The organism is Primorskyibacter sedentarius, from assembly GCF_004342065.1.
GTDB lineage: Bacteria > Pseudomonadota > Alphaproteobacteria > Rhodobacterales > Rhodobacteraceae > Primorskyibacter > Primorskyibacter sedentarius.
Genome location: NZ_SLZU01000003.1, coordinates 230,687 through 287,126, shown reverse-complemented (window position 1 = coordinate 287,126; position 56,440 = coordinate 230,687). Strand labels below are relative to the sequence as shown.

51 protein-coding genes and 2 tRNA genes (1 of these 53 only partly in view) are annotated in these 56,440 nt (G+C 62.5%); 25 read left to right on the top strand and 28 right to left on the bottom strand.

The features are described 5' to 3' along the window. A protein-coding gene (locus EDD52_RS07565; protein WP_132243467.1) for a dihydrodipicolinate synthase family protein crosses the window boundary here: on the bottom strand, positions 1-442 show its beginning. Its footprint begins 476 nt before the window's first position; the window shows 442 of its 918 coding nt (coding positions 1-442); it begins with the start codon at positions 440-442; its stop codon lies beyond the left edge, outside the window. 49 nt (positions 443-491) lie between these two features. Then, a complete protein-coding gene (locus tag EDD52_RS07560) occupies positions 492-1,091 on the bottom strand; it encodes a LysE family translocator (protein ID WP_132243465.1) in 600 nt (199 codons plus the stop codon). A gap of 233 nt (positions 1,092-1,324) precedes the next feature. Here EDD52_RS07560 and EDD52_RS07555 point away from each other — a divergent pair, with 233 nt between their 5' ends. From EDD52_RS07555 to EDD52_RS07540, 4 genes are all read left to right on the top strand, one after another. Beyond that, positions 1,325-2,086 (top strand): SDR family oxidoreductase, encoded by a 762-nt coding sequence (locus tag EDD52_RS07555; protein ID WP_132243463.1) that lies wholly within the window; start codon positions 1,325-1,327, stop codon positions 2,084-2,086. A 16-nt stretch (positions 2,087-2,102) separates the two neighbouring features. After that, the gene (locus EDD52_RS07550; RefSeq protein WP_132243461.1) at positions 2,103-3,035 is read left to right on the top strand and encodes an NAD(P)-dependent oxidoreductase; all 933 of its coding nucleotides are present in this window, start codon (positions 2,103-2,105) and stop codon (positions 3,033-3,035) included. Positions 3,036-3,287: 252 nt separating this feature from the next. Next, complete coding sequence (locus tag EDD52_RS07545; RefSeq protein ID WP_132243459.1) at positions 3,288-5,069, top strand: IlvD/Edd family dehydratase; 1,782 nt, start codon at positions 3,288-3,290, stop codon at positions 5,067-5,069. A gap of 12 nt (positions 5,070-5,081) precedes the next feature. Then, positions 5,082-5,825 (top strand): SDR family oxidoreductase, encoded by a 744-nt coding sequence (locus EDD52_RS07540; RefSeq protein WP_132243457.1) that lies wholly within the window; start codon positions 5,082-5,084, stop codon positions 5,823-5,825. Between the two features lie 125 nt (positions 5,826-5,950). Here the strand turns inward: EDD52_RS07540 and EDD52_RS07535 are convergent, their stop codons facing one another. Next, a complete protein-coding gene (locus tag EDD52_RS07535) occupies positions 5,951-7,141 on the bottom strand; it encodes a Hint domain-containing protein (protein WP_165907478.1) in 1,191 nt (396 codons plus the stop codon). A 206-nt stretch (positions 7,142-7,347) separates the two neighbouring features. Here EDD52_RS07535 and EDD52_RS07530 point away from each other — a divergent pair, with 206 nt between their 5' ends. After that, complete coding sequence (locus EDD52_RS07530; protein WP_132243453.1) at positions 7,348-8,256, top strand: glucosamine kinase nucleotide-binding domain-containing protein; 909 nt, start codon at positions 7,348-7,350, stop codon at positions 8,254-8,256. Positions 8,257-8,278: 22 nt separating this feature from the next. Here the strand turns inward: EDD52_RS07530 and EDD52_RS07525 are convergent, their stop codons facing one another. From EDD52_RS07525 to acs, 7 genes are all read right to left on the bottom strand, one after another. Next, entirely contained in the window at positions 8,279-9,676 is a 1,398-nt protein-coding gene (locus EDD52_RS07525; RefSeq protein WP_132243451.1) for a 3'-5' exonuclease, read from the bottom strand. 3 nt (positions 9,677-9,679) lie between these two features. After that, on the bottom strand, positions 9,680-10,186 hold the full coding sequence (locus EDD52_RS07520; protein ID WP_132243449.1) for a hypothetical protein: 507 nt from the start codon (positions 10,184-10,186) through the stop codon (positions 9,680-9,682). A gap of 146 nt (positions 10,187-10,332) precedes the next feature. Continuing rightward, positions 10,333-12,156, bottom strand: a complete 1,824-nt coding sequence (locus EDD52_RS07515; RefSeq protein WP_132243447.1) for a DUF294 nucleotidyltransferase-like domain-containing protein — start codon at positions 12,154-12,156, stop codon at positions 10,333-10,335. A gap of 113 nt (positions 12,157-12,269) precedes the next feature. Continuing rightward, positions 12,270-14,054: a sodium:solute symporter family protein gene (locus EDD52_RS07510; protein WP_132243445.1), complete on the bottom strand. Its 1,785-nt coding sequence runs from the start codon at positions 14,052-14,054 to the stop codon at positions 12,270-12,272. A gap of 3 nt (positions 14,055-14,057) precedes the next feature. Continuing rightward, a complete protein-coding gene (locus tag EDD52_RS07505; RefSeq protein ID WP_132243443.1) occupies positions 14,058-14,345 on the bottom strand; it encodes a DUF4212 domain-containing protein in 288 nt (95 codons plus the stop codon). Positions 14,346-14,467: 122 nt separating this feature from the next. Then, complete coding sequence (locus tag EDD52_RS07500) at positions 14,468-15,154, bottom strand: adenylate kinase (protein ID WP_132243719.1); 687 nt, start codon at positions 15,152-15,154, stop codon at positions 14,468-14,470. Between the two features lie 5 nt (positions 15,155-15,159). Then, entirely contained in the window at positions 15,160-17,130 is a 1,971-nt protein-coding gene (gene acs / locus EDD52_RS07495) for an acetate--CoA ligase (RefSeq protein WP_132243441.1), read from the bottom strand. 477 nt (positions 17,131-17,607) lie between these two features. On the opposite strand from acs, the gene EDD52_RS07490 reads away from it, so the two are divergent. From EDD52_RS07490 to EDD52_RS07480, 3 genes are all read left to right on the top strand, one after another. Then, positions 17,608-18,624: a C4-dicarboxylate TRAP transporter substrate-binding protein gene (locus EDD52_RS07490; protein WP_132243439.1), complete on the top strand. Its 1,017-nt coding sequence runs from the start codon at positions 17,608-17,610 to the stop codon at positions 18,622-18,624. 65 nt (positions 18,625-18,689) lie between these two features. Continuing rightward, a complete protein-coding gene (locus EDD52_RS07485) occupies positions 18,690-19,319 on the top strand; it encodes a TRAP transporter small permease subunit (protein WP_132243437.1) in 630 nt (209 codons plus the stop codon). A 4-nt stretch (positions 19,320-19,323) separates the two neighbouring features. Then, entirely contained in the window at positions 19,324-20,721 is a 1,398-nt protein-coding gene (locus EDD52_RS07480) for a TRAP transporter large permease (protein WP_132243435.1), read from the top strand. A 39-nt stretch (positions 20,722-20,760) separates the two neighbouring features. Here EDD52_RS07480 and EDD52_RS07475 read toward each other — a convergent pair whose 3' ends face one another. Both EDD52_RS07475 and EDD52_RS07470 read right to left on the bottom strand, forming a co-directional pair. Then, entirely contained in the window at positions 20,761-21,555 is a 795-nt protein-coding gene (locus EDD52_RS07475; protein WP_132243433.1) for an NAD-dependent epimerase/dehydratase family protein, read from the bottom strand. 81 nt (positions 21,556-21,636) lie between these two features. Beyond that, positions 21,637-22,512 (bottom strand): SMP-30/gluconolactonase/LRE family protein, encoded by an 876-nt coding sequence (locus tag EDD52_RS07470; RefSeq protein WP_165907477.1) that lies wholly within the window; start codon positions 22,510-22,512, stop codon positions 21,637-21,639. A gap of 217 nt (positions 22,513-22,729) precedes the next feature. Between EDD52_RS07470 and garD the strand changes: the two genes are divergently transcribed. The 3 genes from garD (at position 22,730) to EDD52_RS07455 (ending at position 25,724) form a co-directional block, all read left to right on the top strand. Beyond that, on the top strand, positions 22,730-24,259 hold the full coding sequence (gene garD / locus EDD52_RS07465; RefSeq protein WP_132243429.1) for a galactarate dehydratase: 1,530 nt from the start codon (positions 22,730-22,732) through the stop codon (positions 24,257-24,259). Positions 24,260-24,284: 25 nt separating this feature from the next. Continuing rightward, positions 24,285-24,737, top strand: a complete 453-nt coding sequence (gene tsaA / locus EDD52_RS07460) for a tRNA (N6-threonylcarbamoyladenosine(37)-N6)-methyltransferase TrmO (protein ID WP_132243427.1) — start codon at positions 24,285-24,287, stop codon at positions 24,735-24,737. Positions 24,738-24,803: 66 nt separating this feature from the next. Continuing rightward, positions 24,804-25,724: an ornithine cyclodeaminase family protein gene (locus tag EDD52_RS07455; RefSeq protein ID WP_132243425.1), complete on the top strand. Its 921-nt coding sequence runs from the start codon at positions 24,804-24,806 to the stop codon at positions 25,722-25,724. 19 nt (positions 25,725-25,743) lie between these two features. Here EDD52_RS07455 and EDD52_RS07450 read toward each other — a convergent pair whose 3' ends face one another. The 6 genes from EDD52_RS07450 to EDD52_RS07425 are packed head-to-tail and all read right to left on the bottom strand — an operon-like array spanning position 25,744 to position 30,427. Beyond that, on the bottom strand, positions 25,744-26,910 hold the full coding sequence (locus tag EDD52_RS07450; RefSeq protein ID WP_132243423.1) for a molybdopterin molybdotransferase MoeA: 1,167 nt from the start codon (positions 26,908-26,910) through the stop codon (positions 25,744-25,746). After that, the gene (gene moaC, locus EDD52_RS07445) at positions 26,907-27,383 is read right to left on the bottom strand and encodes a cyclic pyranopterin monophosphate synthase MoaC (protein WP_132243421.1); all 477 of its coding nucleotides are present in this window, start codon (positions 27,381-27,383) and stop codon (positions 26,907-26,909) included. Before moaC ends, EDD52_RS07450 begins: the two co-directional genes overlap by 4 nt. Continuing rightward, positions 27,380-28,183 carry an indole-3-glycerol phosphate synthase TrpC gene (gene trpC / locus EDD52_RS07440; RefSeq protein ID WP_132243419.1) on the bottom strand — a complete coding sequence of 268 codons (804 nt, stop codon included), beginning with the start codon at positions 28,181-28,183 and terminating at the stop codon, positions 27,380-27,382. The genes moaC and trpC overlap by 4 nt, the downstream gene beginning before the upstream one ends. After that, entirely contained in the window at positions 28,180-28,830 is a 651-nt protein-coding gene (locus EDD52_RS07435) for a uracil-DNA glycosylase (protein WP_132243417.1), read from the bottom strand. Before EDD52_RS07435 ends, trpC begins: the two co-directional genes overlap by 4 nt. Next, positions 28,830-29,849, bottom strand: a complete 1,020-nt coding sequence (gene trpD / locus EDD52_RS07430) for an anthranilate phosphoribosyltransferase (RefSeq protein WP_132243415.1) — start codon at positions 29,847-29,849, stop codon at positions 28,830-28,832. Before trpD ends, EDD52_RS07435 begins: the two co-directional genes overlap by 1 nt. After that, a complete protein-coding gene (locus tag EDD52_RS07425; protein WP_132243413.1) occupies positions 29,846-30,427 on the bottom strand; it encodes an aminodeoxychorismate/anthranilate synthase component II in 582 nt (193 codons plus the stop codon). Before EDD52_RS07425 ends, trpD begins: the two co-directional genes overlap by 4 nt. Before the next feature lie 137 nt (positions 30,428-30,564). On the opposite strand from EDD52_RS07425, the gene EDD52_RS07420 reads away from it, so the two are divergent. Further along, on the top strand, positions 30,565-32,454 hold the full coding sequence (locus EDD52_RS07420; protein ID WP_165907476.1) for a divergent polysaccharide deacetylase family protein: 1,890 nt from the start codon (positions 30,565-30,567) through the stop codon (positions 32,452-32,454). 135 nt (positions 32,455-32,589) lie between these two features. Here the strand turns inward: EDD52_RS07420 and trpE are convergent, their stop codons facing one another. The 6 genes from trpE to fabI form a co-directional block, all read right to left on the bottom strand. Further along, positions 32,590-34,101, bottom strand: a complete 1,512-nt coding sequence (gene trpE, locus EDD52_RS07415) for an anthranilate synthase component I (RefSeq protein ID WP_132243717.1) — start codon at positions 34,099-34,101, stop codon at positions 32,590-32,592. 12 nt (positions 34,102-34,113) lie between these two features. Continuing rightward, a complete protein-coding gene (locus EDD52_RS07410; RefSeq protein ID WP_132243409.1) occupies positions 34,114-35,961 on the bottom strand; it encodes a peptidyl-prolyl cis-trans isomerase in 1,848 nt (615 codons plus the stop codon). Between the two features lie 46 nt (positions 35,962-36,007). Beyond that, a complete protein-coding gene (locus EDD52_RS07405) occupies positions 36,008-37,207 on the bottom strand; it encodes an aminotransferase (RefSeq protein WP_132243407.1) in 1,200 nt (399 codons plus the stop codon). Positions 37,208-37,309: 102 nt separating this feature from the next. Further along, the gene (gene gpt, locus EDD52_RS07400; RefSeq protein WP_132243405.1) at positions 37,310-37,813 is read right to left on the bottom strand and encodes a xanthine phosphoribosyltransferase; all 504 of its coding nucleotides are present in this window, start codon (positions 37,811-37,813) and stop codon (positions 37,310-37,312) included. 15 nt (positions 37,814-37,828) lie between these two features. Next, a complete protein-coding gene (locus EDD52_RS07395) occupies positions 37,829-38,431 on the bottom strand; it encodes a LysE family translocator (protein ID WP_132243403.1) in 603 nt (200 codons plus the stop codon). Between the two features lie 3 nt (positions 38,432-38,434). Further along, positions 38,435-39,241, bottom strand: a complete 807-nt coding sequence (gene fabI, locus EDD52_RS07390; RefSeq protein WP_132243401.1) for an enoyl-ACP reductase FabI — start codon at positions 39,239-39,241, stop codon at positions 38,435-38,437. A 139-nt stretch (positions 39,242-39,380) separates the two neighbouring features. On the opposite strand from fabI, the gene pdxH reads away from it, so the two are divergent. From pdxH to EDD52_RS07365, 5 genes are all read left to right on the top strand, one after another. Continuing rightward, on the top strand, positions 39,381-39,986 hold the full coding sequence (gene pdxH / locus EDD52_RS07385) for a pyridoxamine 5'-phosphate oxidase (protein ID WP_132243399.1): 606 nt from the start codon (positions 39,381-39,383) through the stop codon (positions 39,984-39,986). A gap of 161 nt (positions 39,987-40,147) precedes the next feature. After that, on the top strand, positions 40,148-40,657 hold the full coding sequence (locus tag EDD52_RS07380; RefSeq protein ID WP_243651870.1) for a cold-shock protein: 510 nt from the start codon (positions 40,148-40,150) through the stop codon (positions 40,655-40,657). Then, the gene (locus tag EDD52_RS07375) at positions 40,633-41,106 is read left to right on the top strand and encodes a DUF192 domain-containing protein (RefSeq protein WP_132243397.1); all 474 of its coding nucleotides are present in this window, start codon (positions 40,633-40,635) and stop codon (positions 41,104-41,106) included. The genes EDD52_RS07380 and EDD52_RS07375 overlap by 25 nt, the downstream gene beginning before the upstream one ends. Positions 41,107-41,181: 75 nt before the next feature. After that, a tRNA-Pro gene (locus tag EDD52_RS07370) sits at positions 41,182-41,258 on the top strand. A 968-nt stretch (positions 41,259-42,226) separates the two neighbouring features. Next, on the top strand, positions 42,227-45,892 hold the full coding sequence (locus tag EDD52_RS07365; protein ID WP_132243395.1) for a vitamin B12-dependent ribonucleotide reductase: 3,666 nt from the start codon (positions 42,227-42,229) through the stop codon (positions 45,890-45,892). 371 nt (positions 45,893-46,263) lie between these two features. On the opposite strand, the gene EDD52_RS23620 is transcribed toward EDD52_RS07365, so the two are convergent. Beyond that, positions 46,264-46,347 (bottom strand) — tRNA-Tyr (locus EDD52_RS23620). A 128-nt stretch (positions 46,348-46,475) separates the two neighbouring features. On the opposite strand from EDD52_RS23620, the gene rlmB reads away from it, so the two are divergent. From rlmB to nusB, 5 genes are all read left to right on the top strand, one after another. Continuing rightward, positions 46,476-47,252, top strand: coding sequence for a 23S rRNA (guanosine(2251)-2'-O)-methyltransferase RlmB (rlmB, locus tag EDD52_RS07360; RefSeq protein WP_132243393.1), 777 nt, complete (start codon positions 46,476-46,478; stop codon positions 47,250-47,252). A gap of 64 nt (positions 47,253-47,316) precedes the next feature. After that, positions 47,317-47,631, top strand: coding sequence for a hypothetical protein (locus EDD52_RS07355; RefSeq protein WP_132243391.1), 315 nt, complete (start codon positions 47,317-47,319; stop codon positions 47,629-47,631). 151 nt (positions 47,632-47,782) lie between these two features. Beyond that, positions 47,783-48,907 carry a 3,4-dihydroxy-2-butanone-4-phosphate synthase gene (gene ribB, locus EDD52_RS07350; protein WP_132243389.1) on the top strand — a complete coding sequence of 375 codons (1,125 nt, stop codon included), beginning with the start codon at positions 47,783-47,785 and terminating at the stop codon, positions 48,905-48,907. Next, positions 48,907-49,455, top strand: coding sequence for a 6,7-dimethyl-8-ribityllumazine synthase (locus tag EDD52_RS07345; RefSeq protein WP_132243387.1), 549 nt, complete (start codon positions 48,907-48,909; stop codon positions 49,453-49,455). Before ribB ends, EDD52_RS07345 begins: the two co-directional genes overlap by 1 nt. Then, positions 49,452-49,934 carry a transcription antitermination factor NusB gene (gene nusB / locus EDD52_RS07340; RefSeq protein WP_132243385.1) on the top strand — a complete coding sequence of 161 codons (483 nt, stop codon included), beginning with the start codon at positions 49,452-49,454 and terminating at the stop codon, positions 49,932-49,934. Before EDD52_RS07345 ends, nusB begins: the two co-directional genes overlap by 4 nt. 30 nt (positions 49,935-49,964) lie before the next feature. On the opposite strand, the gene nagA is transcribed toward nusB, so the two are convergent. Then, positions 49,965-51,134, bottom strand: a complete 1,170-nt coding sequence (nagA, locus tag EDD52_RS07335) for an N-acetylglucosamine-6-phosphate deacetylase (RefSeq protein WP_132243383.1) — start codon at positions 51,132-51,134, stop codon at positions 49,965-49,967. 132 nt (positions 51,135-51,266) lie between these two features. Next, positions 51,267-52,256: an SLAC1 anion channel family protein gene (locus EDD52_RS07330; protein ID WP_243651869.1), complete on the bottom strand. Its 990-nt coding sequence runs from the start codon at positions 52,254-52,256 to the stop codon at positions 51,267-51,269. A 488-nt stretch (positions 52,257-52,744) separates the two neighbouring features. On the opposite strand from EDD52_RS07330, the gene EDD52_RS07325 reads away from it, so the two are divergent. Further along, positions 52,745-53,788, top strand: coding sequence for a Gfo/Idh/MocA family protein (locus EDD52_RS07325; RefSeq protein WP_132243381.1), 1,044 nt, complete (start codon positions 52,745-52,747; stop codon positions 53,786-53,788). 74 nt (positions 53,789-53,862) lie between these two features. Here the strand turns inward: EDD52_RS07325 and EDD52_RS07320 are convergent, their stop codons facing one another. Further along, positions 53,863-54,477 carry a response regulator transcription factor gene (locus EDD52_RS07320; RefSeq protein WP_132243379.1) on the bottom strand — a complete coding sequence of 205 codons (615 nt, stop codon included), beginning with the start codon at positions 54,475-54,477 and terminating at the stop codon, positions 53,863-53,865. A gap of 431 nt (positions 54,478-54,908) precedes the next feature. Here EDD52_RS07320 and EDD52_RS07315 point away from each other — a divergent pair, with 431 nt between their 5' ends. After that, a complete protein-coding gene (locus EDD52_RS07315) occupies positions 54,909-55,796 on the top strand; it encodes a UTP--glucose-1-phosphate uridylyltransferase (RefSeq protein WP_132243377.1) in 888 nt (295 codons plus the stop codon). A 118-nt stretch (positions 55,797-55,914) separates the two neighbouring features. Further along, positions 55,915-56,421 carry a putative pterin-binding protein gene (locus EDD52_RS07310; protein WP_132243375.1) on the top strand — a complete coding sequence of 169 codons (507 nt, stop codon included), beginning with the start codon at positions 55,915-55,917 and terminating at the stop codon, positions 56,419-56,421. Positions 56,422-56,440 lie beyond the last annotated feature (19 nt).

Genomic DNA, 56,440 nt, shown 5'->3' with positions numbered 1-56,440 from the left:
GATCGACACCGGAAAGCGGCGCGTCCTGCAACATGATTGGAATGCCGACCTGCCCCACGGCGGCGAACTGCTCGAACGTTTGCTCTGGCGTGCCTTTCAAGAGGGCGCCGTGATAGGGCGGCATCAGCATGACGATATCGGCGCCCAGATCCTTTGCCAGCCGCGCACGTTCGACCACGATGGCAGTCGCATAATGGCTGATCGTCACGATCACCGGAACCCGCCCGGCGACGTGATCAAGGCTCAACCGCATCAGCGCTTCGCGTTCGGCGTCGGAAATCAGGAACTGTTCCGAGAAGTTGGCGAGGATGCAGATGCCATCAACGCCTTGGTCGATCATGCAGTCCAGCACGCGCTTCATACCGGGCAGATCGACAGTGCCATCATCGTTGAACGGGGTCGGGGCAACCGGCCAGATGCCGGAATAGGGAAGGTGCGTCATCGGGTGTCTTTCGAATTGGGTCGGTTAGAATTTTGGACGACAGGCTGCCTCATGCTGCCCGCGCCGCAGAGAATACGGCCAGCACGACAACGGCCAGCATTGACGCGGCCATTGCAAAGTTGATGCGGCGTTGCGCAGTTTCGGACAGGTTCAACCGGTGCAGCGATACGCCCGCATATAGCCAGCCAAGGTGGATCGGGATCCAGATGCTGTTGAGGATGACGAGCTTGGTCAGTGTCTCGACCAGCAGGCTTTGCGGGTAGAAGGCGAAGCCGGTGAAGAGCGCGGTATTGACGGCGTAGGCCTTGGGGTTGATGGCCTGCAACAGAAGGGCCGCCCCGATCCCCGGCGCACCCTGCGCCTCGATAAAGGCGATGCGTGATCCGGCAAAGGCGATGCGGGCCGCAAGGTAGATCAGGTAGGAAAAGCTGAGCACCATCAGAACGGTGCGGATGAAGGGTTGCGACAGCACCACCGCGGCCAGCCCGGTGATCACCGCCAGGGCCACAAGGTTGGTGCCGATAAACAGCCCCAGGACATAGCGCAGCCCGAAGCGAAACCCGAAGGCCGCCCCCACACCCGCCGTGGAGAGCACACCGGGGCCGGGTGTCACGATCAGAAAGAAGACGGCCGCCGCGAATGTCAGCATGCGCGGGCACCGGTCCGTCCCGCCACGCGTGGCCCAAACGGGTGCCACCGCATCCGCTGCGTTTTTTGGTCTGTTGTCGCGGTCATGGTTGTCCCCCTAAACGCCCCCCAATGTTGTGGGCGGTCGTCGCGACTTGCATCGCCTTGGAAATGGTATACCATTTTTGGCGAGCATCAAGCAGGCTTTCGGCCCTTGTCGGACATTGGCCCGGAAACCGCAGTGAGGGAGACTACATGAAAATCTTCGATCTGACCGGGCGCCGGGCGCTGGTCACAGGGTCCTCCATGGGCATCGGCTTCGCGCTGGCGCGCGGGTTGGCCGAGGCGGGGGCAAGCGTCGTCCTGAATGCGCGCAACGCCGAACGGTTGGAAGGCGCTGCCGAGAGCCTGCGCGCCGACGGTCACGAGGTGGATACGCTGGTCTTTGACGTTTGCGATGCCGAGGCGGTTCGCGAGGCAGTTGACGGCTATGAAGCCAGCCACGGCAGCTTTGACATTCTGATCAACAACGCCGGCATGCAGCATCGCAGCCCGCTCGAAGAGTTCCCGGCAGAGCGTTTCGACACTCTGATGCGAACCAACGTGAATTCCGTGTTCTATGTCGGTCAGGCAGTGGCACGGCACATGATTGGCCGGGGGCGTGGCAAGATCGTCAATATCGCCAGCGTTCAGACCGCGCTCGCCCGGCCCGGCATCGCGCCTTACACGGCCTCCAAAGGGGCGGTGGCGAACCTGACCAAGGGGATGGCGACCGATTGGGCAAAGCATGGCCTGACCTGCAATGCCATCGCGCCGGGCTATTTCGACACGCCACTCAACGCGGCCCTTGTCGCGGACCCGGAATTCAGCGCGTGGCTGGAAAAACGCACGCCTGCCGGGCGCTGGGGCCAGATTGATGAACTGGTGGGCGCCTGCGTGTTCCTCAGCTCTGACGCATCGACCTTCGTCAACGGGCATACGCTGTTCGTGGATGGCGGCATTTCCGTATCGCTGTGACTTGAAGGGAAAGATTATGAGCGACAAACCAGTTATCGGCTTTATCGGCGTCGGCCTGATGGGGCACGGCATGGCAGGCAGCATTCTGCGTGGCGGCTATCCCCTGGTGGTCAAGGGCAACCGCAATCGCGACCCGGTCGAGGACTTGCTATCCAAGGGTGCAACGGAGGCCGCGACCCCGGCAGAGATGGCCGCGCAATGCGATATGATCCACCTGTGCCTGTCGAACTCACCCCAGGTCGAGGCCGTTTTTCGCGGCCCTGACGGCATTCTGGCAGGCGCCCGCGAAGGGCTGATCGTTCTGGATGCGACAACCGCTGATCCGACCTCGACCCGCGCGCTGGCAGCAGAACTGGCCGGGAAGGGGGGCGCGATGGTCGACGCGCCGCTGGGCCGCACCCCGAAAGAGGCCGAAGAAGGCACGCTGGACGCCATGATCGGCTGCGACGCGGACACGTTCAAAAAAATCCTGCCGGTCGTCGAGTGCTGGGCCGGAAATATCAACCATGTGGGCGAAACCGGGTCGGCGCATCAGATGAAGCTGATCATGAATTTCATCTCGATGGGCTATGCCGCGCTCTACGCCGAAGCGGTCACCCTTGGGGCCAGCGTCGGCCTTGCGCCGCAGATGATAGAGCAGGTGATCGGCACCAGCCGTCTTGGCAACGGCTTCTTCGACACGTTCATGAAATACGCCGTGGGGCGGGATCGTGACGCGCATAAATTCGCCATCGCCAATGCGTCCAAGGACGTGCGCTATGCCGCGAATATGGCCAGCGACGCAGGGGTGGCCAACATCATGGGCGCGTCGATCAAACACTATTTCACACTGGCCGAAGGCGCTGGCAAGGGGCAGGACTACGTGCCAATGCTGGCCGATTTCGTGGCGCAGATGAACGGTATGGATCTGGCCGAGATCGTGGCAAAACACGCAAAACCAAAGGCGTAGAGACTAGCCGCCAAGACAATGCCCAACCGCAACGCATGGTCGATTTCCCGAACTCGGCACAGCACCGAATGGAAGTGCGCGCTTGGCAGAGGCCGGATCAGACAGAGGCCACGTTTCAACCTAAACCTCGCGCCCCGGACTTGATCCGGGGCCTCGCTGCCCTTGCTGCAAAACGGCCTTGCAAATGGTATACCAAATTGACAGGGTAGCGCAGACACCCGCATTCCACGTCCCGCAGGGAGATTTTCCGACATGAGCGATACCCGTGCCAACAAGCGATTCCGGTCACAGGAATGGTTCGACAATCCCAACAATCCGGGCATGACCGCGCTTTATGTCGAACGCTACCAGAACCAGGCGTTCACCCGCGACGAACTGCAGGGCGAACGCCCGATCATCGGCATCGCCCAGACCGGCAGTGATCTCGCACCCTGCAACAAGATCCACGTGTTTCTGATGGACCGGGTCAAGGCTGGCATTCGCGACGCGGGCGGCATCCCGATGGAATTTCCGGTCCATCCCATACAGGAAACCGGAAAGCGGCCAACCGCTGCGCTGGACCGCAACCTGCAATATCTCAGCCTTGTCGAGGTGCTGCACGGCTATCCCATCGATGGCGTCGTGCTGACCACGGGATGTGACAAGACCACGCCCGCCATGCTGATGGGCGCAGCCACAGTGGACCTGCCTGCGATCGCTCTTAACGGTGGCCCGATGCTGGACGGTTGGTGGAATGGCAAGCTGGCGGGCTCTGGCACCATCGTGTGGGAAAGCCGCCGCCTGCTTGCCGAGGGCAAGATCGACTACGAAGAATTCATGAGCCGGGTCTGTGCCTCCGCTCCCAGCCTTGGCCATTGCAACACGATGGGCACCGCCAGCACAATGAATGCCATGGCAGAGGCGCTTGGCATGTCGCTGACCAGTTGTTCGGCCATTCCAGCGCCCTTCCGCGAGCGGATGAACATGGCCTACCAGACCGGGCGCCGCATTGTGGCGATGACCTACGATGACCTCAAACCGTCTGACATTCTGACGCGCGAAGCGTTCGAGAATGCCATCGTGGTGAACTCCGCCATTGGCGGGTCGACGAACGCACCGCCACATCTTCAGGCCATTGCGCGCCATGCGGGCGTTGAACTGCACGTGACCGATTGGCAAAAAGTCGGCTTTGACGTGCCACTCCTCGTTAACATGCAGCCCGCAGGCGAATATCTTGGCGAAAGCTTTTATCGCGCGGGCGGTGTCCCCGCCGTGATGGGAGAGCTGCGCAAAGCCGGGCGCCTGCATGACGGTGCCATGACCGTGACCGGCAAACCTATGGGCGAGAACCTGGACGGTTGGGAAAGCCGCGATACCAAAGTGATCAAGACCTATGACGCGCCGATGCGGGAAAATGCAGGCTTCCTTGTGCTGTCGGGCAACCTGTTCGACTCTGCGCTGATGAAGACGAGCGTAATCTCTCCGGATTTCCGGGAACGCTTCTTGTCCGCACCGGGCAGTGAGGGCATCTACGAGGCCCGCGCCATCGTGTTCGAAGGCCCGGAAGATTACCATGACCGGCTGAACGACCCCGCGCTGGAGATTGACGAGAATTGCATCCTGTTCATCCGCAATGTCGGATGCGTGGGCTATCCCGGCTCTGCCGAGGTGGTGAACATGCAGCCGCCGGATGCGGTCATCAAACGCGGCGTGGCGCATCTGCCAACCGTGGGCGATGGTCGGCAATCGGGCACGTCGGAAAGCCCCTCGATCCTGAATGCCTCGCCCGAGGCGGTGGTGGGTGGCGGTCTGGCCTATCTGAAAACCGGTGACCGGGTGCGGCTGAACCTGAACGATTCCACGCTGAACGCGCTGGTGGATGATGCCGACTGGCAGGCGCGCATCGATGCCTGGGAGGCGCCCGAAATCACCAGCCAGACGCCCTGGCAGGAAATCTACCGCACCCATGTGGGACAGCTGTCCGATGGCGGCTGCCTTGAACTGGCCACGGCCTATCAAAAGGTTGCCCGCAACCTGCCACGCGACAACCACTGAAAGGTCACAGCCATGAGCGATCCCAAGAGCATCATCATAACCGGCGCGGGAAGCGGCATCGGGCAGTCGACCGCGCGCACCTTTCTGGAGGCCGGCTGGAAGGTTGGCCTTGTCGGTCGGCGTGCGCAACCGCTTGAAGAAACAGCGGGCGATTACGACAGCGCGCTTGTTCTGGCGGGGGACGTGACCGTGCCGGACGAGGTCGATGCAATCTTTGGCAAGGCGGCGAAGGAATGGGGCAGGGTGGACGCGCTGTTCAACAACGCGGGCGTCAGCCTGAAAGGCGCCCCCATCGACGAGATCGCCGTCGATGACTGGATGAACCTGATGAACGTCAACCTCAACGGGGCCTTCCTGTGCGCCCGCGCGGCCTTTGGTCAGATGCGTCGGCAGGACCCGCAGGGCGGGCGGATCATCAATAACGGGTCTGTCTCGGCCCATATGCCGCGTTGGGGGTCCACCGCTTATACAGCGTCAAAGCATGCGATCACCGGGCTGACGCGCACCATCTCGCTGGACGGGCGCGCATTCAACATCGCCTGCGGGCAGATCGATATCGGCAACGCGCTGACAGAGATGGCGCGCAAGATGACCAAGGGCGTCCCGCAGGCCGACGGCTCCATCGCGGTGGAACCTGTAATGGATGTGTCCAATGTCGCGAAATCCGTGCTGCACATGGCCGACCTGCCGCTGGAGGCAAATGTCCAGTTCATGACGGTGATGGCCTCTTCCATGCCTTATATCGGTCGCGGCTGATCCAAGTCGGCGCGGGGCCCCTTTTTGTGGTACGCAAGGCAGCCAATCGAGTTGCCGAAGCGCAGCAATAGCCGCTTTGGCCTAACGCGCTGCAGGGGGAGCGGCGCGCGCATCCCACAGGTGGTCTAGGCGACGCTCTTCAGGCCGGGCAGATCCATCGCCCTGATGTCGCGCATCAATGCGGCATCGCGTTTTTCGAGCGCGGCGTCTTCGTCCCATTTCCTGATCACATCGTCTTGACGTTGCTTGCGTGCCTTGAGGCCCTTCGCAATATGCCTGCGAGCGGCCCCGACAGACAGGCAGTCTCTGGCGAGCGGGCCGTTCAGTGCCAGATCGTGCGGCTTGGCCAGACCGAAGATCTTGGTCATGGCCGACCGGTCATGCGCCGTCATCGATCTGAGCACCATAGGCCCAAGCAAGAGAGATTCCGACAGGCAGCCATTGGCCATGACAACCTCGTGCCGCTCGCAGGCGAAATGGACCCAGTTGATCGCTTTCTTGCCCTTCATTTGCCGGATCCCCTTCAGCGCCGTCAGCGATTTCGCCGGTACATATGCCTCGGACGGGAAAAGATCCTGCAATTGCCCGTGTCCGCCCACAAGGATGCGGTGCTGTGGCGACACGACGAGGTCGCGGTCCGGCAGGCCCGCCCCTAACGCCCCTGCGCCGATCAGTATCGGCTTCTGATCGGCTGCGGTCATGCTGAGTTGATGGGCCTCGCTGCGGACCCATTTGACGGGCACAGGGCCGTGATCGAAGGTCCAAACAAGGTGTTCAGGCTCCAGCATTTCAACCGGGACCGGGCCGTCCGGCGTGTCTATCAGCGTGCCTTCGGCATAGCACACCGGGTCCGCGGTGAAGCTGGAATAGGACGCGGACCCGGTATTGCTGCCCGCGACCTTCACATATTGTGTGCCCGCTTCAAGCGGGGTGTCGCTGTTGAACCCCCAGACATTGCCGTAGTTGTTGTCTTGCGAATACACCCTGACCGTTATCGTAGGCCCTGTGGGGTTTCCGCAATTATCAAGCGCGCGCATGTAGAACAGCGATTCCGCTTCCACACCTTTGCCCGTATCGACGAGCCCTGCACCGTCCGTAATCCTGTGATTGCCATAGTCGTCGTCGTTGAACACATCCTGATTTGCGCTTGTATCCTCAAGCGTGACGGTGACAGGGGCACCGCCGGAAAATTCGTAGATGGTGCCATCCGGCGAGTCCGAGTTGTTGATGATCGCACTGCCGGGCCTCAGTGACGGAGAGCCCGAAGCGACCGTCAGGAGTTCATTGTCGTAGGCTTCAATCGTTCTGGTGACCATGAAAGGTGCTCCGGCACTGGGTTCTGTTCGCCCAGTGTTACAAAGCAATGGTTTCAATATACTTTCGCCGGGTGCAGAGCGGTACATGCCCGGCCCCGGCGCGGTTCTTCGGACCTTGCAGAGCTTGCGACGGGTGCGGCGTCAGGACTCCTCCTGCCCATTCCAGCGGCACATAGGGCATCTGGTCATGGCGGTTATGACATCCTATGACGGGGGCAGCAGGCCAAAGGATCGGTATGGAACGCGGGCGATTGATCATCGGTGTTGATAGCGGCGGCACGCTGTGCCGGGCGGCAGTAAATGGCCCGTCGGGGGGCGTTGAGGTCGCAGGGGCGGGCTGTAACTGGACCACCGATCCGACCCGCACGGCAAAGGCTATTCGCGCCGTTCTGATGTCGCTTGCGGCCAAGGCGGGGATCGGCTCCACCGACCTGCGCGGGGCTGCGGTCCATATTGGCGCTGCTGGCATCGTCAACGAACGGGATGCGGACGCGCTTGGCCACGCGCTTGCTGACATGCTTGGCAATGTCACCGTCACGGATGATCTGGACTGTACCGTTGCCGGGGCCCTGGGGCAGACGGGTGACGGTTTCGTTGCCGGGCTTGGAACGGGGTCTTTTCTTGCCGCACGTCAGGCGGGCAGCCTGCGGCGCGTCGGCGGCTGGGGTCTGGTACTGGGTGATGAGGCATCGGGTGCCTGGCTGGGCCGCGCGTTGTTGGCGCGGGCATTGCATGTCCGCGATGCTCTGGCGGACCCGTCCCCCCTTATCGCTCGGGCGATGGATCGTTTCGGAAATGACCCGGCAGAGGTGGTGCGTTTTGCGGCCACCGCGACGCCGACCGATTTTGCAACACTTGCCCCGATGGTGGCAGAGGCGTTCGATCGGGGCGATCCAGCCGCTTCTGACCTGTTGAATGTCGGGGCAGGATGGATCGAGCGCGGGCTGCATGCGCTTGGCTGGCAGCCCGGCGCGCGCCTGTGCCTGCTGGGCGGGCTGGGGCCGCTCTATGCCCGCGCCTTGCCGTCGTACCTGTCCGACGCAGTTGTCCCGCCGCTGGGGACTGCGCTGGATGGTGCGCTTTCCTTGGCGCAGGCGCGTCCAGTCGCACCATAACGCGCGGCGGAAGCGTTCGCGACTAGTTCAGGTCCTGCAAGAGCCGCCCGTGGCGGCGTGTCTCTTCGATGACGTCGCCAAATGTACGCATCCCGTGACCTTCGAGCATGGGCAGCATCTTGACCAGCGCGTCCGCGGTGGCAATCGCGTCGCCCAGTGCGGTGTGGCGATGCTTGGCAGGGATCTCTATCCCCAGACGGGCACATAGCGCATCCAGCGTATGGGTCTCGCTGGCGCCGAAAAGAACCGCAGACAGCAGCACGGTATCAAGGATCGGGTGATCCCAGGTCAGCTGACACCTTTCGGCATGGCGCCGCAGAAAGGCCATGTCGAACGGTGCGTTATGCGCCACGATCACGGAGCCGCGGGCAAAATGGTGGAACCTGCCTGCGGCGCGCACGATATCAGGCGCATCGGCAACCATCCTGTCCGAAATGCCATGTACCTGAGTGGTCGAGGCGGGGATGGGGATGCCCGGATTGACGAGTTGATTGATCTCTTCACCGGCCACCATGCGGCCATTGACGATGCGCACCGCGCCGATCTGCACGATTTCGTCCTTATGCGGCAAGAGGCCCGTCGTTTCGGTGTCAAACACGGTGTAGACCAGTGATCTGAGCGGGGTTGAGGCCAAATCTCCGGTCGGTTGGTGCGAGAGCAGTTCGAAGTCATAGACCAGCGGCCGCGTCGCGTCCGGGGCTGTGCGCAGGGTTTCGCCCTCGATCAGCAGCATATAGCCGCCCGCGTCCAGCGGCTTCAGAACGGCGTCGAATTCCAGCCCCTGCTCCAGCCCTTGGAGCTTGAACCTCTGGTCCATGCCGGTCTTGTGCATCCGGCCCAGACCGGCGCGCAGGCTTTGCTCGTCGAAATAATCAAACAGCGGGGCGTTGAGCCGGGGCACACCGCCTTGCGCCAGCACTTCTGCGGCCTGTCCGTCGTATAGCACGATCTGGTTTGCTGCATTCGCCAGCACCGTGGCCACAGGAATTTCTGTCAACAGGGCGGTCAGCCGGGCCTTTTCTTCTGCCAGACGGGCGGTTTCGGATGCAACTGCGCGGGCCGTGTCCATCGCACTGTCTGAAATCCGCTTGCTGACAGCATGCACCGCCGGGGCAAGATCCCCCAGAAAACGGGCCGAATGCGTATCAACCTCGACCTCCACCCCGGTATGCGCGCGGGTGCGCATGGACGCTGCGAGCCGCTGGATCGGTTTGACAACGATTTCGTCAAACAATAGCCAGACCGCAGCCGTGATCGCGACCAGCGCAAAGCTGCCCGATATCCCGGCGAGCACCATAGCACCTTGCAAGTCGTCGGGGTTGCGCGACACCCCCAGCCATAATGCGCCCCAGAGGATTGCCATCCCGCTTGCCGCCATCAGGCAGAAGAACAGAAACACACGTGTCCGCAGGGAAAACATGCGCTAGCCCCCCTTGCAGACTGACGCGACGATGGTATCTGCCTCGCCCACCTCTTGCCACCTCAGCGCGTCACTGCCCGAGATCTCGTCGATAGGGTAGGTGCGGGCGTTGCGGTCGCAATCGACCATGATCTGCACCGCCGTGGTCGGTTTCCAGCGGCCATAGAACAGCAAATCGGCCAGCCGCATTTGGGGTTGGTCAGTGTTGATCTGCACGCCCTCCCGGTCCAGCGCGATATACCGGTTGATATAGGGCACAACATAGGTCCACGGACGATAAGCGGCGCGGCTTTCAACGGTTTCGATCACTTCAAGCCGGTCGGGCATGGCCTCGGCCGTGCGCGAAAACCACGCGTATTCGCTTGAGATGGTCATCGCCAGCATCGCGGCACCTGCGGCCACCGGCACCAGCCAGCGCGGCAGCCGGTTGCCGATCAGCCGGTTCAGTAGCATCATCGCACCTGCGCCAGCCACGCCTGCCACGAATGTCGCGATCAATTCCAGAAACATTACTGTCGCTCCCCCTCAAATTTCTCCCCCCGGTGCAGAATGCGGGCCTTTTGCCCGTCCTTTCCGCGCCGCCTCCCCCGTGCCACTTTGCGGCCGAGTACTTAATTCCTGCCCCCCGGAAACGGACCGACGGGTTTTACCTTGCGTTACCCCAGCATTCCGCGGCCATGACCGATCGCCGACTGCATCGACTTTACCACAACGAAAGCGTCGCGGAGATGACTTCGCTCAAAGTCCGATAGGCTGGATGGTGACAGGAAGTTGTTCGGTGCATCGCCTCTTCTGACCTGTTCGGCCTGATGGGCGAGCCTGCGTTCTGCGATCAGATCATAGGCATCCAGCAGATCTTTCCCACCCGACGCCGACAGCACCCCGCTTGCGATGCCCGCTTCCAGACGGGCGCGGGTGTTGACCTCTGCCAACTGTCCCTGAAGCGCGTAGATCCGCCCAAGATCAACAATCGGCACGACGCCGTTATGCTTCAGATCCACGTGATTCTTGTGCTCACCCGACCGGATGGTCGCAAAGCCACGCAGCAGCCCAAGGGGCGGCGTGTGTTTCAGCGAATTGGACACCATGTGGGCCACGAAGATCGAATTGGAGGAGGCAGCCTTCAGCGTTTGGGTCTGCAACCCTTCGAACAAGGCGGTCGTCCCGCCAATCGGGCGCAGATCGAACATCACGCTGGCAAGCATTTGCGCCTCGGGGTCCGGGCGGGCGATCCAGCCCTCGAAATAGCTTTTCCAAACCTTCAACGGCTGGCACCAGCGGGGGTTGGTGGCCATCATGTCGCCGGGGCAATAGACATAACCGCAGGTGTTCAGCCCGTCGCAGACGAATGTGGCAAGCTCCTGAAAATAGCCCATCTGCTTTTCGGTCACGCTGTCATCAAGGATCAGGCAATTGTCCTGATCGCTGACGCCGGTCTGTTCCTGCCGCCCCTGACTGCCGCATGCGAGCCAAAGATAGGGGACCGGTGCGGGGCCGATCTCTTCTTCGGCGAGGGTCAGCAGGCGCCTTGTGGCCGTGTCGGCGATATCGGTGATCAGCCGTGTGACAACTTCGTGGCGATTGCCCGCCGCCACGAGCTGCACCAGCAGGCGCGGGATACGGGCGGTGATCTCTGCCATGCGGGCCGCGTCTTCGGCGCTGGCCACCGCCGCCACCAGTTCAGCAGAGCTGACCGCCTGAAACCGCGTCATGTCGGTTTGGGTGACCATGCCGACCAGCCGGCCTGCCTCTGTCACCGGGACATGGCCGATGCGGCGTTCCAGCATCATGTGCAAGACGTCCGACCCGATGGAGGAGGGCGACAGCGTCACGGGGTCGGGCGTCATCACCTGGGCGACGCGCGTATCGGGGGACATGCCTTCGGCCAGGACCTTTTCGGTCAGGTCGCGGGTTGTCACGATGCCGATCAGCCGTCCGGCTTCGGTCACGCAGACAGAGGAGGCATGCACGACGCGCATCTGGCGGGCAACCTCCTGCACCGTGGTCGTCGGGGGGCAGATGACCGGCTGGCGCATCATCAGCGTCTCGACCCGCGTTGCCGCAAGATCGTTGCGCCGGGTGCGCGGCGCGCGCGAGCGGTCAAAGAAGCGCCGGGCTGCTTCGCTGTCATGGATAAGCTGAAGCAACGCCTCGCGTGGCAGCACCAGCAAAAGGCAGTCTGCAACGGCGCGTGCCTGCGTCACCGCCGTGCCATCGCGCAGCAAACCCCGTTCGCCGAAGGAGTTGCGCGGACCAAGCAGGGAGACCTGAACGCCGTGCGCGTCGCGGACCTCAACCTCGCCCTGATGAATGATATAGAGACCCTGAAGATCTTCGCCCAGTTCGTAAACAGAGTCCCCGCTGGACACTCTTTCCTGCCGGAAGTCGGGCAGGATCGCTTCCAGCTGGGTCACTGGCAGCGCATCATAGGGATGGACACCGTCGAGAAAGCGTTTGAGCTCGTCTTGGGTCAGGGTCATGGCCGCATCCGTCCCTATCTGTCAGAATTGCTCTCGCCCGGTCAGACGGGCGAGAGCTCTTTCTTAGTCGCAAGGCCGGGGGTGCGTCCAGCGCCTCCCCCGGCCGGCGATCATCAATGATCCACGGCTGTTCCGGCGCCACGTGGGATGCGGACGCTTTCAACCAGATCCTTGATCTCTTGCGGAGTTTCCTTGGTCATGCCGGAGACGACATAGGCCACGGTAAAGTTGATCGCTGCACCCACCGCGCCGAACGAGGTCGACTTGATGGTCCCAAGCAGCGGGTCCGCATCTGTAAAGCTGTTGGTGTCAGGGATAAAGAACCAACCCTTGTGCAGGAAGATGTAGATCAGGGTCACACCCAGACCTGCCAGCATGCCTGCCACGGCGCCCACGTTGTTCACCTTCTTGGAGAAGATGCCCATCATCAGGACCGGGAAGATCGAGGCTGCCGCAAGGCCGAAGGCCAGTGCCACTGTCTGTGCCGCAAAGCCCGGAGGGTTGAGGCCAAGATAGGTCGCCACCGCGATGGCCACAGCCATGGCAATACGTGCCGACAAAAGCTCGCCCTTTTCCGAGATGCCCGGGTTCAGCTGACCCTTGATCAGGTCGTGGCTGACGGCGGACGAGATCGCCAGAAGCAGACCGGCAGCTGTCGACAGCGCGGCGGCAAGACCACCGGCAGCAACAAGACCGATCACCCAGCTGGGCAGGTTCGCAATCTCGGGGTTGGCAAGTACCAGTATGTCACGGTTGAAGTTGGTCAGCTCATTGCCTTCCCAACCGTTTTCCGCGGCCTTGGCCTGCATTTCCGGGTTGGCGTCGTTGTAGTACTGGATGCGGCCGTCGCCGTTCTTGTCTTCGAAGCCCAGCAAGCCGGTCTTCTGCCACGTGGCCATCCAGTCGTACTTTTCGTCCTCTTCGATCATCTGCACGGACACGGCGTCGCCGTCTGTGCCGTTGGGCCACATCAGTTCGGTGATGTTCAGGCGCGCCATGGCACCCACAGCCGGGGCCGTCAGGTAAAGCAGCGCGATGAAGACCAGCGCCCAACCGGCCGACCAGCGGGCATCCGCCACGCGGGGAACGGTGAAGAAGCGCATGATGACGTGGGGCAGGCCAGCTGTACCGATCATCAGGCTGAGCGTGAACAGAACCATGTTGAACGTGTCGCCATGGTGGGCTGTGTATTCGCTGAAGCCCAGTTCGCGCACGATCTGGTCAAGCTTGGTCAACAGCGGTTCGCCCGAGGCAGCATGATCGCCAAAAAGGCCAAGCGCCGGAACCGGGTTGCCCGTCAGCTGAAGCGAGATGAAGATCGCCGGGATCGTGTAGGCCATGATCAGAACGCAGTACTGTGCCACCTGAGTGTATGTCACACCCTTCATACCGCCGAAAACGGCATAGGCGAAAACCACACAGGCACCGATCAGCAGACCGGTCGTGTTGGACACTTCAAGAAAGCGGCCAAAGGCCACGCCAACACCGGTCATCTGACCGATCACATACGTCGTGGAGGCCACGATCAGGCAGATCACCGCAACCATACGCGCGGTCGGGCTGTAGAACCGGTCGCCGATGAATTCGGAAACGGTGAACTTGCCGAACTTGCGCAGGTAAGGTGCCAGCAGAAGCGCCAGAAGCACGTAGCCGCCGGTCCAACCCATCAGGTAGGTGGAGTTGTCATAGCCGACAAAGGCGATAAGACCCGCCATCGAGATGAACGACGCCGCCGACATCCAGTCTGCCGCCGTGGCCATGCCGTTGGTGACAGGGTGAACGCCGCGACCGGCTGCGTAGAATTCCGATGTGGAACCCGCACGGGCCCAGATCGCGATGCCGATGTAAAGCGCAAAGCTCGCGCCAACAAACAGCAGGTTGATGGTAAACTGATCCATTGTTTATTCCTCCTCGACGCCGAATTCGCGGTCGAGCTTGTTCATGCGCCAGGCGTAGAAGAAAATCAGCGCCAGGAAGACGATGATCGAGCCTTGTTGCGCGAACCAGAAGCCCAGGTCGGTTCCGCCGACCGAGATGCCGGAAAGGGCAGGGCGCAGCAGGATGCCGAACCCGAAAGACACCAGCGCCCAGATGATCAGGCTGATGATGATGATGCGCACGTTCGCCGCCCAATAGCCTTTGTCGGCCTCGGTGGTTGTGGACGCGCTTTGCGGTGTTTGATCCGCCATTTGAGGGTCCTCCTCTTCCTCATATGCGCCTTGAAATCAGGCGCGGTTTCACTCTGCCCTGTGTTGGGCGCCGTGGGGCCCGCCCGAAACCGGGCGGGTGTGTCTTGATGAATGCAGGGGCCTCAGGCGGTTGCCTTGGCCACCACCTTGGCAAGCTCGGCCGAGATCTCGTCGATGGCACCCATGGCGGGGATGCGCTGCAATGCGCCCTTGTCGCCGTAATAGGTGATCAGCGGCGCGGTCTGGGCGTGGTATGCCTCCAGCCTGCTGGCAACAGTCTCGGCATTGTCGTCGGCGCGCCGTTTCATCTCGGTCCCGCCGCATTTGTCGCAGACACCGGCCTTTTCGGGCGCTTTGAACGTGTCGTGATAGCCTTCGCCGCACGTCCCGCAAGTGAAGCGACCCGAGATCCGCGTGACCATCTCTGCGTCATCGACTTCCAGGCTGATGGCCGCGTTGATCTGCTGCCCGCTCTCGGCAAGCAGCGTGTCCAAAGCCTCGGCCTGCACGGTGGTGCGCGGAAAGCCGTCAAGAATGACACCCTTGGCGCAGTCGGGTTCGGCAAGGCGGTCGCGCAGAATTGCGATGACGATCTCGTCGCTGACAAGATCACCTGCCTCCATCACGGCCTTGGCGCGCTTTCCGGCCTCGGTTCCGGCGGAGACCGCTGCACGCAGCAGATCGCCCGTCGAAAGCTGAACAAGCCCGAACTTCTCTTCAAGGATCCGGGCCTGTGTGCCCTTCCCGGCCCCCGGAGGGCCGAGCAGGATCAGAACGGGGGCGGTTGCGGGGGATTTCATGCCATCCATCGCCATTACGCCTTGTTCATTCTGTTTTCGATGAGGTCGTTGACGACGGATGGGTCTGCGAGAGTTGATGTGTCGCCGAGGGATCCGTAGTCGTTTTCGGCGATTTTGCGCAGGATGCGGCGCATGATCTTGCCGGAGCGTGTTTTGGGCAGGCCGGGCGCCCATTGGATGAGGTCGGGGCTGGCGATGGGGCCGATCTCGGTGCGGACCCAGGTGCGCAGTTCCTTGGTCAGCTCGTCCGACGGCTCGACCCCGTTCATCAGGGTGACATAGCAGTAGATGCCCTGGCCCTTGATCGCATGCGGGTAGCCGACCACGGCAGCCTCGGCCACCTTGGCATGGGCGACCAGCGCCGATTCAACCTCGGCCGTGCCCATCCGGTGGCCCGACACGTTGATCACGTCATCGACGCGCCCGGTGATCCAGTAATCGCCATCGGCATCGCGCCTGCAGCCGTCACCGGAGAAGTAGTAGCCCTTGTAGTCCGAGAAATAGGTCTTCTCGAACCGCTCGTGATCGCCCCAGATGGTGCGCATCTGGCCTGGCCAGCTGTCTTTCAGCGCCAGCACGCCCTCTGTCGGGCTGGCATGGATTTCCTCGCCCGACTGCGGGTCCAGCACGACGGGCTGAACGCCGAAGAACGGCTTCATCGCGGCGCCCGGCTTGGTCGCATGTGCGCCGGGCAGGGGGGTGAGAAGATGCCCGCCGGTTTCGGTCTGCCACCAGGTATCGACGATCGGGCAGCGGCCCTGACCGATGACGTCATTGTACCAGTTCCAGGCCTCGGGGTTGATCGGCTCGCCCACTGTGCCAAGGATGCGCAGGGACGATAGATCGGCTTTGGTTGCGAAATCGTTACCCTGACCCATGAGCGCGCGAATCGCCGTGGGCGCGGTGTAGAACTGGTTGACCTTGTGCTTCTCGCAGACCTGCCAGAAGCGGCTGGCATCGGGATATGTCGGCACGCCCTCGAACATCACCGTGGTGGCGCCATTGGCCAGCGGACCATAGATGATGTAGGAATGCCCTGTCACCCACCCAACATCTGCCGTGCACCAGAAGATATCGCCCTCGTGGTAATCGAACACGATCTCATGGGTGAGGCTGGCGTAAACCAAATATCCACCTGTTGTATGCACGACTCCCTTCGGCTGACCCGTCGACCCGGAGGTATACAGAATGAACAGAGGATCCTCGGCCCCCATCTCTGCGGGCTGGCTGACATCGGAGGCTTCGAGCGCCATCTCGTTATAGTCGTAATCGCGCCCGTCGATCCAGGTGGTCTGCCCGCCGGTGCGCTTGACCACCAGGCATTTGACGGTGTCCTTGCAATGCAGCAGGGCGGCGTCGGCATTGGACTTCAGCGCGGTCTTGCGGCCACCGCGCGGGGCCTCGTCGGCGGTGATGATGACCTTGGCATCGCAGCCATTGACACGCGCGGCCAGCGCATCGGGGGAAAAGCCCGCGAAAACGATGGAATGAATGGCGCCGATCCGCGCACAGGCCAGCATCGCATAGGCGGCCTCGGGGATCATCGGCAGGTAGATCACCACCCGGTCGCCGCGGCGCACGCCCAGGCTTTCCAGGATATTGGCCATCCGGCAGACATGGCCGTGCAACTGGCGATAGGTGATATGCTTGGCGTCCTCGGCCGGGTCGTCCGGTTCGAAGATGATCGCGGTCTGGTCGCCGCGCGTGGCCAGATGCCGGTCGACACAGTTGGCCGCAACATTCAGCGTGCCATCGGCGAACCAGTTGATCGAGACCTTGCCAAGGGTGAAGTCGGTGTCCTTGACCTTGGTAAACGGCTTGATCCAGTCCAGCCGCTTGCCTTCCGCGCCCCAGAACCCCTCCGGATCCGAAACAGACGCCGCGTAACGCGCCTCATATCCCGCAGCATCAACATGCGCACCCCTCACCAAATCCGAAGACGGCGGATAGGTTTCCTGCGTTTCAACTGGCTGGTTCTGGGACATCATGGGCTCCTCCCTAATGTTGCGTTGAGACGACCGATCTGGGCCGAAAATCAAAGCGAACAGGCGATCTGTTCGTTGAGGTCACTATACCCCAAGCGGAAAAAATTTAAACAAACATCAGAAATACAACGATTTTGTTGTAAATATTTTTCAGGAAGTTGCCTTGTTATGTAAAGTTTTTTGCTTGACGCTAAGGAAGCCCCTGAAATTTAACGCCCTTGCGTCAGGCAGCTTGTCACGATCAGAAAACCGATAGCGCAACCAGCCGACGAAGTTGGAAAAGGGCGTGGGTGCGGCAAATCGTTTCAGTATGCCGATGTATACCGCTAACACTCCGAGTGAATCGGCTGTCATCGCTTTCAACCTACGCCTGAGTGCGGGGTGATTCCCGACCGCATTGGTCTTTGCATGGCCCGAGACCTCGGTTACGCTCCGGCCATCAAGGCGGATTAACCGCCGTACAAATGGGAGGAATACATGAACAGCATTTCGTCTAAACTGCTGGTGACCGGACTGGCGCTGGCCTTCGCAGGCGAGGCCGCTGCAACGGAGTGGAATGTCTCGCTCTGGGGCAAGCGCCGGGCCTTTACGGAACATGTCCACAAGCTTGCGGAACTGGTCGAGCAAAAGACCGATGGCGCCTTTACCATGAACATCAGTTATGGTGGTCTGTCCAAGAATACCGAGAACCTTGACGGGATCTCGATCGGGGCCTTCGAGATGGCGCAGTTCTGCGCGGGCTACCATCCGGACAAGAACCGGGCGATCACGGTGCTGGAGCTTCCGTTTCTCGGCGTAAGCAATCTGGAAGAGGAGGTCGCGGTCAGCCACGCGGTCTATTCTCACCCGTCAGTGGCGGAAGAAATGGCGCAGTGGAACGCCAGGATGCTGATGACGTCGCCCATGCCGCAATACAATCTTGTGGGCACTGGCGAGCCGCGCGACGAGCTGAAAGAGTTCGACGGCATGCGCGTCCGTGCAACCGGCGGTCTGGGCGAGGCGTTCCGCGCCGTGGGTGGTGTGCCGACCTCTGTCACCAGTTCCGAGGCGTATCAGGCGATGCAATCCGGTGTCGTTGACACGGTGGCCTTCGCCCAGCATGCGCATCTGAGCTTTGGCACGATCAATCAGGCCGATTGGTGGACGGCCAACCTCAACCCCGGCACGGTGAATTGCCCGGTCGTTGTCAATATCGACGCCTATGAAGCGCTCAGCGATGCCGAGCGCGAGGCTTTGGACGGCTCGGTCGACGAGGCGATCGCCTATTACCTCGAAAATTACGGCAAACTGCTGGAACAGTGGGAAGCCGTGCTTGACGAGAAGGGCGTCACGAAGGTCGAGCTTTCGGACGCAGAGCTGGACGCGTTTCACAAGGTCGCAGCAGATCCGATCCGGGACAGCTGGATCGAGGAGATGAGCGCGCAGGGACTGCCCGCACAAGAGCTTTATGACCTCGTGATGACGACGTTGGAAACCCAGCGCGCCGGAAACTAGTCGCGTGTGGCCCCGGCGATTGGCCGGGGCCTTCCAAATCCGACAATCATGAATGGAGGGCTGCCATGGCAGGCGCCGCGTCCGTCCTGACCGACGACAGCCTGATCAGCCGTGTCGACACCGGCCTTCTTCGGGCCGAGAGGGTGCTTGCGCTGATCTCGGGTCTTGCAACCTTTACGCTGATGCTACTGGCCGTTGTGTCGGTGTCTGGGCGTAACGTTTTCAACAATCCACTGCCCGGCTACGTCGACTGGATCGAGACGGCCATGCCGTTGATCGCCTTTCTTGGCATTTCCTACGTGCAGCGGGAAGGCGGGCACATCCGCATGGATATCGTCGTGTCGCATCTGCGCGGGCGGGTGCTTTGGGCCGTGGAATTCATCACGACGGCGATTGTTCTGGTGCTGATGGTGGCGCTGATCTGGGGCAGCTGGGCGCATTTCGACCGGTCCTTCGATATGACCCGCCCGTTCTGGAGCCGTGACAGCACGATTGATATCAACCTGCCACTCTGGCCCGCCAAGCTGATCGTTCCGGTGGCCTTCTCTGTGCTGGCATTGCGGCTTGTGCTTCAACTATGGGGATTTGGTCGGGGGTTCCTTCTGGGCTTGGAAAGCCCGGTCGCCGTGCCGTTGATCCTGAACGCGGCCGAACAGGCTGCGGCCGAGGCAGAACACATCCAGGGGCGGGACTGAACGCATGGACAGTATCGAAATCGGTCTTTGGGTCACCGGCGCCATGCTGGTCATGGTCGTGCTTGGCATGCGCGTGGCCTTTGCCGCCGCCATCGCGGGCGTTGTAGGGCTCATCTGGCTGCGCTGGGACCAGTTCGGCTATGATCCCGCGCGGTTCGGCAAGGCGGTCGAGGTCAGCGTCAAGATCGCCGGGCAGGTGCCGCATGGCAAGGTTGCGAGCCAGGCGCTCAGCCTGATCCCGACCTTCATCCTGATTGGATATCTTGCCTATTACGCCGGGCTCACGCGGGCCCTGTTCGAAGCTGCCAAGCGCTGGATCGCCTGGGTGCCGGGCGGATTGGCGGTGTCCACCGTTTTCGCCACTGCGGGCTTTGCTGCTGTTTCCGGCGCAAGCGTGGCCACGGCGGCGGTCTTTGCCCGGATCGCCATCCCGGAGATGCTGAAGGTCGGCTATGACAAGCGTTTTGCCGCAGGCGTGGTGGCGGCTGGCGGCACGCTGGCGTCGCTCATCCCGCCATCGGCGATCCTCGTGATCTATGCGATCATCGTCGAACAGGATGTGGGCATGTTGCTTTTGGCAGGCTTCATTCCCGGGGCTTTCTCGGCCTTCATCTATGCCCTTCTGATTATCGTGATGGCACTGACCATCAAGGGGTTTGGCCCGCCCGTGCGCGGCTTTACCTGGAAACAACGGTTCGTCTCTCTGCCCCCGGCGCTGCCGATCGTTGCCGTGGTCGTGATCATCATCTTCTTCGTCTACAACCCGTTTGGCGACGCATGGGGCACCCCGACAGAGGGCGGCGCGCTTGGCGCCTTCATCGTCTTCTGCATGGCGCTGTGGCGTGGCATGCGATGGGCCGAGCTGAAAGATGCGCTTATCGAGACGGCGAAGCTGTCGGTGATGATTTTCACCATCATCTGGGGGGTGCTGATCTATGTGCGCTTTCTGGGCTTTGCCGATCTGCCAAGCGCCTTTGCAGACTGGATCACATCGCTGACCTATGATCCGCTGGCGATCCTGATTTGCATTCTTCTGGCCTATGCCGTGCTGGGCATGTTCATGGATGCGATTGGCATGCTGCTCCTGACCCTGCCGGTGGTCTATCCGGCGGTGATGGCACTGAACGGGGGCGAGGCCGTTTCGGCCGCCGACAGCGCCTTTGGGATGAACGGGACGATGTGCGCGGTCTGGTTCGGCATTCTCGTGGTGAAAATGGCAGAGTTCTGCCTCATCACCCCGCCGATTGGCCTGAACTGCTTTGTCGTGGCCGGTGTGCGGCCGGATCTGAGCGTTCAGGACGTGTTTCGGGGGGTGACGCCGTTCTTCATCGCAGATGCGGTGACCATCGGGTTGCTGGTGATGTTCCCGCAAATCGTCCTCTGGCTGCCCTCTTTGGCATGAGGCTGACGCTGCGTTGCGGGCAGGGGCCAAGCAGGGGGATCAGTCCTCGTAGATGCCCTCTGCAGTAAACAGCCCGCCCTGATAAAGCACGTCGGGGGCGTCTGCGGGTGGACGGGGGGTGTTGGCCTCGATCTCTGCCCGGTAGGTCGCTGAATTGTCCTTGGGCTGCCAGCCAAGATACCCGGTTTTGGAATTGTCCCACCAACCGGCATCATTGGCCGAGGCGCCATAGATGATCGGGCAGCCAAGTTTCGGGACGGCGAAAACCCGTTCGATCAGCGAGACGAAGTCATCAAAGCTGAGCCAGGTGGACATGTTCCGGTGGCCGTCCGGTTTGTCCAGAACGCTGCCGATACGGACGATGGCCGTCTCAACCCCGAACTTGTCGTGATACATGCTGGCCAGCGCTTCGCCAAAGACCTTCGACACACCGTAAAGGCTGTCCGGACGGGTGTTGGCGTCGGCATCCAGCCGTTGAGATTGCGGATAATATCCGACGGCGTGATTGGAACTGGCAAAGACGATCCGGGGGCGACCGTGGTTTCGGGCGGCCTCGTAGAGGTTGAACATGCCGTCAATATTGGCCGACCTTATGACGCTCCAGCTGTCTTCGATGGAGCGACCACCGAAATGCACGATCCCGTCGCAGCCATCCACAAGCGCATCGACCGCGGCCTTGTCGCTCAGATCACAGGGGACCAGCTCTTCATTGGCGCGCGCCTCGCCCAGATCGCCGATATCGGACAGGCGCAGCGTCTCTGCCAGATGGCTCAGCCTGACCCGCAGGACCGATCCCAGCCCCCCGGCTGCGCCAGTTATCAGAAGTCGTTTCATGCGGGTGCCTTTCCATTCATTCACTGCGCCCCGGTGCGGTTTGCCTTCGGGGCTATAGGGGGGCAGGGTCCAGATCCGACCCTATCCTGCGTAGCGCGGTTGCGGCAGGCCCTTGATGCCCAACCCGGTGATCGCAAACAGCCCCCCGGCATCCGGCTGGTCAGAGCCTTCGGCCAGATCAATACCGATGGAGGTCACGAAAAGCGTGTCGAGCTCCCGCCCGCCGAACATCGGCTTGGTGGGTTTTTCAACCGGCATGTCGATGATCTGCAGCACTTCACCCTCAGGCGAAAGCCGGTAGAGCTGCCAGCCGCTCACCCCGGCCATCCAGTAGCACCCTTCGGCATCAACCGTCCCGCCATCGGGCCGCCCGGCGACGCTGCGCGTGTCAAAGAATTCCTGCGGTTCGCCCGGTGTGCCGGTCTGCGGGTCGTAAGGGCAGCGCCAGATCCTGCGCACTTTCGGATTGCTGTCCGAGAAATACATTTGCCGCCCGTCCGGCGAGAAGGCGAGCCCGTTGGTCGTATAGATACCATCTTTCCAGGGATGCACGGTCCGGTCCGTATCCAGACAGTAAAACCGGCCCTGCGGCTCCGGCACGCCGCCATCCTTCATCGTGCCGGCCCAGAACCTGCCTTGCAGGTCTGTGGCCCCGTCGTTGAAACGGTTCTGCGGCAGCTGCGCTTCGGGGTCGGCAAGATGGTGGCGTTTGCCGGTTTCGGGATCAAACAGCCAGAAGCCGGACCTCGCCGCCACGACCAGCCCGCCAGCGTCGCGCACGGCAATGCAGCCCACGGGTTCTGCGAAGTCCTGCGTGATGTTTTCGCGCGTGACGGGGTCGTATCGATGGATCAGCCCCGCCGGGATATCCACCCACCAAAGACACTGGGCCCGGTCGTCCCAGACAGCGCCTTCGCCGACCTTGCTATGACTGGGAACGACGCATTCGATCTTCATGCTGGGCCTCATTCTACGCGGCTGCGGCCGGCATCATCCATGGAATATCAACTCTGTGTGCCGGTAAGGGATGCCACGTGGCGCGCGTAAGGACAACTGCGTTGCCAATGCGCATGGACAAAGGCAATCTGTGATCTGAAAGCGCCCGCAAGCCGCGAGCCTGTCCGGCGTGGTTCGTGACGACGTCGATGGGGCACCCCACGAGAGAAGGAAGCAGATGCCGAAGGACCACGAGATTGCGCGCGTCATTGCGATGCATCCGGCTGACAATGTCGCAATCGTCGCGAATGATCTGGGGCTGGAGGCGGGCGCGCAGGTCCCTGACGGGCCGATGCTGCGCGAACGGGTACCGCAGGGCCACAAGGTCGCGCTGACAGACATCCCGCGCGGGGCGCCGGTGCGGCGCTATAACGTCATCATCGGCCATGCAGCCGAGGATCTGCCCGCGGGAAGCTGGGTTAACGAGATGCGGCTGGACATGCCCTCGGCGCCGGGTTTCGAAGGGCTGCCGATGGCGACTGCGAAAGTCGATCCCGGCCCGCCGGTCACCGGCAAAAGTTTTGAGGGATATCGCAACGCCGACGGGCGCGTGGGCACGCGCAACCTGTTGGCGGTCAGCACGACGGTGCAATGCGTGTCGGGCGTTGTGGAGCACGCTGTGGCGCGCATCCGGGCAGAGATTTTGCCGCGTTTTCCCAATGTCGACGGTGTGGTCGCGCTGGAACATGTCTATGGCTGCGGCGTCGCGATTGATGCCCCGGGGGCGGAAATCCCGATCCGGACGCTTCGCAATATCGCGCTGAACCCCAATTTCGGCGGCCGTTCCATGGTGGTAAGCCTTGGCTGCGAAAAGCTGCAACCCGACAGGCTGATGCCGCCCGGCACCTTGTCCGATCTCGACACTGTCCGGCTTCAGGACAATGCCGGGTACGAGCAGATGATCCGTGCGCTGATGGAAAGCGCAGAGGAACATTTGGCAGAACTGGACCAGCGGCGCAGAGAGGTCTGCCCGGCCTCTGACCTTGTGCTGGGGGTGCAATGCGGCGGAAGCGATGCGTTTTCGGGTGTCACCGCCAATCCCGCGTTGGGGCAGGCGGCGGATCTGCTGGTGCGGGCTGGGGGCACGGTGATGTTCTCTGAAAATACCGAGGTGCGCGACGGGATCGACCAACTGACCGCCCGCGCGGCCACGCCGGAAGTGGCGCAGGCGATCATCGAACAATTGGCATGGTATGACGCCTATCTTGCGCGCGGCGGGGCCGACCGGGCTGCGAACACAACGCCCGGAAACAAGGCGGGCGGGCTGTCGAATATCGTGGAAAAGGCGATGGGGTCCATCGTGAAATCCGGCACAGGTCCAATCTCTGGCGTGGTCGCGCCGGGCGAGAGGGCGACGACCAAAGGCCTTCTGTTTGCCGCCACCCCCGCCAGCGATTTCATCTGTGGTACGCTGCAACTGGCCGCAGGCGCGACGGTGCACGTCTTCACCACCGGGCGCGGGACGCCCTATAGCCTGGAGGCGATGCCGGTGCTCAAGGTTTCCACCCGCTCTGAACTGGCGCGGCGCTGGCACGATCTGATCGACATTGATGCAGGTCCGGTCGCGTTGGGGGAGGCCACGATCGAGGAGATGGGCGCGCTCATGCTCGACACCATCCTTGCCACTGCAAGCGGCAGGGCCACGAAAGCCGAACGGCTGGGGCTGCGCAATGCCTTGGCGCTGTTCAACCCCGCCCCGATCACCTGAATCCCGGTCAGAACAGGAGGAAGCCATGACAGAATATGGATTGCGCGCGAACGAAGAGGCGGTTGACCTTCCTGATCGCGCGGATGCCACGTTGCGGTTCATCGGCACGATCCGCACGCCCTGGAAAGACCGCAAGGACTGTCCCCGGCAGGGGAGCTTTGACGGGCCTGACTGCACGCTGGAACTGGACGATATCTGGCAGCCAGCCCTGGCCGGCCTGGAGGCCCGCGAAACGCTGGAGGTGCTTTACTGGCTGCACAAAAGCCGCCGCGATGTGTTGACACAAAACCCACGCCACACCGGCAGGATCACCGGCACGTTCAACCTGCGTTCGCCCGTGCGGCCCAACCCGATTGGTCTGTCGCGGGTGGCGCTGGTGCGGGTGGACGGGCCAAATCTTGTCGTGCGCGGTCTTGATTGCCTCGACGGGACACCGCTTCTGGACATCAAGCCTGACCGCTGCCATCACTCTGCCTGACGATTTGATATCAACCGCTTGCAGGCAGCGCGTCGCCTTCGAGGACCGGTGGAGAAGGAAGATCCCATGCAGCACATCACTTATGACGCCGTCAACGCACAGCTTTGCTGGGTGGATGCGATCCGCGCACTGGAAGAAGGGCACCGCGCGCCAAGGGCAGAGCTGGGGGATATGTTTCTTGGTCCTGCCGAGGCCACCCTGCTGAACCGGGGCGCCTATATCGAAGGGCTGGGCTACGGCGTGAAGGCGGTGACCGTTTTCGGCGCCAACCCGCAGCGCGGGCTGCCCACGGTGCAGGGGGCGATGTTTCTCTTTTCGCCCGAGGATGGCCAGTTGCGGGCAATCATTGAAAGCCGCCTGATTACCGAATGGAAGACAGCCGCCGACAGCGTTCTTGGCGCCCGCCTGCTGGCGCGGCCCGATGCGCAGAGCCTGCTGATCGTGGGGGCGGGGACGGTTGCGGCGTCGCTTGTGCGGGCCTATTCGGGCGGAATTCCGGGTCTGACGCGCATTCAGGTCTGGGCGCGGCGCGGCGATCAGGCAGAGGCGCTGGCCGCGCAGATGGCCGCCGAAGGGTTCGCCGTTCAAGTCGCGCCCGACCTGCAAGAGGCGGCGGGCAAGGCGGATATCATCTCGACCGCCACGATGGCGCGGCAACCGGTTCTTCTTGGCGACTGGATCGCGCCGGGGACACATGTGGACCTGATCGGTGCCTTCAAACCCGATATGCGAGAGGCGGATGATGCGCTGATCACCAAGGGGCGGCTCTTTGTCGACAGCCGCGACACGACGCTCCACCATATCGGAGAGTTGATGCAGCCGCTGGCTGCCGGAGTGCTGTCAGAAAGCGATGTGCGCGGGGATTTCTACGATCTGGTCGCCGGTGCGCCGGGACGCGAAGCCCCGGACGATATCACCGTGTTCAAGAATGGCGGCGGGGCGCATCTGGACCTGATGATGGCGCGCTATATTGCTTCGGTTGCTTGACGGGTGCAGCCCTGCGCTGTCAGATCGGGATGTAGTCAACCAGCGCGCCGATGTCTTGTGCAGGGTCATTCGGCGCTCTGATCAGCAGCGCGTCCGACTGGCCCAGCACTGAAAGAAGCGCGCTGTCCTGCCTTTGGTCAGCGATGATGCCCTCGGGCGTCCGCCGCGCCCGCATGTAATGCTCGCGCGGCCCATTGGCAGGCAAAGGTTCGGCCAAAGCCATTTGTGCGCGCGGCGCGGCCGCACGTGGCAGGCCCAGCATCGCCCGGATAACGGGCGCCACGAAGACATGGCCGCAGACCATGGCAGAAACCGGGTTGCCCGGCAGCCCGATCATCATCGCGCCATTCAACCGGCCGGCCATCAGGGGTTTGCCGGGCCGCATCGCGACCTTGTAGAAAGCGCGGTCCATGCCCAGATCGCCCGCGACCTTGCCGACAAGATCGTGATCGCCCACCGATGCGCCACCAATGGTGATGACCAGATCTGCGCCCTGGGCCAGCTCAAAGGCCGTCCGAAGCGACGCTTCGTTGTCGCGCGCCAAAGGCAGAAGACGGGGACGAGCGCCCAGATCGCTTAGCAGAGCATGGAGCCCGAACGTGTTGGACGCGATGATCTGATCGGGGCCGGGGGTCTCGCCCGGCATGACCAATTCGTCGCCGGTGGACAGAATGGCGACCTCCGGCTGACGGAACACCGGCGCCTTCGCGATGTTCATCGAAGCCAACAGCGCCACGATGGCAGGTGTCAGTCGTATCGGCGCCGACATCGTCTGGCCAATGCGAAAGTCATCGCCCTCGGGTCGGATATGCGGCCCCCTGTCCAGGGCATCTGTCACGGTGATCCGGTCGCCGTCGCGTGTCACATCCTCTTGAATGACAATGCGTGTGGCACCTTCGGGCACGGGCGCACCGGTAAAGATCCGCACGGCCTCGCCTGCGCCTACGGGCCCGGCGTGCCGCGAACCCGCAGCAGCCTCGCCAATCACGGTAAAGCTGTCGCCCGGCGTGGCGGCAACCACCGCATAACCGTCCATCGCAGAGGCAGAAAACGGCGGCTGATTGCGCGTCGCACTCACAGCGCGGGCCAAAACCCGACCATTCGCCTTGATCAGCGGGACCTCTTCAACCGGTAAAGTCAGCGTCAGCGCGAAAAGCTGATCAAGCGCTTCGGCAACAGAGATCATGACGCCTCGTACCGGCCCGATTTGCCGCCGTCTTTCAGGATCACGCGGATGCCGCCGATCTGCATGGCCTTGTCCACGGCTTTGGCCATGTCATAGATCGTCAGCGCGGCGGTGCTGACGGCGGTCAGCGCCTCCATCTCGACGCCGGTCTGGCCGGTTGTCTTGACGGTGGCTTCGATCCGCAGGCCGGGCAGGTCGGCGTCCGGTGTGATCTCGACCGCGACCTTGGTGACGGGCAGGGGGTGGCACAGCGGGATCAGCTCGGGCGTTTTCTTGGCGCCCATGATGCCGGCCAGACGCGCCACACCGATCACGTCGCCTTTTTTGGCGCGGCCTTCGGTGATGATGTCGAAAGTTTCGCGCGCCATCGTCACATGGCCCTCGGCCGTGGCCACGCGGGACGTAACGGCCTTGTCGGACACGTCCACCATATGGGCATCGCCCTTGGCGTCGAAATGGGTCAGGCCGCTCATGCCGCCACCGGGTCGGACAGCAGGGTCCGGGTGGCGGTGGCAACATCCGCCTGCCGCATCAGGCTTTCGCCGATCAGGAAGGTGCGGGCGCCATGGGCGGCCATGTCTGCCAGATCTTCGCGCGTGTTCAGTCCGGATTCGGAAATCAGCAGACGCTCTGCCGGGACGCGCTTTGACAAGTCGCGCGTCGTGTCGAGCGTGGTCTCGAATGTCTTGAGGTTGCGGTTGTTCACGCCGATCAGCGGCGATTTCAACCGCAACGCGCGGTCCAGTTCGGGGCCGTCATGCACCTCGATCAGCGCGTCCATGCCCCAGTGATGTGCCGCGGCCTCTAGCTCTGCTGCCTGAGCGTCGGACACGCTGGCCATGATGATCAGGATACAGTCGGCATGCAGCGCGCGGGCCTCGGCGACCTGATAGGTGTCATACATGAAATCCTTGCGCAGCGCGGGCAGGGAGGTGGCGCTGCGTGCCTCGGTCAGAAAGTTTTTCGCCCCCTGAAAGCTGGGTGTGTCGGTCAGGACGGACAGGCAGGTCGCACCGCCCTCCTCGTAAGCCTTGGCGAGCGTGGCGGGATGAAAATCGGCCCGGATCAACCCCTTGGAGGGGGAGGCTTTCTTGATCTCTGCAATCAGGCCGTAACCTGCCGCGGCGGCGTGGCGCAGGGCATCTGCAAAGGGGCGCACGGGCGGGGCGGCACGGGCGGCATCCTCAACCGCTGAAAGCGGCGTGGCGGATTTGTCCGCTGCGACCTCCTCCAGCTTGTAGGCTTTGATCTTGTCGAGGATGGTCTGTGTCATTGCGGCGTCCAGTCTATCTCTGTCTCACCCCTTGCCTTAAGCCAGTCATTGACCTTGGAAAAGGGGCGGGAGCCGAAAAATCCGCGGTAAACGGAGAGTGGTGAGGGATGGGCGCTGGTCAGGATCAGGTGGTCAGACCCCTGGATATGCCGGGCAAATTTTTGCGCAGGCCCCCCCCATAACACAAAGGCGCGGGGGCGGTCGGACAGGGCGGTCAGCACCTCCTTGGTCAGCCTGTCCCAGCCAAGTTTCGCATGGCCCTTCGCTGTGCCTTCGGGCACCGTCAGCGCGGTGTTGAGCAACAAAACGCCCTGAGCAGCCCAGTCCGACAGGCCGGTTTGCGTTCTGCCGACACCCAAATCATCCTCCAGCTCCTTGAAAATGTTGCCAAGGCTGTCCAGTCGTCCGCCAAACCCGTCGGGGATGGAAAAGGCCAACCCGTCGGCCTTGCCACTGGTGTGATAGGGGTCCTGCCCGAGGATAACCACCTTGGTGTCATCCGGCGGGCACATCTCCAGCGCCTGGAAAACCTGCTGTTCCGGCGGATAGACCGGGCGGGTTTCGGCCTCCAGCCTGGTGACGATCCCCGGCAGGGTTTCGGTGAAAAAGGGCAGATGCGCCCAGGCCTTTGGAGGGGTCAATGCCATCAGGCGGCTTGGGTGATGCGGGCCAGCGCCTCGATCCGCGCCAACGCTGCGCCGCTGTCTATGCTCTCGCGCGCGATTGCCACGCCTTCGCGCAGATCGGCGGCCTTGCCAGCAACCACCAGTGCAGCGGCGGCATTCAGCAGAACCGCGTCGCGATAGGCCGAGGGCGCGCCTTCCAGCAATGCACGAAAGGCCGCGCCGTTTTCTTCGGGCGTGCCGCCGATGATATCCTCGAACGGATGCACGGGCAGGCCCGCATCCTCGGGGTGCAGCTCGGCCTCGTGGATCGTGCCATCCTCTTCCAGTGCGGCAACCCAACTGACGCCGGTGATGGTCAGCTCGTCCGTGCCGTCAGACCCATGCACCAGCCATGCGCGTTCGGACCCAAGCTTGCCCAAGGTCTCCGCCATGGGGCGGATCAGGTCGCGGGTAAATGCGCCGGTCAGTTGCCGTTTGACCCCTGCGGGGTTGGTCAGCGGCCCGAGGATGTTGAAGATCGTGCGCGTGCCAAGCTCTGCCCGCACGGGGCCGACATGCGCCATGGCCGGGTGATGCATCGGTGCCATCATGAAGCAGATGCCAGCCTCTTTCAGGGCCTTCTCCACGGTCTCCACGCCGATCATCACGTTGACGCCCATCTGGCCCAACGCATCCGCCGCGCCGGATTTCGACGACAGGTTGCGGTTGCCATGTTTGGCGACGGTCACACCGGCCCCTGCGACGACGAACGCTGTCGCGGTCGAGATGTTGAGCGTACCCTTGCCGTCGCCGCCCGTGCCGACGATATCCATCGCCCCTTCGGGCGCGCGGACCTTGTGGCACTTGGCGCGCATCACGGCGGCGGCCGCGGCATATTCCTCGACCGTTTCGCCGCGCGTGCGCAGCGCCATCAAAAGCCCGCCGATTTGCGCCGGTGTGGCCTCTCCCTCGAACAGGATCTCGAAGGCCTTATGCGCCTCGGCTTCGGTCAAGGCTCGATCCGGGGCGGCCCCGATCAGGGGCTTGAGCGCGTCACTCATGCGGGCACCTTCAATTCGTTGACGAAGTTCTGAAGCAGCGCGTGCCCGTGTTCCGACGCAATCGATTCCGGGTGGAACTGGACGCCGTGGATCGGCAGGGTCTTGTGTTGCAACCCCATGATCGTGCCATCTTCCAGCTCTGCGGTGATTTCAAGGCAATCGGGCAGGCTGTCGCGATCCACGACCAGCGAATGATAGCGCGTGGCGTCAAAGGGCGAGGGAAGGCCCGCGAAGAGGCCCTTGCCGCTGTGATGCATTACGCCCATCTTGCCATGCACGATCTCGTGGCAGCGCACGACCTTGCCGCCGAAGGCCTGCCCGATGGACTGATGCCCAAGGCAGACGCCCATCAGCGGTGTGCGGGTTTCCGCCGCTGCCAGCACCATCGGCAGGCAGATGCCCGCCTGATCCGGTGTGCCGGGGCCGGGTGACAGCAGGATCCCCGCTGGTTTCAGGGCCATTGCCTCTTGTACATCCAGCACGTCGTTGCGCCAGACCTTCACATCCGCGCCCAGTTCGCCCAGATAATGGACGAGGTTGTAGGTGAAGCTGTCGTAATTATCGATGAGCATCAACATGGGTCGTTTTCCCTGTCTGGGGCTGGTGGCGGTCGCTTTGGTCGCGGTATACATGTTCAGGCTTGGCGGGCAGCGTCAAGGGCTTGGCACGCCGCAGGCACATGCGCGGCCGGGCAGGACAACGAGAGGGCAGTGAAGTGGCAAAAGGTTTTCTGTCGGGCGCGGTGTTGGGTGCCGTAACCTCTGTCGCCGGGGCGGGATTGCTGTCGCTTTCGGTGGGCATGCCCCGGGCGGTCGACCCGCCGGAGGTGGCAGAGGTCGAGGTTCCCGCCGAATCCGCCTTTGAATCCGCCCGTGATGATCTGGTCGTGGAGCGCCCCGCCTCAGAGGCCGAACGGCCGAGCGGGACCGCGCCGCAGATCAACCCGCCTGCGCGGGACGATCTTGCGCCACTGGACGATGCCGACACGACGCCTGCTGCGACCCCGGACCCTGACATGGGCGCCGCGTCCCTTGCCGCCCCCGAAGAAAACCCGCAGGCCGCAGAGATGAACGTGGGACGCGAAAGCTCTGCCCCGGCATCCGCTCCTGCCGCCGCCGCACCCGTGGCGCCAGAGGTTGAAGCAAACCTCTCTGTCTCGACCGAACCGGCAGCACCTCCGGCGGTTCCGTCCGAATCGGCGCCCTCGCCCGAGGACAGTTTGGTCGGTCTTGTGCCACCCGAGGATTCAGCAGACGACACGCTGATCCGCCAGAACATGCGCGCGCAGGCGGGCAATGGCGGTCCGATGCCACAGCCCTGGCGCCCCGGCGCGGACGACGCGATGTTTGCTGCCCCGTCGCAGCCGGCCGTGCCGATAGGGGGCGATGCTGCCCCGCCGCAGGTCGCCGATACGCCGCCATCGGTTTCCGTGAGCGATCTGTCGGAACCCGCAGCCCCCGAAGGCGCACCCGATTCCGGTCATGCCGAACAGGCGTATCAGCCCTCTGAATTCGATGCAGCGCCTTATGCTGGGCCAGCGCCTGCACCCGCTGCGTCAGGTAAAGCCCAAAGCGCGCAGCAGTTGGAGCAAGGCCAGTCCGGCGTCGCGCCAACGGATGCAGGCCAGGATAAACCTGCCCCCGGCGATGCAGCGCTGCCCGACACGTCAGAGGCGACAGAGGGCGCAGGGACCCCGCTAACTCCGGCATCTGTCCCCGATGCCGCGGATACCGAACTGAGCGAACCGCAGCAGGACGGCGCGTCGCCGTCCGCCGCCATTGATGTAGACACCGGTGGTCCGTCGATGCAGCCACCCGTCGAACAGGCCGACGAACAGGCGCCCCTGATCGGTAAAGAGCCTGCCCAGCCGATGGCCCCGGAAACCGGCAGGGAGCTTTTGGGCGATGTGGTGATATCCCCAAGGGTGCCGCCGCTGGAACGCTATGCGGCCCCATTTCATGCGGCGGGCGACAAGCCACTGATGTCGGTCGTCCTGATCGATGACGGTTCCGGCCCGCTTGGCCCGCGCGATATCGGCGCGTTTCCCTATCCGCTGACCGTCGCGCTTGATGCTGCCGCACCGGGTGCGTTCCAGCGTATGAAACGCTACCGCGAGCAGGGGATCGAGGTGATGGCGCTTGCCGACCTGCCGCCAGACGCCACCCCGGAAGAGGCGCGTGCAGACATTCAGGCGGTCCTTGAACGCCTGCCAGAGGTCGTGGCGGTGCTTGAGGGTACAGGGACGGGGCTCAAAGGCGCGCCGGAAGTGGCCTCCGGGGTGGTTGAGCATATCGCGCAAAGCGGACACGGGCTGGTCCTTTTACCGCAGGGCCGTAACGCCGCGCAGCCGTTTGCCCTGCCAGAGAAGATGCCCTCGGTCAGCGTGTTCAGGGATCTCGATGGGCAAGGCCAGGGCGCGGCGGTGGTCAGGCGCTTTCTTGAACATGCCGCTTCGCGCGCAGGGCAGAACGGTCCGGTTGTCCTGCTTGGACGCCTGCGCCCGGACACTGTGTCATCGCTGCGCCGCTGGGGGAGTAATGGGCCAGGCAGCGCTGCGGTCGATATCTTGCCAATCTCGTCGCTCTTGCTGCAATCGTCGGATTGAGCGCGCGGATCACGTCACTATTGCATCCCACCGGACGCCCTAGCCGATAACGTGAGGGGCCCGGTCAGCTTTGCTGACCGGGCCCCGGGCGACGCCGAAGGCGGCGCAATACCTAGTCGTGCTGGGGCGGGCGGCTCAGCCGTTGCCGGAGCCGGTGAACCGTGCCGCATCCTCTGCAGCCATGCGGATCGCGTTGGATTTATGAACCGTTTCCTGATATTCAGCTTCGGGATCGCTGTCATAGACCACACCCCCGCCTGCCTGAATATACAGCTTTTCATCCTTAACAACTGCGGTGCGCAGCGCGATGCACATGTCCATATCGCCACCGGCACTGAAATAGCCGACGCCGCCGCCATAGACACCGCGCTTTTCCGGCTCCAGCTCGTCGATGATCTCCATCGCGCGCACCTTGGGCGCACCAGAGACGGTGCCCGCAGGCAATCCGGCCAGCAGTGCCGACAAGGCGTCCTGATCCTCGGCCAGCTCGCCCACCACGTTCGAGACGATATGCATGACGTGGCTGTAGCGTTCGATGATGAATTTCTCGGTCGGCGTCACGCTGCCGATCTTTGACACGCGACCGGTGTCGTTGCGCCCCAGATCCAGCAGCATCAGATGCTCGGCCAGTTCCTTTTTGTCGGCAAGCAGTTCGGCCTCCAGAGCCTTGTCCTCTGCGGGCGTGGCGCCGCGCTTGCGGGTGCCTGCGATGGGCCGGATCGTGACCTCGCGGCCAAAGACGCGGACCAGAATCTCGGGCGAGGCACCGATCACCTGAAAGTCGCCAAAGTTGAAGTAGAACATGAATGGCGACGGGTTGGTGCGTCGCAGGGACCGGTACAGCGCGAAGGGTGGCAGCGGATAATCCTGCGTCCAGCGTTGGGCAGGCACAACCTGAAAGATGTCGCCCGCGCGGATGTAATCCTTGGCTTTCTCCACCGCAGCCTTGTAGCCGTCCTTGGTGAAGTTCGACACGGGCGCCGCCGTCTCACTTGCTTCGCCCAGATCCCGGCTTGCCTGCGGCATCGCGCGTTCCAGATCGCGCACCGCGTCCATGACGCGCTCGGCCGCCTGCGCATAGGCGGCGCGGGCGGACAGGCCGTCGCGTGTCCATGCAGGGGCGACGACCGTGACTTCGCCCTTCACACCGTCCAGCACGGCCACAACAGAAGGGCGCATCAGCACCGCGTCGGGCAGACCGAGCGGATCGGGATTGACGTTGGGCAGGTGTTCCACCAGCCGGATCATGTCATAGCCAAGATAGCCAAACAGCCCGGCGGCCGCCTGCGGCAGGTCGCCCGGCAGCTCGATCCGGCTTTCTGCGATCAGGGCGCGCAGGGTTTCCAGCGGGTGCCCGTCCAGCGGGGTAAAGCTCTCGCGGTCAAACCGGGCCTGCCGGTTGATGCTGCTTTGCTCGCCATCGCAGCGCCAGATCAGGTCGGGCTTCATGCCGATCATCGAATAGCGGCCGCGCACCTCGCCACCGGTCACCGATTCCAGCATGAACGCGTCGCGGGCCGCTCCGGTCAGCTTCAGCATCAGGGAGACCGGCGTGTCGAGATCCGCCGCCAGCCGGGCATGCACAATCTGGTTCTGCCCGGCCTCGTAGGCACGGGCAAAGGTTTCGTAGTCAGGGGTCAGTTGCACCATTCTCGGGCCTTACTGGAATTGCGCGTGGACGGCGTTGATCGCCTGCTGGTTCAGTTCCAGACCCATGCGCGACTGGATTTCGGTGGCCATGGCGTTGAACAGATCCTGTGCGATTGCAGAGCTGGCCTGCTGTTGCAGGGAGTCGGCAAGGAGCTGTGCCTGTTCGCTGTCGTGATCCGCGTCGTTCACCGTGTCGAGCCGCAGCAGCATCACGTCGGACAGCCCGGTCACGGCGCGGGTTTCGCCCGGCTCCATGTCAAAGGCGGCGGAGATGAGCGACGGCGGAAGGCTGGTGCTGAATTCGCCGCGCGTCAGCCCGGTCGCGGTTTCGGGGGACAGCCCGAGCGCCTCGAACGTGCTGACTTCGCCAAGCTTGGCGGCCATGTCTTCGGCCGTGTCGGCAAGAGCGGTGGTCCGGGCGTCGTCCAGCCAGTCTGCGGTGACCTGCTCGCGGACCTCGTCAAAGGGCCGTGCCTGCGCCGCGATCTCTTCTTCCAGCCGCATCGCAAAAACGCCCCCGTCACCCAGCATCGCGATCTGCGGAAAATCTCCGGTGGTCAACTCTGCGGCCGCCTCGCGGAACGCTTCGTATCCGGCGATGCCATCTTCGGCCTCGCCGCGCCAGTCGATCTGGCCCAGCTGCATGTCGGTTGCCTCGGCAATCTCTTCCAGCGTCTCGCCACCGGCAAGCCGGTCGTCAAGATCCTGCATTTGCGCCTCGATCGCGCGGCGCGCATTGTCGAGCGCCAGCCCGTCGCGCAGATCAGGCTGCGCGTCTTCGAAAGAGGTGATCTGCGAGGGCAGCACGCCGTTCACCCGGAACAGCGCAGGTCCAAGCCCGGAGGGGAAGGGGCCCACGACCTCTCCCACCTCGGCGGCGAAGACGGCGTCGCCCGCCGCACCCAGCTCGTCCATCGGCACGTCACCCATGTCGACATCGGCAAGGTCAAGCCCGCGCTCTTCAACAAGCGTTTCGAATTCGGCCTCACCCGCATCCAGACGGTCGCGGGCGGCCTGAGCCGCAGCATCATCGGCAAAGACAAGCCGTTCCGTCAGGCGCCGCTCGGGCTGGTTGAACTCGGCTTCGCGCCGGTCATAAGCGTTGCGAAGGTCTTCTTCCGACACTTCGACGCTATCAACGATCATCTCTGGCGTGAGCCACGCGTAGGTGATGGCCTTCGCCTCTGCCAGAGTGTAGCGCAGGATATTTTCGTCATAAAAGCTGCGCAGGGCGTCTTCGGACGGCTCTGGCAAGGTCTTTTCTACCATCGCCGGGTCCAGCCGCGCCCAAGTGACATCACGCGTCTCGCCTGCGTAGTCCACGATTGTGCGCGCATAGGTGTCGGGCATGGCGTTGCCGGACAGGATAGCGGCCTGAAGCAACGTGCGGGCGGTTTCGTCGCGCAGCTGTTCTTCGAACTGGGTTTCAGTCAGGCCGACATTCTGGATCGCAAAACGGTACGCCTCGCGGTCAAATTCACCATTGGCGCCCTGAAAGGCGGGAATCTGGCGCAGTTGGCGCGCGACGGATTCGTCGCTTACGGAAATGCCAAGCCGGGCCGTTTCAGCATCCAGCGCGCGTTCGGTGACAAGCCGGGACAGGACCGCCCGGTCGAGGCCCGCGGCCTGCGCTTCGGCAAAGCTGACAGCGCCACCGCGTTCCGCCTCGATCGCGCGGATTTCGTTCTGCAGGGCCAGCGCGTAGCTGTTGATGTCGATCTCTTTGCCGCCGACCGATCCGATGGACCGCACCGTGCCGCTGAAATTGATCGCGCCAAAACCCATGAGGCCGACAATCAGCAGACCCATCAGGATCCAGACCAGCGTCTTGCCGATGCTATTCGCCTTGGAAGCCATGATTTCCTCTTGTCTGTTGGTGCGGTCTGCCCGCTGTCGGAGTTGTCTACGCTGCACCGCCGGTTGGGGCAAGGGGCAGTGAAAGCGCTTCGAGCCGGTCGAAAAGCGTCGTGATCCCGGCGTGATCGACATTGGCAAAGGCAATGCGCAGATGCCGTGCCCCGCTGGGGTCGTCAGGCGGGGTGAACATGGTCGCGGGAAGCGCAAGGACATGAGCCTGTTGCACCAAAAGCGGGGCGAGTTCATCGGCGGACATCGCGAACGGATGTTCGAAATAGGCGAAATAGGCGCCAACCCCGCGCAGGCGCCAGCCTTGCCGCGCAAGCCGGGGAAAGCCCGTTTCAATCGCTGCGCGGCGCGACAGGATCTCGGCGCGCTCTCCGGCCAGCCATTGTGTCAGGTTCTGCAATCCCCACAGCGCTGCGCGCTGGCCCAGCTGGGCAGGGCAGATGGTGACCGCATCGATGAATTTCTCGACCTCCTCCAACCGCTGGGCAGAAGTCATCACCGCGCCAACACGATGCCCGGTCAGCCGGAAGGATTTCGAAAAGGAATACAGCGGGATCACCGTGTCGGACCAGTTCGGATCCGCAAGCAGATCATGCGGCGCGCCTGTACGGCTGTCAAAATCGCGGTAGGTCTCGTCAAGGATCAACTGAATGCCTGCATCGCGCGCCAGATCGCGGAAACCGTGGATCACCTCGGCCGGATATTCGATGCCGGTGGGGTTGTTCGGGCTGACAAGGGCGATGGCGCGCGTCCGAGGTGTGATCAGGGCGGCCGCCGCCTTTGGATCCGGAATAAGGTCTGGCCCGGTGCTCAGCGGCACGGTCTTCACCCCGGACATGTCCAGCCACATCTTGTGATTGAAATACCACGGGACCGGCAGGATGACCTCGTCGCCCTCGCCGCAAAGCGTGGCGATCACGGCGGCAAAGGCCTGATTGCAGCCAGAGGTGATGCCCACCTGATCCGCCGTCACCGTTCCGCCGTAAAGACCGGACCAGCGGCCGGCCAGGGCGTCGCGCAGTTCCGGCAGGCCCAGATCGGGACCGTAAAGATGGGTGGAGGTTTCCTCCAGCGCCTTTGCCATTGCCGCCCGCATCGGGCCGGGGGGCGGGGCGGTGGGGGCGGCCTGACTGACATTGATGAGCGGACGGTCCGCCGGGAATGCCACTCCCTTCAGCCATTGCTGCGCCGCGATAATGGGCGGACGGAAAGTGGCTTTTGTGCGTGGCACAGTCATACGCGGTTCCCGTCGCTGATTGGTTTGGTGCAAAGACGGCAGTTGTCCCCGCGGTCCGGGCTTGCAGGCGCGGGCCTCACGGGTCTGCGCGGCGAAACGCCCTCAGTCTGTCCCGCGATAGGGTTCGACATATTGCAGCGCCATGTCCCAGGGGAAGAAGATCCACGTGTCCTGGCTGACCTCGGTGATGAAGCTGTTGACCTGCGGGCGGCCCATCGGCTTGGCATAGACCGTTGCGATATGAGCGTTGGGCATATGGGCGCGAACGGCCTCGATCGTGCGGCCGGTATCCACCAGATCGTCAATCACCAGAACCCCGGTGCCATCGCCGATGACGTCCATGTCGGGCGATTTGATGACCTTTGGTTCGGTCTGGGACTGGTGGTTGTAGCTTTTCACACTGATCGTGTCGACGATACGGATATCCAGCTCTCGTGCGACGATCATCGCAGGCGCCATGCCGCCACGGGTGATGGCCACCACCGCGCGCCAGCTACCATCGTCCGGCCCATGCCCGTCAAGCCGCCAGGCCAGCGCCCGTGCGTCGCGGTGAAGTTGGTCCCAGCTGACGTGGAACCCTTTTTCATGTGGCAAACGGTCGGTCATGGGTGCTCCTGAAGACTAGCGGCTAAGCAGCAGGCGCAGGCCGAGAAGGCCCATCACACCCGCCGCGATACGGTCGAAAACGAACTTGGCACGCAGGTAGGCTGCGCTGACTTTGCGGGTGCTGAGAAGCGTCACGAGGGTGGAGCCGACCAGCAGTTCCACCATCAGGTGGTTCAGAACGATCAGCCCTTTTTCCGCGACGCTCATCCCGACGGGGAAGATCACCACCAGCACGGCGGCGGCAAACAGCACGGATTTCGGATTGGAGAGGTTGACCAGCACGCCGCCCAGAAAGGCGCGCGCGGGCGGGGTCGGGGCCTCGCCCAGCGGATCGCGCGCATGCCGCCACGTCTGCCACGCGATATACATAAGATAGAGGGCGCCCGCGATCTTGCAGGCGGCATAGGCCCAGGGCACAAGCCGGAACACGGCATCAAGCCCCAGCAGAGCCAGCAAAGTCCATGTCGCGGCCATCGTCCCCAGCCCCCAGACCGTGAACAGCCCGACCCGCCGACCATGCGCCAGCGTGTTGCGGATGAAATAGAGCATGGCAGGTCCGGGGCTGGCGATCGCCGCCAGCAGGGTCACATTGAACGCAATGACATGTGCCAGATCCATGGGTCAGCCCTTGGTGATGTCCGGCGCGTCGACGGCCTTCATGCCCACGACGTGATAGCCCGCATCAACGTGATGCGTTTCACCCGTCACGCCCGCGCCCAGATCGGACAGCAGATAAAGGGCAGAGTTGCCAACGTCCTGAATGGTCACGTTGCGGCGGAGCGGAGAGTTATACTCGTTCCACTTCATGATGTAGCGGAAATCGCCAATGCCGGAAGCGGCCAGCGTCTTGATCGGCCCCGCAGAGATCGAGTTCACGCGGATGCCATCCTTGCCCAGATCCTCGGCCAGATAGCGCACGGATGCCTCCAGCGCGGCCTTGGCAACGCCCATGACGTTGTAATGCGGCATGACCCGCTCGGCCCCGTAATAGGTTAGCGTCAGGCAGGAACCGCCCTTCTTCATCATCTTTTCGGCGCGTTTGACAACGGAGGTGAAGGAATAGACGGAAATATCCATCGTCATGGTGAAGTTGTCGCGGCTGGTATCGACGTAACGGCCCCGCAATTCGGATTTGTCGGAAAAGCCTATGGCATGAACGATGAAGTCCATCTCGCCCCAGCGTTCCTGCAACCCGGCAAACAGCGCATCGACAGAGGCTTCGTCGCCAACATCGCAGGGCAGGACGATATCGCTGCCAAGCTGTGCCGCCAAAGGATCAACGCGTTTCTTCAGCGCTTCGCCCTGATAGGAAAAGGCAAGCTCTGCGCCCGCATCGGCAAGAGCCTTGGCAATGCCCCAGGCAATCGACTTGTCATTGGCCAGACCCATGATCAAACCGCGCTTGCCCGCCATTAGTTGATTAGACATGTGCATCCCTTCACCCGAAACTTGTTGCATGACCGTTTAGGCGATAGGCAGGTTGCCGACAAGCCTTGGGCCGCGTATGGCGCGCCGATGTGACGCGCAAGCCCGTTCCGCAGCCCGATTTGCGACCGAAAGGAATCCCATGACTGACCGTAGTGGCATTTTTGCCGGAGAAGACCCGTTTGTCATCGCGCAATCATGGCTGACGGAGGCCAGATCGGAAGAGATCAACGACCCCGAGGCGATGGCGCTTGCCACCGTGGATGAAACCGGGCTGCCGAATGTCCGCATGGTGCTTCTGAAGGAAATCGAACCGGCGGCGTTTGTCTTCTACACCAATTACGAGAGCGCCAAGGCGCAGGAGATCACATCCGCTGGCAAGGCGGCGTTCGTTCTGCATTGGAAATCCTTGCGCAGGCAGGTGCGGGTTCGGGGATTGGTGACGCGCGAGGACGGGCCGCAGGCCGACGGCTACTATCGCTCACGCTCGCTAAAGAGCCGTCTGGGGGCGTGGGCCTCGCAGCAGTCGCGCCCGCTGGAGAGCCGCGCCGCGCTGATGGCAGAGGTCGCAAAGGTCACGGCACGCAAGGGGACGAACCCCGACCGGCCCCCGTTCTGGGGCGGATTTCGCATCACGCCACTGGAAATAGAGTTCTGGGCTGACGGCGCCTTTCGTCTTCACGACCGGTTTCGCTGGCGCCGGAACGACCCTGCGTCACCTTGGGAAATCACGCGACTCAACCCCTGACGCGCGGAGGACCTGACGTCAACCTGGCGGACAAATTGGCCTCAATTCACGTGACATGAACTGTAATTGGGCCAAATATCTGAGGTTTTTGGTTGCATTGGAAGATTCTGTAGCGCAAACGTAAGTGGGGACAAGGAATGGTTACAGACTTGGAAATGCAAATGACACCCGGCGAGCACGTGCAGGGTAAGGTAAAGTGGTTCGATCCGGTTAAGGGGTTCGGCTTCGTCATCGCTGACGAGGGCGGTCCGGATATTCTGCTTCATGCGAATGTGCTTCGTAACTTCGGCCAAAGTTCCGTCGCTGACGGCGCTCGGGTCGAGATTGCTGTGCAAAGGACCGAACGCGGCGTTCAGGCGACAGAAGTGCTTGGCATCGTGCCGCCTCTTGGCGCCGAAGGCCTGCCGCTTGCCGACTTCGAAGAGATCGATCCGGAGATCATCGCGAACGCACCTCTATTGCCCGCAAGGGTGAAATGGTTCGACAAGGCGAAGGGTTTTGGCTTTGCCAATGTCTTCGGTCGACCCGAGGATGTGTTCATTCATGTCGAAGTGCTGCGGCGGTCCGGCCTGTCCGACCTGCAGCCCGGCGAAGCGCTGGCGATTCGCATGATCGACGGCAAACGCGGCTTGATGGCAACCGAGGTATGCTCGTGGGAATCCGCAGCCTAACCCTTGCAATCGCCGCCTTGCTGGCCGCGGGACAGGCTTCGGCCTGCCGCGATGATCGCGTTTCGCTGCGCGGCGATTGGGGGCAGGCGCAATTCGCGGTAGAAGTGGCCGATGACGGTGCCGAGCGCGCGAAGGGCCTCATGCATCGCAGTGAGATGCCGAAAAGCGCGGGTATGCTTTTTGTCTACGACCGGCCCGGGTCCGTCGCGTTCTGGATGCGCAATACCCTGATCCCGCTCGATATGATTTTTGCCGACGCCGCAGGTGTGGTGCAAAAGGTTCATGCCATGGCGATACCGCTTGACGAGACATCGATTCCGGGCGGCAGCAACATTCAATACGTGCTGGAAATCAACGGCGGGCTGGCCGATGCCATGGGCATCGTTGCGGGCAGCCAGATGCAGCATCCGGCCATCGGGGAAGCGGCCGCATGGCCCTGCGAGCCCTGAAGATCAACATCTTCCCAATTTCTTCGTAAAAACCGCTTTTCAATTCGGACGGTGGCGGCTATTGAGGCCGCTGTTCGGGGCGTAGCGCAGCCTGGTAGCGCGACGGTTTTGGGTACCGTAGGTCGCAAGTTCGAATCTTGCCGTCCCGACCATTTTCAACAGATCGAGATCCTATGGGCAATCTACCGGCGCGACTGCCGAGGGCTGTCCGGTTCGCGGGACCTTCCAGTGTAATATGGCTCAGGATGCTCTGTTAGAGCGCGGCCTCAGAGGTCCGGTGCCGTCGAACCGTATCGGCGAAAGTACCGCTTTATCGCTTTGGCTTAGTGCGCATTTACCAAGTCCAATCACTTGCCCGGCTGTGGCCGACCCTGACCGGGAGGCACAGCCGGAGACGGTCAGATCCTCCGCGCGGTGGCGTTCTGTGAGGGCTCCGATCCTTGCCCGCCATGTCCGTCTGAGGCTCCGATCTTACGAAGCCTGGAGATCAAGAATCGGGTGGCCCGACATGTTAGGGCAATTCGCCAATACGGATGCAAAATTGTCCGCCCAAGCGCGTTAACCACAACATATATGTGTTCTATGGCCTCTATCTCCCTAGAGGGGACTAGATGAGGTGTTGGCCGCCAACAGGCCGAAGCGCCCGGACCGGCGTGACTTTCCGGCCACCTTATGCAGCTGCAGCATCGACGTAATACCCCGTTAAGCAACGTTAATAAAAGATGAATGACGTTTGGGAATGCGTTCTCAATAGACTAAAATATATAGGTAAATTGGCAAATCTACCGCTTGTTGTCCTGTGGATATATCTGGGGGCGACTCGGGAACATTGGAGGGTAACTCCGTCAACCGAAAAGATAGCCGAAACAGGCGAATAAATCCGTTGACCTCCTATGCCCGAATACGTCAGTTTGTGTGAACCGGACGTTGGGCCACAACATGTAGTGGCGGCAGGCGGGATCAGGAGGCGGCGAAGCCTCGCAGCGGGCAATCGAAACGGAGCGAGTGGCAGAGCGCCGCAAAACATCCGAATTCGACCTCCCTTGTCCCTCAGCGTCGGTGGCCGATGCCCGGAGAACGGGCGCAAGAATGAAAACGCTGGTTAATGGGGCAGCCTGACATGAAGATCGATAGACAGTTCACTCGCGCCGGAGAAGATGCTTACGCAGGCATCGATTTCGTGAGCACCACTTCGGAAATCCGCAATCCCGATGGCACGGTCGTGTTCCATCTCGACGAGATCGAAGTCCCCGCGAAGTGGAGTCAGGTCGCCAGCGACGTGATCGCGCAGAAATACTTCCGCAAGGCGGGCGTCCCGGCGCGGCTTAAGAAGATCAAGGAAAAGGGCGTGCCCGAGTTCCTGTGGCGCTCTGTCCCGGCCAAGAACGGCGTAGAGACCGGTGGCGAGACGTCCTCCAAGCAGGTCTTTGACCGTCTGGCCGGTGCATGGGCCTATTGGGGTTGGAAGGGTGGATATTTCACCACCGAAGACGATGCCCGCGCCTATTACGACGAAATGCGCCATATGTTGGCGACACAGCGCGCGGCCCCCAACAGCCCGCAATGGTTCAACACCGGCCTGCACTGGGCCTATGGCATCGATGGCCCGGGCCAGGGTCACTACTATGTCGACCACAAGACCGGCGAGCTGACCAAATCCACCTCGGCCTATGAACATCCGCAGCCCCATGCGTGCTTCATCCAGTCCGTGAAGGACGATCTGGTCAGCGAAGGCGGCATCATGGATCTGTGGGTGCGTGAGGCGCGCCTGTTCAAATACGGCTCCGGCACCGGCACCAACTTCTCGTCCCTGCGCGCGGCGCAAGAGCCGCTGTCGGGTGGTGGCAAGTCGTCCGGCCTGATGGGTTTCCTGAAGATCGGTGACCGTGCTGCAGGTGCTATCAAATCGGGCGGCACGACACGCCGTGCGGCCAAGATGGTGATCTGCGATGCCGATCACCCCGATATCGAAGAATTCGTGAACTGGAAGGTCAAGGAAGAGCAGAAGGTCGCCAGCATCGTCGCGGGCTCCAAGATGCACGAACAGATGCTCAACGGTCTGTTCGCCGCGATCAAGGCATGGGACGGGGCGGAGGCGGATGCCTATGATCCCAAGGTCAACGACGCGCTCAAGGCCGCTGTGCGCGCCGCCAAGAAGGTGTCGATCCCCGAGACATATATCAAGCGCGTGCTGGACTATGCGCGGCAGGGCTACAGCTCGATCGAATTCCCGACCTATGACACCGATTGGGACAGCGAAGCCTACGCGTCCGTGTCCGGCCAGAATTCCAACAACTCCGTGCGTGTCACCGATGCCTTCCTGAAGGCCGTCAAGGATGATGCCGACTGGGAACTGATCCGCCGCACCGATGGGTCGGTCGCCAAGACCGTCAAGGCGCGCACCCTGTGGGAAGATATCGGCCACGCCGCATGGGCCTGTGCCGATCCGGGCATCCAGTACCATGACACCGTCAACGACTGGCACACCTGCCCCGAAGACGGCGCGATCCGCGGGTCCAACCCGTGCTCGGAATACATGTTCCTGGATGACACGGCCTGTAACCTTGCGTCGATGAACCTGCTGACCTTCCTCAAGGACGGCGTGTTCCAATCCGAAGAATACATGCACGCCACGCGTCTGTGGACCCTGACGCTGGAAATCTCTGTGATGATGGCGCAGTTCCCGTCCAAGGAGATCGCGCAGCTGTCGTATGACTTCCGCACGCTGGGACTGGGCTATGCCAATATCGGCGGCCTGCTGATGAACATGGGTCTGGGCTACGATTCGGACGAAGGCCGGGCGCTGTGCGGCGCGCTGACCGCGATCATGACCGGTGTGTCCTACGCCACCAGCGCCGAGATCGCCGGCGAGCTGGGGGCCTTCTCGGGCTACAAGCGTAATGCCGACCACATGCTGCGGGTCATCCGCAACCACCGCAACGCGGCCTATGGCGCAACCACGGGCTATGAAAAGCTGGCGACGCAGCCGGTGCCGCTGGATCACGCCAACTGCCCCGACGCATCGCTAGTTGAACTGGCCAAGTCGAGCTGGGATGAGGCGCTGCGCCTCGGCGAACAGCATGGCTACCGCAATGCGCAGGTGTCGGTCATCGCCCCCACCGGGACCATCGGTCTGGTGATGGATTGCGACACGACCGGGATCGAGCCCGACTTCGCGCTGGTCAAATTCAAGAAGCTCGCCGGTGGCGGTTACTTCAAGATCATCAACCAGTCGGTGCCTGCGGCGCTTGAAAAGCTGGGCTATTCCTCCAGCCAGATCGCCGAGATTGTCGCCTATGCGGTCGGTCACGGGTCCTTGGGCAATGCGCCGGGCATCACCCACACTGCGCTGATCGGCCATGGCTTTGGCGAGACCGAGATCCAGAAGGTTGAATCGGCGCTGGCCTCGGCCTTTGACATCCGGTTCGTGTTCAACCAGTGGACGCTGGGCGAGGAGTTCTGCACGCAGACGCTTGGCATCCCGGCCGACAAGCTGACGGACCCGACCTTTGACCTGCTGCGGCACCTGGGCTTCACCAAGGCCGATATCGACGCCGCAAACGACCATGTCTGCGGGACGATGACGCTGGAAGGCGCGCCATTCCTGCGCAAAGAGCATTACTCGGTCTTCGACTGTGCCAATGCATGCGGCAAGAAGGGCAAGCGGTTCCTGTCCGTGGACAGCCACATCTACATGATGGCAGCGGCGCAAAGCTTCATCTCGGGCGCGATCTCCAAGACGATCAACATGCCCAATGACGCCACCATCGAGGATTGCCAGAAAGCCTACGAGCTGAGCTGGTCGCTGGGTGTGAAGGCCAACGCGCTGTATCGCGACGGGTCCAAGCTGTCGCAGCCTCTGGCATCCGCGCTGGTCGAGGATGACGAGGACGCGGCCGAGGTTCTTGAAAGCGGCTCTCAGCACGAGAAAGCCACGGTTCTGGCCGAGAAGATCGTCGAGAAGATCATCATCAAAGAGGTTGCCAAGTCCAACCGCGAGAAGATGCCGGAACGCCGCAAGGGCTATACCCAGAAGGCCATCGTTGGCGGTCACAAGGTCTATCTGCGCACCGGTGAATATCAGGACGGTACGCTGGGCGAGATCTTCATCGACATGCACAAGGAAGGTGCCGGTTTCCGCGCGATGATGAACAACTTTGCCATCGCCGTGTCCGTGGGTCTGCAATACGGCGTGCCGCTGGAAGAGTTCGTCGATGCCTTCACCTTCACCAAGTTCGAACCGGCGGGCATGGTGCAGGGCAATGACAGCATCAAGAATGCGACCTCGATCCTGGACTACATCTTCCGCGAACTGGCCGTGTCCTATCTGGACCGCACCGATCTGGCACATGTCAAACCCGAAGGGGCGAGCTTTGACGATCTGGGCCGCGGCGTGGAAGAGGGCGTCGCCAACATCAAGGAGATGTCCGAAACCGCGGCGTCGCGTTCGCTGGAAGTGCTGAAACAGATCAGCTCCACCGGGTATCTGCGCAAGCGTCTGCCGCAAGAGCTGGTGGTGCTGCAGGGCGGGGCCTCGCTCTCCGGTCTGGAAGCCGCCGATTCGGTTGGCGCGCTCAACAGCCTGGTTCCCGAAGTGGCCATGCAGGTTTCTGGCGGATCCTCCACGGCGGTGGCCTCGGGCACGGTCAGCATGGATCTGCGCGTCAAGGCGAAGATGCAGGGCTACGAGGGCGAAGCCTGCGGGGAATGCGGCAACTACACGCTGGTCCGCAACGGCACCTGCATGAAGTGCAACACCTGCGGCGGCACATCGGGCTGCAGCTGATCAAGAAAAGGGTCGGGGCGCTTCATGCCCCGACCCGTGAATGCGTCCGGACTACTTCGCAAATCAGACATAGCGCGGCCCCTACGGGCCGGTCAGCAGGTCATCCTTACCGGTGATCAGTCAAGTCTCGGGGCGGGTGCGCTCGCCCTAGACGCCGGCAAGGCCGCAGGCAGAAAAACACGTCGGGCGGTGTAACTTGAGAGCCTTGTTGGCGAAACTAGGGGCCCCTTCGGTGGCCCCGTTTTTCTTTGCAGCGTCTGGCATTTTGTAAAGCGGGGGTGGCCGGAACGCGGCGCGCCACGCTGGCCGACCATTCCCGTGTATCATCAACCGGCGATCCGGAGAGTTTCGTATTGATGAGAAGAGGAGAATGGTGGGCGACCCTGGAATCGAACCAGGCGTGCGTCTCCGCGAGGGAGTTACAGTCCCCTGCCACACCTTGCGGCCTGTCGCCCACGACCGGGCTTGCCCGGCGTGAGGGGGTGATTACATTTGCCCCAAACTGTCGTCAACAGGAAAATCCCTTGCGCCAGATAAAGCCTCGGCGCATTGTCGCGAGCCGCGGCGAACGAGGAACGAACAGATGAAAAAACCGAAATGGGTAGTGGCCAAGGAACAGGCGAAAAAGGCAGCCGGGGCCGAGACGGTCTGGTTGTTCGGATTGCATGCGGTGCGCGACGCGCTGGAAAACCCCGCGCGCGAAAAGCTGCGCCTGATCGTGACGCAGAACGCCGCAGACAAGTTGGCATCCGCGATCGCCACCGCGGGGATAGAGCCGGAGATGAGCGATCCGCGCCGGTTCTCTGCGCCGCTGGATCCGCAATCGGTGCATCAGGGGGCGGCTTTGGAGGTCAAACCGCTCAACTGGGGGCGTCTGGAGGATGTGTGTCTGGGCGAGGGCACCACGCCGCCGCGGCTTGTGCTGCTGGACCGCGTGACGGATCCGCATAATGTGGGGGCGATCCTGCGCTCGGCCGAGGTGTTCGGCGCCGCCGCCGTGATCGGCACGATCCACCATTCCGCACCCGAGACAGGCGCTTTGGCCAAGACGGCCTCGGGCGCGTTGGAGCGGCAACCTTATCTGCGCATCCGCAACCTTGCAGACGGGATGACCAAGCTGCGCGACATGGGATATATCCTGCTGGGGCTGGACGGGGAGGCCGATGTAGAGCTGGAACAGGCGCTGGAAGGGCGGCGCGATCGCCCCGTGGCGCTTGTTCTGGGGGCCGAGGGGCCGGGCCTGCGCCCCAAAACCAAGGATACCTGTGACCAGCTGGTCAAGATTCCCTTTGCGCGGGAATTCGGCTCTCTCAACGTCTCGAACGCGGCGGCCGTGGCGCTTTATGCGGCAAGAGGTTGAGGGCCTGGCCCTTGCAAGCCGAGGGGACGGGCTCGATATCGGGCTCAAAAGTCCGGAGACGTAGATGACTGCCAATTACAAGATTGCGACCTGTTGCTACTGCGGCACGCGCGCCGCGCTGCAACTGAGAGGCGACGTGCAGCACGAGCTGGCCTGTGCGAGCTGTGGCGCGCCGCTACACAATCTGAAGATGCTAAAGGCAGACGTCGCGGCGGATAATTCCGCGCCGCGCCACAAGGTGGACCCGCGCCAGAGACCTCATTCCTCTGGCAAGAAAGCGATGTACCAGAAGCCCGCCAAGAAACGAAAGAAACGCAAGGGGCTGGCTGCACGCCTTTTTGAAGAAGCCTTTGACGCGATCGAGGACCTGCTGGATTGATCCATTTCGGGCGCGCAACGGCGACGAGGGTCTTTGCGGGTCTGCGTGGTTGGGCCGCCTGAGCTGCTGAGCTTCGCATGATGTTCCGGCAGGCTCTGGTCAAACCCCGCGCGGTCAATTATCTGCGGGGCAACATGCAAAGGGGCTGCTCATGAGTTACAACGAACCCGGACCCGTCGAAGAGAATTGGCGCGACGCGATTTCATCCATCGAGGAAATTGTCGATGACGCGCGCAACGGGCGCATGTTCATTCTGGTGGACCACGAAGACCGCGAAAACGAAGGCGACCTTGTGATCCCCGCGCAGATGGCCACGCCGGATGCGATCAACTTCATGGCGACCCACGGGCGCGGCCTTATCTGCCTGTCACTGACGCCCACACGGATCGAGCAGTTGGGCCTTCAGCTCATGAGCACCAACAATTCGTCGCGCCACGAAACCGCCTTCACCATTTCGATCGAGGCGCGCGAGGGCGTGACCACTGGGATTTCGGCGGCCGACCGGGCCCGGACGATCGCCGTGGCAATCGACGGATCAAAGGGCGCACAGGACATTGCCACGCCGGGCCATGTCTTTCCGCTGCGTGCGCGCGAAGGCGGCGTGCTGGTACGTGCGGGCCATACAGAGGCTGCGGTGGATGTCAGCCGGCTTGCCGGTTTGAACCCCTCGGGCGTGATCTGCGAAATCATGAACGAGGACGGCACCATGTCGCGCCTGCCGGAACTGGTGGCATTCGCGCAGCGGCACGGGCTGAAGATCGGCACGATCAGCGACCTGATCGCCTATCGCCGCCGTCACGACAACCTTGTGCGCGTGCAGAAGGAAGAAACCATCACCAGCGAATTCGGTGGTGACTGGCAGATGAAGATCTATTCCGACAGCACCCATGGCGACGAACATATCGTCCTGATCAAGGGAGATATCTCTGGTGATGATCCCGTTCTGGTGCGGATGCACGCAATGGACCCGATGCTGGATGTGATCGGGACCGGCCCGCGTGGGCGTGCGGACGAGTTTCGCGGCGCCATGCAGGCCGTTGCAGAGGCCGGGCGCGGTGTGGTCGTTCTGTTGCGCGATACCGCGATGAAGCTGGATGTCCATGACGAGGTTTCACCAAAGACGCTGCGCCAATACGGGCTGGGCGCGCAGATCCTGTCCTCGCTGGGACTGGCAAAGTTGATCCTGTTGACCAATTCACCCAAGCCCAAGATCGTCGGGCTGGAAAGCTACGGGTTGGAAATCACGGGAACGCACAAGATATCGGAGCTTGGCTGATGGCTGGACAATCGCATTACACCTTGCCGCGACCGGAATTCGACCGTCCGGTGAAGCTGTTGATCGTGGTGGCGCCCTATTACCGCGATATTGCCGACGGCATGCTTGCCGGGGCGCGGGCCGAGATCGAGGCGTGCGGCGCAACCCATGAAACCGTCGAGGTTCCGGGCGCTTTGGAGGTGCCAACCGCCATCGGCATCGCGGACCGTCAAAGCAATTTCGACGGGTATGTAGCACTTGGCTGCGTGATCCGCGGCGAGACGACGCATTACGACACGGTTTGCAATGACAGCAGCCGGGCATTGCAACTGCTTGGCCTGCAAGGGCTTTGTATCGGCAATGGCATTCTGACGGTGGAAAATCACGAACAGGCAGCCGTGCGCGCCGACCCGGCCGCACAAAACAAGGGCGGCGGAGCAGCCGCTGCGGCCTTGCATCTGATCGCGCTCGCCCGTAAGTGGGGCGGCCAGCGCAAGGGGGTCGGGTTTCGTCCGGCCTCTGACGAATTCCAGATCGCTGGCCAAACCAAGGGCCCTTCGACCGCATGACCTCTGACACCGCGCCCCTTTCGGGCAACCAACGCCGCAAGATGAAATCCGCCAGCCGCCTTTACGCGGTTCAGGCGCTGTTCCAGATGGAACATTCCAGCCAGACGTCGGATCAGGTGCGCGTGGAATTCCTCGACCACCGCTTCGGCGCGGTCTACGAGGGCGATGAGATGGTGGACGGGGATCCCGACCACTTCCGCGCCCTGCTGGACGAGGCGGTGAACAATCAGGCCCGCATCGACCAGATGACCGACCGGGCGCTGGTGGCCAAATGGCCGATCGCGCGGATCGATCCGACGCTGCGCGCCCTGTTCCGTGCCGCCGGGGCAGAGCTTTTGCTGGGCGAGACGCCTCCGAAAGTCGTGATCGTGGAGTTCGTGGACGTGGCGCAGGCCTTTTTCCCTGAGGGCAAAGAGGCGAAATTCGTCAATGCCGTGCTGGATCACATGGCGCGTGAGGCGCGGCCCGAAGCGTTCTGATCCCTCTGGTGGCGCCTTGCTTGTCAGGGCCTAGCTGCCTGCGGGGCTGAAGTCCTGCCCATCGACATAAACGCCCGTCACCTTCAGGTCCCGCGACAGGCAGGTGATCGAGGCGCGCTTGCCGACCTCAAGCTGGCCCAGTTCGCGTTCCAGCCCAAGGGCGTGGGCGGGGTTCGTCGACAGCATCTTTAGCGCAGTGCCCAGTTCGATGCCTGCGTGCTCAACCACATTGCGCAGGCATTCGACAAGGCTGACATGCGCCCCGGCGAGGCGCCCCTCCCGATCCGTGAGCCGCCCGTCTTCAAGCCTGATTTCCACGCCGTGCAATTCAAACCCTGTCTGCGTGCCCGCAAGGGTCAACATCGCGTCGCTCACGAGGCACAGGCGGTCCGGCATCAGCCGCGCCGCCAGCGCAACGTTGCGCCAGTCGACATGGTGGCCATCGGCGATGATCCCGGCGTAAAGCGATTGCGATGCGAAGGTCGCGCCCACGACGCCCGGTTCCCGGCCCGTCAGCTGTGACATGGCGTTGAACAGATGTGTGACGCCGACAAGGCCCTCTGCCTGGGCTTGTGCAATCTGATCGGCGGTGGCCTGGCTGTGACCGGCAAAGACCCGGATCCCAGCGTTGGACAACCGCTCCATTGTGCCGGGGGGCAGGGCCTCGGGTGCTACGGTCAGCAGCAAGGTCGCCAGATCGCTGCTGGTCAGGGCGCTCAGATCGTCCTCTTCCAGGCTGCGGATCGCGGCGGGATCGTGAATGCCCGGGCGGTCATGTGACAGGAACGGACCTTCAAGATGCAGGCCCAATATGCCCGGAATCCGCGTCCTGATCGCCTCTTCGGTCGCTGAAATCGCGCGAAGGTAATCCTTGTCCGGGGCGGTGATGAACGTGGGCAGGATATGGGCCGTGCCCCCCTGACGCGCACCCTCTGCCATCGTCTTCAGCGTCTCGACAGTTGGGGCAAAGTTGAACTGCGCATCGGCCGCGCCGTTGATCTGCAAATCGATGAACCCCGGCGCCACGATGTCGTGTTCGGTAATGTCCTGCCCCCGCGCGTCGTCCGCGGTAGCGGGCCGGATGGCGGAGACCCTGCCTTCAGTGATCTCGACCACGCGGTCGCTGAGGGGGGTGGCCCCGACCCCGTCGAACAACTGCCGGGCGAGGATGCGCGCGGTGCGGGTTTCAGCCAAAGACATCTTCGCGCCCTTTCAGATCAGCGGTTTGGTGGCAATCGGTTGTTCTCAGATCATCTACGTTTAGCGGTCGGGGACAACCGATTTCAGATGCGGCAATCGCTGCGCAGCCCCGCGCGCCACTTGGCGCAGCGCTCACTCCGGGCGGCAGATCTCGTCCCTCAGAATGGCGAGCACAGTCCGCGCGACAAGGCCCGCCATGATCACGCAGAGCGCTGCCAGAAAGATGGACCCGGCGATCAGGTGCGCGCGCGAACCGGACAGTTCCGCAAAGCGCAGCGTGGCGATGGTCAGCCCTGCTACCGGAAAGCTGAGCGCCCACCAGGAAATCGCGAATGGCAGCCGGATCAGCCCCGGTGCCTGTGTCAGAACGAGGCCCAGAAAGACGAGCGTCAGCCCGTAGAGGACGCGTGCCATCGGGTCGAGCACACCGCCGTTGAGTTGCAGCCACCCCAGAAACGCCACCGCGGGCGGCGCCAGCAGGATCACCAAGGTCGGATACAGCCGGGCGGGCAGCGGATCGTGAAAAATCAGCCGGTTCATCACAAGGGTGAGCAGGACGAGCCAGAACATCAGCCCGGCAGAGAAGAACATCCACGAGGTTTCGGCAAAGCCCAGCGGAATACCGGCAATCGGCACGACCACGTTGCCCACCGCAGGGATGAACCACGCGGGCGAGATATGCATCGGCTGGAAGGGACGGTGCCCGATCCAGCCCGACAGCACCGCCAGCGTCAGCGCGCCTTGCGCGGTTGCACCGACCAGCCAGACGATGCGGGCGATGCCTTCGGCCATTGGCAGCAATGCGGCCGATATCAACAGCAGGGAGATCGAAATGGCCGGGAAAAAGGCAAGTTTCACCGGATGGTGCCATTCGGCCGCAAAGTCCTTTGTCTTGCGCAGGGCTTTCATCGTGAACACGGCGGAGATCAGCACAAAGACCATCAGGGTCACGGCGAGTGCGGCGCTGCTGGCGGTATTCCCCCATCCAAAGCTGAGCTCGGCCCGGTGCAATGCAAGCGTCAGCCCGGCCAGTCCCATGACACAGGCAAAGAAAGTGACGGGGAAATGCGCGAGGCGGCTGAATGGCATCTCGGATCGGGTGGGGATGGGGGTATCGCTCATCAGGGCCTCTTTGGTGGGTCGGCTTCATCGCGGCAGGTGCGACGAAGTCCGGTATGCGTCTGTTTCGGTGCGCCAGCGGGCGTGTTCACAGCGTCGATGGTGGCGTATTGCCCTGCTGGGCGCCGGTTCTTTGCGGATTTGCGCAAGCGAAGGTCGGCGGAGCAGCGTCTGGTCAGATTACCGCATGTTTTCATCCGTTCGTCAGCAGGAAATTGGCGTTCTGGGGGTGCGACCAATCTGCACCCGAAGACCTATCTTAGCCAGATCTGACAGGCCAGTGGGGCATTTGCGAAGGCGGGTCCAGCCAGAATATGGCGGGCGCGGCGCAGGAACTGCTCGACCGTTAAGGCACATCCCCGGCACGGGTAGGCAAGTCGCTCTGCAATAGCGTGTGATGCTTCTGGACAGTCTTGATTGCAGGCCAGACGGAGGCTTGTTCCGTGGCGCGCATTCTGTTCTTTTGGCCGCGAAGTTAGGGGAGGATGCCGATGGAAAATTACGACAGCATGGGGGTGGCCCTGATCGGCGCTGGAATGATCGGGAAAACCCACGTCGCCGCGCTTTCCGCTGCTAGTGATCGCACCGCGTTGCGGGCCGTTCTTTCCCGGCATCCGGAACGCGCGGAATATCTTGCCGAGTATTATCAGGGGGACCGGCCCGAATTCACATCCGACCTGTCGCGGGTGACGGAGGCTGCGGACATCCAGATGGCGATCGTGGCGACCCCGCCCAGCATCCGGATTGATCTGATCGAACGCCTTGCCAAGGCAGGCAAACATATCCTTCTGGAAAAGCCGGTCGCGCGCACGCTGGAGGAAGCGGTGCGGGTGGTTGAAATCTGCGAAGATGCCGGCGTGACTTTGGGCGTCGTATTCCAGCACCGGGCGCGGGCGCCTTCGCTGGCGGCGCGGCAGAAACTGGCAGAGGGGGCGTTCGGCAGGCTGGGCCATGTCGAGATTTCAGCCCCGCTCTGGCGCGACCAATCCTATTACGAGGAACTGGGGCGCGGCACCTATGCACGCGACGGTGGGGGCGTGCTGCTGACACAGGCGATCCATACGATCGATCTTGCGCTTAGCCTGACCGGCCCGGTGTCGCGGGTCCACGCAATGACGGCCACCACGCCGCTGCACCGGATGGAGGCAGAGGATCTCGCCGTGGGCGGGCTGCATTTTGCCACGGGCGCGGTCGGATCTCTGGTCGCGAGCACAGCCAGCTACCCGCAGCGCAAAGAGGTGATCTCCCTGCATTTCGAAAACGGGTCGATGCGGCTTGGCACCGACAGGCTTGACGTCGTCTGGCGCGATGGCAGGCAGGAGGACGCACTAACAGTGACGGGATCGGAAGGGGATACCGGTGCCGTGGTGAACAAGCACGAGTGGCATCAGGCCGTGATCGAGGATTTCGTCGACGCCGTCCGGCAGGGCAGGGCGCCGATGGTGACGGGGCGTGAAGCGCTCCACTCACACCGGCTGATCGACGCCATTGAACGGTCCTCTCGCGAGGGGCGGCCAATCGATATTCTGGTCTGAGCCGAAATGCCCCGCACCCGTAAGACAGATCCTGTTCGCAAGGCTGGCTGCGGTTCGCCAGCCGATGGGCGCGGTCAGAACAATCCGGCTTCGCGTGCGATCAACGCGGCCTGAGTCCGGTTCGACGCCTCCAGCTTGCGATAGAGCGTCTTCATGTGAAGCTTGACCGTCGGCTCTGAAATCTCCTGATCGCGGGCGATTTCCTTGTTCGACTTGCCTTCGGTCAACCCCTTGAGCATCTGCAACTCTCGCGGTGTCAGCTTGTCCGCCAGCGGGTGCGAGGTTTCTTCTTCGACCGCCGTCATGAAATCCAGAGGGGCGTATTGTTCGCCCATCGCCATGAACTTCACCGCGTTGACCATGGATTTCGCGGACAGCGTCTTGGGCACGAAACCTGCGGCCCCTGCCTCCAGCGCCTGTTCCACGATTTCGCGCGTCGCCTCGCCCGACAGCAAAGCAACCCGCTGGCCGCCTTTGAGCTTCAGCGCATGTTTCAGCCCTTCCAGCCCGTTCATCCCCGGCATGTTGAGGTCCAGCATCACCAGATCGAAGGGTGCTTCTTTTTCGATCAGGTCACAGGCCGAAGGAAGATCGGCAGCGGTGCTGGTTTCGATATTGCCCTGGCTGTTCAGAAACAGAACCAGCGTATCGCGAAGCAAATCATGGTCATCGGCGATCAGAACGCGCATGGCTGTCTCCTTGTCTATCGCACCAATTAATCACCACTCCGAAAGCGTTGCACGCCCTAAATTTCGGCTATTGCGGCAATGAACCTACTCTTTCGGATAGGTGGCTCCGCCGGAAGAGGGAGGATCGCGCCCAAACTCCCCGTGTAGTTGTCCGTCCGCTATGTTGAGTAGAGCAGGCAGCTGCGGCATGTCCTTTGTGTCTGCATCACGCCAGGGAGGGCGTCCGATGACGTTCGATGAATTTGTACTCCGCATTGTGTGTCGCGGCCGGACAACGCCCTGCGGTGCCGGTGCATGCCACGCCACAACCCTGATGGGACAGACCACCTGCAGCGCCTGACTGTGTTGCGCCGACCTTCTGACGACGCAGCGCTGCTGCCGCCCCGTTTTTGCCTTTAACCAGTTCTGTTGTTTCCGAAAGGACCCTTGAGATGACACATATCCGCAAAGCCGTATTCCCCGTCGCCGGCATGGGCACCCGTTTTCTGCCCGCGACCAAATCGATCCCGAAGGAAATGCTGCCATTGGTGGATCGTCCGCTGATTCAATACGCGGTGGACGAGGCGCGCGCGGCTGGCATCGAGGAGTTCATCTTTGTGACCGCTGCGGGCAAGGGTGCTTTGGAAGACTACTTTGACACTGCCGCAGCGCTGGAGCAGCGCCTTGTCTCAGGCGGCAAGACTGATGCATTGGCCGCGCTGGAACGCACCCGGATGCGCGAGGGCGCGTTGTCGTTCATCCGTCAGAACAACCCGCTGGGCCTGGGCCACGCTGTGCGGTTGACCCAACGCTTGGTCGGGGACGAACCTTTTGCAGTGCTGTTGCCGGACGATGTGATACGCGCGCCGCAGGGTGCGCTGGCCCAGATGGTTGCCGCCCATGCCGACAACCGTGGTCACATGGTCGCCACGATGGACGTGCCGCTGGCAAAAACCTCCTCTTACGGTGTGCTTGATGTGGCCCGCGAGGAAGGACGCCTTGCCCATGCCGCAGGGTTGGTCGAAAAGCCACGCCCGGAAAAGGCGCCCTCCACCAAGGCCGTGATCGGCCGCTATATTCTGGAGGCGTCGATCTTTGACCGTCTGGCCAATCTCGGGCCGGGCGCGGGCGGAGAGCTTCAGCTGACCGACGCGATCAACGCGGATGTCGATACGACGGGCGTCACCGGCTACCGGTTCGAGGGCGAGCGTTTCGATTGCGGATCGGTACAAGGGTTCGTTCAGGCCACGGCGGCCTTCGCGCTTGACCGGCCAGAGCTGCAGGAAGAATTGGGCACGTTTCTTCGGCAGCGGACGTCGCGGATACGTCAGGTCGCCTGACACAACCCGGCACGGCTGGTGCGGCCTATCCAAAAGGATAGGCCGCTATACGCCTGTCCACATGGCAGATTCGGGCTGTCCATGCCATGTATGAGGTCTCTCATCGAAGGATCTTGAAATGACCCGTGTGCTGTTTACCGTTTTCGCCCTTTCGACCGTGATCTCCGCCCCTGCCTGGGCCGAGGACCTCGCCATGCCTGAAGGCAAGGTCATCCTGACCGTCTCGGGCAATGTCGCGAACACGAATGCTGACGGCACGGCGCAGTTCGATCTGGAAATGCTGGAGGCGCTGGAAAGCGACAGCTTCGAGACTTCGACCATCTGGACCGAGGGCCCCATTGCCTTCGAGGGCGTGCCGCTCAGCGTGCTGGTGGAAGTTCTGGGCATCGAAGGCGAGACGTTGCGCGCCACGGCCATCAACGACTACGCGATAGAGGTGCCCCTGTCGGACGCGGTAGAAGACGGCCCCATCGTGGCCTACCGGATGAATGGCGAAACCATGTCGGTGCGCGACAAGGGGCCGCTGTGGCTGGTCTACCCGTATGACCTCAACGCGGATTACAGGACCGAAGTGATTTATTCGCGCAGCATCTGGCAACTCGACCGGATGGAAGCAATCGACTAGACCTAGGACGTCCGGCGCC

What these genes read in the sequence shown, in the direction of transcription:
- EDD52_RS07560 (WP_132243465.1), bottom strand. Translation starts at nt 1,091, where the DNA reads ATGCTGACATTCGCGGCGGCCGTCTTCTTTCTGATCGTGACACCCGGC.
- EDD52_RS07555 (WP_132243463.1), top strand. Translation starts at nt 1,325, where the DNA reads ATGAAAATCTTCGATCTGACCGGGCGCCGGGCGCTGGTCACAGGGTCC.
- EDD52_RS07550 (WP_132243461.1), top strand. Translation starts at nt 2,103, where the DNA reads ATGAGCGACAAACCAGTTATCGGCTTTATCGGCGTCGGCCTGATGGGG.
- EDD52_RS07545 (WP_132243459.1), top strand. Translation starts at nt 3,288, where the DNA reads ATGAGCGATACCCGTGCCAACAAGCGATTCCGGTCACAGGAATGGTTC.
- EDD52_RS07540 (WP_132243457.1), top strand. Translation starts at nt 5,082, where the DNA reads ATGAGCGATCCCAAGAGCATCATCATAACCGGCGCGGGAAGCGGCATC.
- EDD52_RS07535 (WP_165907478.1), bottom strand. Translation starts at nt 7,141, where the DNA reads ATGGTCACCAGAACGATTGAAGCCTACGACAATGAACTCCTGACGGTC.
- EDD52_RS07530 (WP_132243453.1), top strand. Translation starts at nt 7,348, where the DNA reads ATGACGGGGGCAGCAGGCCAAAGGATCGGTATGGAACGCGGGCGATTG.
- EDD52_RS07525 (WP_132243451.1), bottom strand. Translation starts at nt 9,676, where the DNA reads ATGTTTTCCCTGCGGACACGTGTGTTTCTGTTCTTCTGCCTGATGGCG.
- EDD52_RS07520 (WP_132243449.1), bottom strand. Translation starts at nt 10,186, where the DNA reads ATGTTTCTGGAATTGATCGCGACATTCGTGGCAGGCGTGGCTGGCGCA.
- EDD52_RS07515 (WP_132243447.1), bottom strand. Translation starts at nt 12,156, where the DNA reads ATGACCCTGACCCAAGACGAGCTCAAACGCTTTCTCGACGGTGTCCAT.
- EDD52_RS07510 (WP_132243445.1), bottom strand. Translation starts at nt 14,054, where the DNA reads ATGGATCAGTTTACCATCAACCTGCTGTTTGTTGGCGCGAGCTTTGCG.
- EDD52_RS07505 (WP_132243443.1), bottom strand. Translation starts at nt 14,345, where the DNA reads ATGGCGGATCAAACACCGCAAAGCGCGTCCACAACCACCGAGGCCGAC.
- EDD52_RS07500 (WP_132243719.1), bottom strand. Translation starts at nt 15,154, where the DNA reads ATGGATGGCATGAAATCCCCCGCAACCGCCCCCGTTCTGATCCTGCTC.
- acs (WP_132243441.1), bottom strand. Translation starts at nt 17,130, where the DNA reads ATGTCCCAGAACCAGCCAGTTGAAACGCAGGAAACCTATCCGCCGTCT.
- EDD52_RS07490 (WP_132243439.1), top strand. Translation starts at nt 17,608, where the DNA reads ATGAACAGCATTTCGTCTAAACTGCTGGTGACCGGACTGGCGCTGGCC.
- EDD52_RS07485 (WP_132243437.1), top strand. Translation starts at nt 18,690, where the DNA reads ATGGCAGGCGCCGCGTCCGTCCTGACCGACGACAGCCTGATCAGCCGT.
- EDD52_RS07480 (WP_132243435.1), top strand. Translation starts at nt 19,324, where the DNA reads ATGGACAGTATCGAAATCGGTCTTTGGGTCACCGGCGCCATGCTGGTC.
- EDD52_RS07475 (WP_132243433.1), bottom strand. Translation starts at nt 21,555, where the DNA reads ATGAAACGACTTCTGATAACTGGCGCAGCCGGGGGGCTGGGATCGGTC.
- EDD52_RS07470 (WP_165907477.1), bottom strand. Translation starts at nt 22,512, where the DNA reads ATGAAGATCGAATGCGTCGTTCCCAGTCATAGCAAGGTCGGCGAAGGC.
- garD (WP_132243429.1), top strand. Translation starts at nt 22,730, where the DNA reads ATGCCGAAGGACCACGAGATTGCGCGCGTCATTGCGATGCATCCGGCT.
- tsaA (WP_132243427.1), top strand. Translation starts at nt 24,285, where the DNA reads ATGACAGAATATGGATTGCGCGCGAACGAAGAGGCGGTTGACCTTCCT.
- EDD52_RS07455 (WP_132243425.1), top strand. Translation starts at nt 24,804, where the DNA reads ATGCAGCACATCACTTATGACGCCGTCAACGCACAGCTTTGCTGGGTG.
- EDD52_RS07450 (WP_132243423.1), bottom strand. Translation starts at nt 26,910, where the DNA reads ATGATCTCTGTTGCCGAAGCGCTTGATCAGCTTTTCGCGCTGACGCTG.
- moaC (WP_132243421.1), bottom strand. Translation starts at nt 27,383, where the DNA reads ATGAGCGGCCTGACCCATTTCGACGCCAAGGGCGATGCCCATATGGTG.
- trpC (WP_132243419.1), bottom strand. Translation starts at nt 28,183, where the DNA reads ATGACACAGACCATCCTCGACAAGATCAAAGCCTACAAGCTGGAGGAG.
- EDD52_RS07435 (WP_132243417.1), bottom strand. Translation starts at nt 28,830, where the DNA reads ATGGCATTGACCCCTCCAAAGGCCTGGGCGCATCTGCCCTTTTTCACC.
- trpD (WP_132243415.1), bottom strand. Translation starts at nt 29,849, where the DNA reads ATGAGTGACGCGCTCAAGCCCCTGATCGGGGCCGCCCCGGATCGAGCC.
- EDD52_RS07425 (WP_132243413.1), bottom strand. Translation starts at nt 30,427, where the DNA reads ATGTTGATGCTCATCGATAATTACGACAGCTTCACCTACAACCTCGTC.
- EDD52_RS07410 (WP_132243409.1), bottom strand. Translation starts at nt 35,961, where the DNA reads ATGGCTTCCAAGGCGAATAGCATCGGCAAGACGCTGGTCTGGATCCTG.
- EDD52_RS07405 (WP_132243407.1), bottom strand. Translation starts at nt 37,207, where the DNA reads ATGACTGTGCCACGCACAAAAGCCACTTTCCGTCCGCCCATTATCGCG.
- gpt (WP_132243405.1), bottom strand. Translation starts at nt 37,813, where the DNA reads ATGACCGACCGTTTGCCACATGAAAAAGGGTTCCACGTCAGCTGGGAC.
- EDD52_RS07395 (WP_132243403.1), bottom strand. Translation starts at nt 38,431, where the DNA reads ATGGATCTGGCACATGTCATTGCGTTCAATGTGACCCTGCTGGCGGCG.
- fabI (WP_132243401.1), bottom strand. Translation starts at nt 39,241, where the DNA reads ATGTCTAATCAACTAATGGCGGGCAAGCGCGGTTTGATCATGGGTCTG.
- pdxH (WP_132243399.1), top strand. Translation starts at nt 39,381, where the DNA reads ATGACTGACCGTAGTGGCATTTTTGCCGGAGAAGACCCGTTTGTCATC.
- EDD52_RS07380 (WP_243651870.1), top strand. Translation starts at nt 40,148, where the DNA reads ATGACACCCGGCGAGCACGTGCAGGGTAAGGTAAAGTGGTTCGATCCG.
- EDD52_RS07375 (WP_132243397.1), top strand. Translation starts at nt 40,633, where the DNA reads ATGCTCGTGGGAATCCGCAGCCTAACCCTTGCAATCGCCGCCTTGCTG.
- EDD52_RS07365 (WP_132243395.1), top strand. Translation starts at nt 42,227, where the DNA reads ATGAAGATCGATAGACAGTTCACTCGCGCCGGAGAAGATGCTTACGCA.
- rlmB (WP_132243393.1), top strand. Translation starts at nt 46,476, where the DNA reads ATGAAAAAACCGAAATGGGTAGTGGCCAAGGAACAGGCGAAAAAGGCA.
- EDD52_RS07355 (WP_132243391.1), top strand. Translation starts at nt 47,317, where the DNA reads ATGACTGCCAATTACAAGATTGCGACCTGTTGCTACTGCGGCACGCGC.
- ribB (WP_132243389.1), top strand. Translation starts at nt 47,783, where the DNA reads ATGAGTTACAACGAACCCGGACCCGTCGAAGAGAATTGGCGCGACGCG.
- EDD52_RS07345 (WP_132243387.1), top strand. Translation starts at nt 48,907, where the DNA reads ATGGCTGGACAATCGCATTACACCTTGCCGCGACCGGAATTCGACCGT.
- nusB (WP_132243385.1), top strand. Translation starts at nt 49,452, where the DNA reads ATGACCTCTGACACCGCGCCCCTTTCGGGCAACCAACGCCGCAAGATG.
- nagA (WP_132243383.1), bottom strand. Translation starts at nt 51,134, where the DNA reads ATGTCTTTGGCTGAAACCCGCACCGCGCGCATCCTCGCCCGGCAGTTG.
- EDD52_RS07330 (WP_243651869.1), bottom strand. Translation starts at nt 52,256, where the DNA reads ATGAGCGATACCCCCATCCCCACCCGATCCGAGATGCCATTCAGCCGC.
- EDD52_RS07325 (WP_132243381.1), top strand. Translation starts at nt 52,745, where the DNA reads ATGGAAAATTACGACAGCATGGGGGTGGCCCTGATCGGCGCTGGAATG.
- EDD52_RS07320 (WP_132243379.1), bottom strand. Translation starts at nt 54,477, where the DNA reads ATGCGCGTTCTGATCGCCGATGACCATGATTTGCTTCGCGATACGCTG.
- EDD52_RS07315 (WP_132243377.1), top strand. Translation starts at nt 54,909, where the DNA reads ATGACACATATCCGCAAAGCCGTATTCCCCGTCGCCGGCATGGGCACC.
- EDD52_RS07310 (WP_132243375.1), top strand. Translation starts at nt 55,915, where the DNA reads ATGACCCGTGTGCTGTTTACCGTTTTCGCCCTTTCGACCGTGATCTCC.